The organism is Roseovarius sp. MBR-79, assembly GCF_053628555.1.
The window spans coordinates 221,270-278,940 of record NZ_JBRJGP010000003.1; the positions used below are offsets into that span (position 1 = coordinate 221,270).

At 66.4% G+C, this 57,671-nt stretch carries 43 protein-coding genes and 1 tRNA gene (2 of these 44 running past the window's edge); 25 read left to right on the plus strand and 19 right to left on the minus strand.

The genetic code is table 11. From position 1 onward, the window contains the following. The 4 genes from ACSSV8_RS04600 to ACSSV8_RS04615 form a co-directional block, all read left to right on the plus strand. On the plus strand, window positions 1–73 hold the end of the coding sequence (locus ACSSV8_RS04600; RefSeq protein ID WP_354539087.1) for a glutathione S-transferase. 533 nt of this gene lie to the left of the window's left edge; 73 of the gene's 606 nt are visible here — the last part of the coding sequence; its start codon lies off the left edge, out of view; its stop codon occupies window positions 71–73. 173 nt (window positions 74–246) lie between these two features. Next, on the plus strand, window positions 247–807 hold the full coding sequence (gene petA, locus ACSSV8_RS04605) for a ubiquinol-cytochrome c reductase iron-sulfur subunit (RefSeq protein WP_354539088.1): 561 nt from the start codon (window positions 247–249) through the stop codon (window positions 805–807). Between the two features lie 12 nt (window positions 808–819). Continuing rightward, window positions 820–2,142 (plus strand): cytochrome b, encoded by a 1,323-nt coding sequence (gene petB, locus ACSSV8_RS04610; RefSeq protein ID WP_454281650.1) that lies wholly within the window; start codon window positions 820–822, stop codon window positions 2,140–2,142. Window positions 2,143–2,152: 10 nt separating this feature from the next. Next, complete coding sequence (locus ACSSV8_RS04615; RefSeq protein WP_454281651.1) at window positions 2,153–3,004, plus strand: cytochrome c1; 852 nt, start codon at window positions 2,153–2,155, stop codon at window positions 3,002–3,004. A gap of 69 nt (window positions 3,005–3,073) precedes the next feature. On the opposite strand, the gene ispH is transcribed toward ACSSV8_RS04615, so the two are convergent. Continuing rightward, window positions 3,074–4,024, minus strand: a complete 951-nt coding sequence (gene ispH, locus ACSSV8_RS04620; RefSeq protein ID WP_454281652.1) for a 4-hydroxy-3-methylbut-2-enyl diphosphate reductase — start codon at window positions 4,022–4,024, stop codon at window positions 3,074–3,076. Window positions 4,025–4,206: 182 nt separating this feature from the next. On the opposite strand from ispH, the gene ACSSV8_RS04625 reads away from it, so the two are divergent. Continuing rightward, window positions 4,207–4,593 (plus strand): c-type cytochrome, encoded by a 387-nt coding sequence (locus ACSSV8_RS04625; protein WP_454281691.1) that lies wholly within the window; start codon window positions 4,207–4,209, stop codon window positions 4,591–4,593. Here the strand turns inward: ACSSV8_RS04625 and ACSSV8_RS04630 are convergent, their stop codons facing one another. After that, a complete protein-coding gene (locus ACSSV8_RS04630; protein ID WP_454281653.1) occupies window positions 4,594–5,043 on the minus strand; it encodes a YqaA family protein in 450 nt (149 codons plus the stop codon). It abuts the gene before it with no gap. Window positions 5,044–5,256: 213 nt separating this feature from the next. Here ACSSV8_RS04630 and ACSSV8_RS04635 point away from each other — a divergent pair. Both ACSSV8_RS04635 and ACSSV8_RS04640 read left to right on the plus strand, forming a co-directional pair. Beyond that, window positions 5,257–5,333 (plus strand) — tRNA-Arg (locus tag ACSSV8_RS04635). Between the two features lie 626 nt (window positions 5,334–5,959). Then, window positions 5,960–6,082, plus strand: a complete 123-nt coding sequence (locus ACSSV8_RS04640; protein WP_354539093.1) for an entericidin A/B family lipoprotein — start codon at window positions 5,960–5,962, stop codon at window positions 6,080–6,082. 71 nt (window positions 6,083–6,153) lie between these two features. On the opposite strand, the gene lepA is transcribed toward ACSSV8_RS04640, so the two are convergent. After that, entirely contained in the window at window positions 6,154–7,953 is a 1,800-nt protein-coding gene (lepA, locus tag ACSSV8_RS04645) for a translation elongation factor 4 (RefSeq protein ID WP_454281654.1), read from the minus strand. Between the two features lie 119 nt (window positions 7,954–8,072). On the opposite strand from lepA, the gene ACSSV8_RS04650 reads away from it, so the two are divergent. Together ACSSV8_RS04650 and ACSSV8_RS04655 are read left to right on the plus strand one after the other, a co-directional pair. After that, the gene (locus ACSSV8_RS04650; protein ID WP_454281655.1) at window positions 8,073–8,663 is read left to right on the plus strand and encodes a BglII/BstYI family type II restriction endonuclease; all 591 of its coding nucleotides are present in this window, start codon (window positions 8,073–8,075) and stop codon (window positions 8,661–8,663) included. Continuing rightward, on the plus strand, window positions 8,663–9,301 hold the full coding sequence (locus ACSSV8_RS04655) for an MT-A70 family methyltransferase (protein ID WP_354539096.1): 639 nt from the start codon (window positions 8,663–8,665) through the stop codon (window positions 9,299–9,301). The genes ACSSV8_RS04650 and ACSSV8_RS04655 overlap by 1 nt, the downstream gene beginning before the upstream one ends. A 9-nt stretch (window positions 9,302–9,310) precedes the next feature. Here ACSSV8_RS04655 and ACSSV8_RS04660 read toward each other — a convergent pair whose 3' ends face one another. Beyond that, window positions 9,311–11,281, minus strand: coding sequence for a sensor histidine kinase (locus ACSSV8_RS04660; RefSeq protein ID WP_454281656.1), 1,971 nt, complete (start codon window positions 11,279–11,281; stop codon window positions 9,311–9,313). A gap of 67 nt (window positions 11,282–11,348) precedes the next feature. Continuing rightward, window positions 11,349–12,365: a Fe(3+) ABC transporter substrate-binding protein gene (locus ACSSV8_RS04665; RefSeq protein ID WP_454281657.1), complete on the minus strand. Its 1,017-nt coding sequence runs from the start codon at window positions 12,363–12,365 to the stop codon at window positions 11,349–11,351. Window positions 12,366–12,704: 339 nt separating this feature from the next. Between ACSSV8_RS04665 and ACSSV8_RS04670 the strand changes: the two genes are divergently transcribed. Beyond that, window positions 12,705–14,588, plus strand: coding sequence for an acyl-CoA synthetase (locus ACSSV8_RS04670; RefSeq protein WP_454281658.1), 1,884 nt, complete (start codon window positions 12,705–12,707; stop codon window positions 14,586–14,588). A 221-nt stretch (window positions 14,589–14,809) separates the two neighbouring features. On the opposite strand, the gene trpS is transcribed toward ACSSV8_RS04670, so the two are convergent. Next, window positions 14,810–15,838, minus strand: coding sequence for a tryptophan--tRNA ligase (gene trpS, locus ACSSV8_RS04675; RefSeq protein WP_454281659.1), 1,029 nt, complete (start codon window positions 15,836–15,838; stop codon window positions 14,810–14,812). Window positions 15,839–15,912: 74 nt separating this feature from the next. Between trpS and ACSSV8_RS04680 the strand changes: the two genes are divergently transcribed. Further along, window positions 15,913–16,593: a rhomboid family intramembrane serine protease gene (locus ACSSV8_RS04680; protein WP_354539101.1), complete on the plus strand. Its 681-nt coding sequence runs from the start codon at window positions 15,913–15,915 to the stop codon at window positions 16,591–16,593. Here ACSSV8_RS04680 and epsE read toward each other — a convergent pair. Then, complete coding sequence (gene epsE / locus ACSSV8_RS04685) at window positions 16,544–17,776, minus strand: exopolysaccharide biosynthesis GT4 family glycosyltransferase EpsE (protein ID WP_454281660.1); 1,233 nt, start codon at window positions 17,774–17,776, stop codon at window positions 16,544–16,546. The two genes, ACSSV8_RS04680 and epsE, sit on opposite strands and share 50 nt — an antisense overlap. Before the next feature lie 94 nt (window positions 17,777–17,870). On the opposite strand from epsE, the gene ACSSV8_RS04690 reads away from it, so the two are divergent. The 7 genes from ACSSV8_RS04690 to ACSSV8_RS04720 all read left to right on the plus strand — a co-directional run bounded on the left by ACSSV8_RS04690 (window position 17,871) and on the right by ACSSV8_RS04720 (window position 34,340). Next, window positions 17,871–18,707: a glycosyltransferase family 2 protein gene (locus ACSSV8_RS04690; protein WP_454281661.1), complete on the plus strand. Its 837-nt coding sequence runs from the start codon at window positions 17,871–17,873 to the stop codon at window positions 18,705–18,707. 186 nt (window positions 18,708–18,893) lie between these two features. Continuing rightward, window positions 18,894–20,261 (plus strand): oligosaccharide flippase family protein, encoded by a 1,368-nt coding sequence (locus ACSSV8_RS04695; RefSeq protein ID WP_354539104.1) that lies wholly within the window; start codon window positions 18,894–18,896, stop codon window positions 20,259–20,261. Between the two features lie 107 nt (window positions 20,262–20,368). Beyond that, on the plus strand, window positions 20,369–26,758 hold the full coding sequence (locus tag ACSSV8_RS04700) for a type I polyketide synthase (protein WP_454281662.1): 6,390 nt from the start codon (window positions 20,369–20,371) through the stop codon (window positions 26,756–26,758). After that, window positions 26,755–27,717 (plus strand): glycosyltransferase family 2 protein, encoded by a 963-nt coding sequence (locus ACSSV8_RS04705; RefSeq protein ID WP_454281663.1) that lies wholly within the window; start codon window positions 26,755–26,757, stop codon window positions 27,715–27,717. The genes ACSSV8_RS04700 and ACSSV8_RS04705 overlap by 4 nt, the downstream gene beginning before the upstream one ends. Next, complete coding sequence (locus ACSSV8_RS04710) at window positions 27,714–32,207, plus strand: MupA/Atu3671 family FMN-dependent luciferase-like monooxygenase (protein ID WP_454281664.1); 4,494 nt, start codon at window positions 27,714–27,716, stop codon at window positions 32,205–32,207. Before ACSSV8_RS04705 ends, ACSSV8_RS04710 begins: the two co-directional genes overlap by 4 nt. After that, complete coding sequence (locus tag ACSSV8_RS04715) at window positions 32,204–32,839, plus strand: 4'-phosphopantetheinyl transferase family protein (protein WP_354539108.1); 636 nt, start codon at window positions 32,204–32,206, stop codon at window positions 32,837–32,839. The genes ACSSV8_RS04710 and ACSSV8_RS04715 overlap by 4 nt, the downstream gene beginning before the upstream one ends. A 199-nt stretch (window positions 32,840–33,038) precedes the next feature. Then, complete coding sequence (locus tag ACSSV8_RS04720) at window positions 33,039–34,340, plus strand: Wzz/FepE/Etk N-terminal domain-containing protein (RefSeq protein WP_354539109.1); 1,302 nt, start codon at window positions 33,039–33,041, stop codon at window positions 34,338–34,340. A 5-nt stretch (window positions 34,341–34,345) separates the two neighbouring features. On the opposite strand, the gene ACSSV8_RS04725 is transcribed toward ACSSV8_RS04720, so the two are convergent. The 6 genes from ACSSV8_RS04725 to ACSSV8_RS04750 form a co-directional block, all read right to left on the minus strand. Then, window positions 34,346–35,371 (minus strand): CpsD/CapB family tyrosine-protein kinase, encoded by a 1,026-nt coding sequence (locus tag ACSSV8_RS04725; RefSeq protein ID WP_454281665.1) that lies wholly within the window; start codon window positions 35,369–35,371, stop codon window positions 34,346–34,348. A gap of 82 nt (window positions 35,372–35,453) precedes the next feature. Next, entirely contained in the window at window positions 35,454–37,550 is a 2,097-nt protein-coding gene (locus tag ACSSV8_RS04730; protein ID WP_454281666.1) for an NAD-dependent epimerase/dehydratase family protein, read from the minus strand. Window positions 37,551–37,571: 21 nt separating this feature from the next. After that, window positions 37,572–38,531, minus strand: coding sequence for a glycosyltransferase (locus ACSSV8_RS04735; protein WP_454281667.1), 960 nt, complete (start codon window positions 38,529–38,531; stop codon window positions 37,572–37,574). Next, complete coding sequence (locus ACSSV8_RS04740) at window positions 38,528–39,766, minus strand: glycosyltransferase (protein ID WP_454281668.1); 1,239 nt, start codon at window positions 39,764–39,766, stop codon at window positions 38,528–38,530. Before ACSSV8_RS04740 ends, ACSSV8_RS04735 begins: the two co-directional genes overlap by 4 nt. Further along, window positions 39,763–40,662: an NAD-dependent epimerase/dehydratase family protein gene (locus ACSSV8_RS04745; RefSeq protein ID WP_454281669.1), complete on the minus strand. Its 900-nt coding sequence runs from the start codon at window positions 40,660–40,662 to the stop codon at window positions 39,763–39,765. The genes ACSSV8_RS04740 and ACSSV8_RS04745 overlap by 4 nt, the downstream gene beginning before the upstream one ends. Next, complete coding sequence (locus ACSSV8_RS04750) at window positions 40,653–41,792, minus strand: Gfo/Idh/MocA family protein (RefSeq protein ID WP_454281670.1); 1,140 nt, start codon at window positions 41,790–41,792, stop codon at window positions 40,653–40,655. The genes ACSSV8_RS04745 and ACSSV8_RS04750 overlap by 10 nt, the downstream gene beginning before the upstream one ends. Window positions 41,793–41,945: 153 nt before the next feature. Here ACSSV8_RS04750 and ACSSV8_RS04755 point away from each other — a divergent pair, with 153 nt between their 5' ends. After that, the gene (locus ACSSV8_RS04755) at window positions 41,946–42,701 is read left to right on the plus strand and encodes a WecB/TagA/CpsF family glycosyltransferase (protein ID WP_454281671.1); all 756 of its coding nucleotides are present in this window, start codon (window positions 41,946–41,948) and stop codon (window positions 42,699–42,701) included. Window positions 42,702–42,705: 4 nt separating this feature from the next. On the opposite strand, the gene ACSSV8_RS04760 is transcribed toward ACSSV8_RS04755, so the two are convergent. The 4 genes from ACSSV8_RS04760 to ACSSV8_RS04775 all read right to left on the minus strand — a co-directional run bounded on the left by ACSSV8_RS04760 (window position 42,706) and on the right by ACSSV8_RS04775 (window position 47,898). Next, window positions 42,706–43,992 (minus strand): glycosyltransferase family 4 protein, encoded by a 1,287-nt coding sequence (locus ACSSV8_RS04760; RefSeq protein ID WP_454281672.1) that lies wholly within the window; start codon window positions 43,990–43,992, stop codon window positions 42,706–42,708. 8 nt (window positions 43,993–44,000) lie between these two features. After that, window positions 44,001–45,401: a hypothetical protein gene (locus ACSSV8_RS04765; RefSeq protein WP_454281673.1), complete on the minus strand. Its 1,401-nt coding sequence runs from the start codon at window positions 45,399–45,401 to the stop codon at window positions 44,001–44,003. A 132-nt stretch (window positions 45,402–45,533) separates the two neighbouring features. Then, the gene (locus ACSSV8_RS04770) at window positions 45,534–46,223 is read right to left on the minus strand and encodes a sugar transferase (protein ID WP_454281674.1); all 690 of its coding nucleotides are present in this window, start codon (window positions 46,221–46,223) and stop codon (window positions 45,534–45,536) included. Window positions 46,224–47,031: 808 nt separating this feature from the next. Beyond that, the gene (locus ACSSV8_RS04775) at window positions 47,032–47,898 is read right to left on the minus strand and encodes a branched-chain amino acid aminotransferase (RefSeq protein WP_454281675.1); all 867 of its coding nucleotides are present in this window, start codon (window positions 47,896–47,898) and stop codon (window positions 47,032–47,034) included. A 166-nt stretch (window positions 47,899–48,064) separates the two neighbouring features. On the opposite strand from ACSSV8_RS04775, the gene ACSSV8_RS04780 reads away from it, so the two are divergent. From ACSSV8_RS04780 to ACSSV8_RS04790, 3 genes are all read left to right on the plus strand, one after another. Next, entirely contained in the window at window positions 48,065–48,562 is a 498-nt protein-coding gene (locus ACSSV8_RS04780) for a MarR family winged helix-turn-helix transcriptional regulator (RefSeq protein ID WP_454281676.1), read from the plus strand. Beyond that, on the plus strand, window positions 48,559–49,260 hold the full coding sequence (locus ACSSV8_RS04785; protein WP_454281677.1) for a response regulator: 702 nt from the start codon (window positions 48,559–48,561) through the stop codon (window positions 49,258–49,260). The genes ACSSV8_RS04780 and ACSSV8_RS04785 overlap by 4 nt, the downstream gene beginning before the upstream one ends. Window positions 49,261–49,385: 125 nt before the next feature. Beyond that, window positions 49,386–49,877 (plus strand): hypothetical protein, encoded by a 492-nt coding sequence (locus ACSSV8_RS04790; protein WP_354539123.1) that lies wholly within the window; start codon window positions 49,386–49,388, stop codon window positions 49,875–49,877. 69 nt (window positions 49,878–49,946) lie between these two features. On the opposite strand, the gene ACSSV8_RS04795 is transcribed toward ACSSV8_RS04790, so the two are convergent. Further along, entirely contained in the window at window positions 49,947–54,323 is a 4,377-nt protein-coding gene (locus tag ACSSV8_RS04795; RefSeq protein ID WP_454281678.1) for a choice-of-anchor I family protein, read from the minus strand. A 175-nt stretch (window positions 54,324–54,498) separates the two neighbouring features. On the opposite strand from ACSSV8_RS04795, the gene ACSSV8_RS04800 reads away from it, so the two are divergent. Next, window positions 54,499–55,005 (plus strand): peptidoglycan-binding domain-containing protein, encoded by a 507-nt coding sequence (locus tag ACSSV8_RS04800; RefSeq protein ID WP_454281679.1) that lies wholly within the window; start codon window positions 54,499–54,501, stop codon window positions 55,003–55,005. Window positions 55,006–55,008: 3 nt separating this feature from the next. Here the strand turns inward: ACSSV8_RS04800 and ACSSV8_RS04805 are convergent, their stop codons facing one another. Then, the gene (locus tag ACSSV8_RS04805; RefSeq protein ID WP_454281680.1) at window positions 55,009–55,833 is read right to left on the minus strand and encodes an MBL fold metallo-hydrolase; all 825 of its coding nucleotides are present in this window, start codon (window positions 55,831–55,833) and stop codon (window positions 55,009–55,011) included. 439 nt (window positions 55,834–56,272) lie between these two features. On the opposite strand from ACSSV8_RS04805, the gene ACSSV8_RS04810 reads away from it, so the two are divergent. Next, window positions 56,273–56,458, plus strand: coding sequence for a CTP synthetase (locus ACSSV8_RS04810; protein ID WP_354539128.1), 186 nt, complete (start codon window positions 56,273–56,275; stop codon window positions 56,456–56,458). 45 nt (window positions 56,459–56,503) lie between these two features. Then, window positions 56,504–57,671, plus strand: the beginning of a protein-coding gene (locus ACSSV8_RS04815; protein WP_354539129.1) for a ligase-associated DNA damage response DEXH box helicase. Its footprint extends 1,241 nt past the window's final position; the window shows 1,168 of its 2,409 coding nt (coding positions 1–1,168); it begins with the start codon at window positions 56,504–56,506; its stop codon lies off the right edge, out of view.

Sequence of the window (57,671 nt, forward strand, 5' to 3'; positions counted from 1 at the left end):
CCCGGCACTGGCCGCGTGGTATGAGGGCTTTGCCGCGCGCGACAGCATGGCGCAGACCGCGCCGGTCGGCTGACAAGCCCGTGACAAGGCGCGACAGATTCGCGCTTTGAGCGATCTATGCGGGATTGCAGGCTGGACGGCTTGGCAAAGCCCCGCTAGATACTCGCGCATTAACGTCGGAGAGGTATCCCCGGCGCGCACGAGCCGTTATCGGCATATCGGCACTGACAAGATGGAGCAAACCTCGTGTCCCACGCAGAAGATCACGAAGGCACCCGGAGGGATTTCCTCTACTACGCCACCGCAGGGGCGGGTGCGGTCACCGCAGGCGCGGCCATCTGGCCGCTTGTGAACCAGATGAACCCCTCGGCCGACGTTCAGGCGCTATCCTCGATCCGCGTCGATGTCTCGGGCATCGAGCCGGGCACGCAGATCAGCGTCAAGTTCCTTGGCAAGCCGGTGTTCATCCGGCGGCGCACCGAGCGCGAGATCGAGGCCGCCCGCGCGGTCGAGCTGTCGGCCCTGCCCGACCAGAACGCGCAGAATCGCAACGATATGTCGCTCGACGCCTCCGACCAGAACCGCACGATGGACGAGGCGGGCGAATGGCTGGTGATGATCGGCGTCTGCACCCATCTGGGCTGTGTGCCCATCGGCGACGGCGCGGGTGATTTCGGCGGCTGGTTCTGCCCCTGCCACGGTTCGCACTATGACACGTCAGGCCGCATCCGCCGCGGACCCGCGCCCGAGAACCTCTGGATCCCGGTTGCGCAGTTCCTCGACGACACCACGATTCAGCTCGGATAAGGAGACGCGCGCATGTCCGGTATTCCGCACGACCATTACGAGCCTGCGACAGGCGGCGAAAAGTGGCTTCACTCCCGCCTGCCCATCGTCGGGCTGCTCTATGACACGATCATGATCCCCACGCCGAAGAACCTCAACTGGATGTGGATCTGGGGGATCGTCCTGACCTTCTGCCTTGCGTTGCAGATCGTGACGGGCATCATCCTCGCCATGCACTACACCCCGCATGTTGATCTGGCCTTCGCATCGGTCGAGCACATCATGCGCAACGTGAACGGCGGCCATTTCATCCGATATCTGCACATGAACGGCGCGTCGCTCTTCTTCGTCGCCGTCTATCTGCACATCTTCCGCGGCCTCTACTACGGCTCGTACAAGGCCCCGCGCGAGGTGACGTGGATCATCGGGATGCTGATCTATGTGCTGATGATGGGCACGGCCTTCATGGGCTACGTGCTGCCCTGGGGGCAGATGTCGTTCTGGGGGGCCACGGTGATCACCGGTCTCTTCGGCGCGATCCCCTTCATCGGTGATGCGATCCAGACCTGGCTGCTTGGCGGGCCGGCGGTGGACAATGCCACGCTCAACCGCTTCTTCTCGCTGCATTACCTGCTGCCTTTCGTCATCGCGGCGCTGGTGGCCCTGCATATCTGGGCCTTCCACACCACGGGCAACAACAACCCGACCGGCGTCGATGTGCGTCGCACCTCCAAAGCCGAGGCTGCAAAGGACACCGTGCCCTTCTGGCCCTATTTCGTGATCAAGGACCTCTTCGCGCTCGCCGTGATCATGGTGGTGTTCTTCGCGGTGGTTGGCTTCATGCCGAACTACCTGGGCCACCCCGACAACTATATCGAGGCCAATCCGCTGGTGACGCCCGCGCATATCGTGCCGGAATGGTATTTCCTGCCCTTCTACGCGATCCTGCGCGCCTTTACCGCCGATGTCTGGGTGGTGATGTTCACCAACTGGATCACCGGCGGGATCATCGACGCCAAGTTCTTCGGCGTGATTGCCATGTTCGGCGCGATCATCGTCATGGCGCTGGCACCCTGGCTTGACACGTCGTCGGTGCGCTCGGGCCGGTATCGCCCGATGTTCAAATGGTGGTTCTGGCTCTTCGCGGTCAACTTCGTGGTGCTGACCTGGGTTGGCGCGATGCCTGCCGAGGGGATCTATCCCTATATCGCCCTCCTCGGTTCGGCCTACTGGTTCGCCTATTTCCTCGTGATCCTGCCGCTTCTGGGGGTGATCGAGAAACCCGAGGCGCAGCCAGCGACCATCGAAGAGGATTTCGAGGCGCATTACGGCCAAGCCCAGACGCCCGCCGAATAAGAAAGGACGGATGACAATGTTCAAGAAAACAGGCATTGCGGCGCTCACGGCCCTGTCGCTCTCGGCAGGGGGGGCGTTCGCCGCCGGGGCGGAAGGGCATATCGAGGATATCGCCTTTTCCTTCGAGGGGCCGTTCGGCAAGTTCGACGAGGTTCAGCTTCAGCGTGGCCTCAAGGTCTATACGCAGGTCTGCGCGGCCTGCCACGGGATGCAATACGTCCCCCTGCGCACGCTCGGCGACAAGGGCGGGCCACACCTGCCCGAGGATCAGGTCTTTGCCTATTCCGAACAGTTCGAGGTGTTCGACGCGGAGCTTGACGATTTCCGGCCCGCGAAACCGACCGACCATTTCCCGGCTGTGACCTCGGCCGGGGCACCGGACCTGTCGCTCATGGCAAAAAAGCGCGCGGGCTTTCACGGGCCTTACGGCACCGGGCTTTCGCAACTCTTCAATGGCATGGGCGGCCCGGAATACATCTATTCGCTGATGGTCGGCTATCACGACGCACCGGAATGCGCCCCCGAGGACTTTCCCGGCAGCTATAACGCGGCCTTTACCGCCGGCGGCTTTCCGGAAGAGTGCAGGGACGAGCACGGCCATCATACCGTGCCCGGAAGCTGGATCGCCATGGGCCAGCCGCTCTGGGGTGACGATGTCGAATATGATGACGGCACCGAGGCCACGCTGGAACAGCAGGCCGAGGATGTGGCGGCGTTCCTGATGTGGGCTGCGGAACCCAAGATGATGGCGCGCCAGCAGGCCGGCCTCACCGGGGTGATCTTTCTCACCGTGCTGTCGGTGCTGCTTTACCTGACCAACAAGCGGATCTGGGCCCCGATCAAGCACCGCAAGGACAGCTAAAGGGCGTTCTGTCGACGCTGAAACGACCTTGCCCCCGCACGCCCTTGGCGCGCGGGGGTTTTCATTCGGTCACGCTGTCGCGCGCAAGACGCGGGGCACCTTGAATTCGACAGTCTCCTGCGCGGTCTCGACCTGTTCGATGGTCACGTCATAGCGGGCGTGGAAGGCGTCGATGACCTCGTTGACCAGAACTTCGGGCGCTGACGCCCCGGCGGTGATACCGATGGAGGTGATGCCCTGAAGCGCGCGCCAGTCGATATCCGCAGCGCGCTGCACCAGTTGCGCATAAGAGCATCCGGCGCGCGCACCGACCTCGACCAGACGGCGCGAGTTGGACGAATTGGGCGCGCCCACAACCAACATTGCCCCGGCCTTTTCGGCCATCGCCTTGACGGCCTCCTGCCGGTTGGTGGTGGCGTAGCAGATGTCTTCCTTGTGCGGGCCGACAATGGCCGGAAAGCGCGCGGTGAGGGCCGCGACCACCGCTGCCGTGTCATCGACCGAGAGGGTGGTTTGCGTGACGAAGGCAAGGCGCGCGGGGTCGCGCACCGCGAGCGTGGCCACATCGGCGGGGGTTTCGACCAGGAGCACCTCGCCGGGCGGCAATTGCCCCATGGTGCCCACGGTTTCGGGGTGGCCCGCATGGCCGATCATCACGATTTGCAGGCCCGCCTCATGGTGGCGCTCGGCCTCGATATGCACCTTGCTGACCAGCGGGCAGGTGGCATCGACAAAGAGCATTTGCCGGGCGGCGGCCTCGGCGGGCACCGATTTGGGCACACCATGGGCGGAAAAGATCACCGGGCGGTCGTCGGGACAGTCGTCCAGTTCCTCGACAAAGATCGCCCCCTTGGCGCGCAGATCGTCCACCACGTATTTGTTGTGCACGATCTCATGGCGCACATAAACCGGCGCGCCCCATTTCAAGAGCGCCATTTCCACGATCTTGATGGCGCGGTCCACACCGGCGCAAAAGCCGCGCGGCGCGGCGAGATAGAGGGTAAGGGGGGGCTTGGTCATCGCGCATCTCCTGCTTGGACCAGAGGTAAGGCAGCGGGCCTGCGGCGTAAAGAGCGGCAGGCATGATCTGCGACATTTGCCACGCTTGACCTTCCCGTGCAGGATAGCGGCAAGAGCGGGAAAAGACGGAGGCAAGTATGCGGTATCTGGCGGCTTTGGTCGTGGCCCTCGGCGGCGGGGCGATGGCGGACGAGGACATTTTGCCCTGGCAGAACCCGGATGCGGTGGCCTATGGCGCGATGGTCTACGAGGCCGACTGCGCCACCTGTCACGGCGCGCGGCTTGAAGGCCAGCCTGACTGGAAGAGCCGCGACGCAGAGGGATACCTGCCCGCGCCACCGCATGACGTATCGGGCCATACCTGGCACCATCCCGACGCGCAGCTTCTCGATATCGTGCGGCGCGGCACCGAGGCGGTGGTGGGTCAGGGCTATCGCAGCCGGATGCCGGGCTTCGAGGGCAAGCTGACCGAATACGAAATGCGCGCGGTGCTGGCCTATATCAAATCCACCTGGCCGCGCCGGGTGATCGAAATCCACGAAGAGATCAATCGTAACGCGGGCGGCTGATCACGCCATCGCCTGCACCGTGATCCAGGCGAGCACGAGATAGCGCCCGGTCTTGGCAATGGCCACGAGCGTGACGAAGAGCCAGACCGGCGTGCGCATGATCCCCGCCACCACGGTAAAGCCGTCACCCAGGGGGGCCCAACTCATCAGCAGCGTCCAGATTCCCCAGCGGGCATACCACCCCTGAGCCCGTTCAAGCTGCGCCTCGGTCACGGGAAACCAGCGACGGTGGCGGAACCGCTCGATCCCGCGCCCCATGACGTAATTGACCACCGAGCCGAGCGTATTGCCCACCGAGGCCACGATCAGGATCGAGGCAAGCGATACCGTGCCGGCCGCTTGCAGCGCGACAAAGACAACCTCGGACTGGAATGGCAGCAGCGTCGCCGCCCCGAAGGCAGCGGCAAAGAGCCCGGCAAGCTGGGCGATCTGGCCCGGATCGGGGATCATGGCGTCACGAAAGAGATGGGTCGCATTGCCGGACCGTAAGACGGATCACGCGCAACCCCAAGCCCCAATGAGCCGCTTCGGGCCACAATCCTCGCGGACGGAAGCGGGAGGTGTGGTGCTTCGGGCGTCCTTTCGCTACGGTCCCCTTTCAATCGCGCACCGGCGCAATCCGCCGATGACAAACACCGCCAAAGCCGCTAATCAGTCACCGGCGGCCCCGTGGCTCAACTGGATAGAGCAGCCCCCTCCTAAGGGGCAGGTTACAGGTTCGAATCCTGTCGGGGTCACCAAAAAACCCAATAAAATATGTGTTGGTCAACATCCAAAGACCGACTTTTCGACAAAAATCGGTCTGTGAATATCGCAGACATGAAGTGGACGCATAAATCCGTTTCAAAGCCTGATGGCAGGCGGTGTGCGATCGAGAATATGTCTGATGGTCAGGTGTGCAGGCTGCGCATGATCGTTTCAACCTTCTCCCGCTCGATAAGCGAGGCAGCGTCCGACGACGATACGCCAAGGCGATTTGATCTTACTTTTTGCAATACGCGACCACCTCAGCACGAAGCTACATCACGCTGTGGGATACTCTCCAGAATGCCGCGGGAGAGACGACCGAGCCAATCAGCTCAGGCCGCGATCATGGGGGTCGACCGGCAAGCAAGGAGCGGGCGCATCTTACCCGACGGGTGCAGCGCGATCATGATGACACACCGCTGATTTCTTTCTCCCGTCCTGAATCCTGGACCCCGAGTATCAGCGATTATGCGCTGACATTGAAATCAGCGGTTGTATTCGCCCTCGCATAGGCAGAGTGTCGCAGTTTGCTCCCGCGGTCGGATCACGGTCCGGGACGCGCCCTTGTCGCCATGCGCACCGCATGTGGCAAGACCCAATCAAACCGGAGAAATCAACCATGCGCATGATGTTTATCGGCCTTGTGGCCTGCCTTGGCCTGACCGCCTGCGAAACCATCCAGGGGGCGGGCCGCGACGTTCAGGATGCCGGCCAGGCCCTCGAAACCGCCGTCGAATCCTGAGCCCCTTACAGGGCATAGGGTCTTGCGGCTCGCACGCGCGCCAGAGCTTTTCGCCGTTACGGCGAAAAGCTCTAGGAATCCATCTTCAACGCCGAGATGAACGCCTCTTGCGGGATGTCGACCTTGCCGAACTGGCGCATCTTCTTCTTGCCGGCCTTCTGCTTTTCCAAGAGCTTCTTTTTCCGCGTCGCATCCCCGCCGTAGCATTTCGCCGTCACGTCCTTGCGCAGCGCCGAGAGCGTCTCGCGCGCGATGACCTTGCCGCCGATTGCTGCCTGAATGGGGATCTTGAACATGTGGCGCGGGATCAGGTCCTTCAACTTCTCGCACATGGCGCGCCCGCGCATCTCTGCCCGGTCACGGTGCACCATCATGGAAAGCGCGTCCACCGGCTCGTCATTCACCAGCACCTGCATCTTGACCAGCTTGTCCTCGCGGTAGCCCTCAAGCTGATAGTCAAAGCTGGCATAGCCCTTGGTCACCGATTTCAGCCGGTCGTAGAAATCGAACACAACCTCGTTCAAGGGCAGGTCATAGACCGCCATGGCGCGGCTGCCGGCATAGGTCAGGTCCATCTGGATACCGCGCCGGTCCTGACAGAGCTTGAGCACATCGCCCAGATATTCATCCGGCACCATGATCGTGGCCTTGATGCGCGGCTCTTCGATACGCTCGACATGCGAGGGATCGGGCATGTCGGCGGGGTTGTGCAACTCCCGCATCGTGCCGTCCTTCATGTGAAGGTGATAGACCACCGACGGCGCGGTGGTGATCAGCTCGATGTCATATTCGCGCTCGATCCGGTCGCGGATCACCTCGAGATGCAGCAGGCCGAGAAACCCGCACCGAAAGCCAAAGCCGAGCGCGGCCGAACTTTCCATCTCGTAGCTGAACGAGGCGTCGTTCAGCGCCAGCTTCTCGATGGCGTCGCGCATGTCGTCGAACTGCGCCGAATCGACCGGGAAAAGCCCGCAGAAAACCACCGGCACCGAGGGCTTGAAGCCCGGCAGGGCCTTGGCGCAGGGGCGTTTTTCATGGGTGATCGTGTCGCCTACCCGGGTGTCGCGCACCTGCTTGATCGAAGCGGTGATGAAGCCGATCTCGCCGGGGCCGAGGCTCTCGACCTTTTCCATCTGCGGGCGGAACACGCCGATGCGCTCGACATTGTAGGTGGCCCCGGTCTGGATCATGCGGATGCGGTCGCCGCGCTTGAGGCGCCCGTCCATGATCCGCACCAGCACGACCACGCCGAGATAGGCGTCATACCAGCTATCGACCAGCATTGCCTTGAGGGGGGCCGCCTCGTCGCCCTTGGGTGCGGGCAAAAGCTTAACGATGGCCTCCAGCGTTTCGGGGATGCCCACGCCGGTCTTAGCCGAGACGCGGATCGCACCGCTTGCGTCGATGCCGATCACGTCCTCGATCTGCTCGGCCACGCGGTCACATTCCGACGCGGGCAGGTCGATCTTGTTGAGCACGGGCACGATCTCGTGGCCCGCGTCGATCGCCTGATAGACATTGGCCAGCGTCTGCGCCTCGACGCCTTGGGTGCTGTCGACCACCAGAAGGCTGCCCTCGACCGCGCGCATTGAGCGGCTGACCTCATAGGCGAAATCCACATGGCCCGGCGTGTCGATGAGGTTGAGCACATAGGTCTCGCCATCCTGCGCGGTGTAGTCGATGCGCACGGTGTTGGCCTTGATCGTGATGCCCCGCTCGCGCTCGATATCCATGGCGTCGAGCATCTGCTCTTTCATGTCCCGATCCTGCACCGTCCCGGTCGACTGGATCAACCGGTCGGCAAGGGTGGATTTGCCGTGGTCGATATGCGCCACGATCGAGAAATTGCGGATATGTGAGAGCGGTGTCATGACTTTGGCATATGTATGGGAAAGGGGGTTTGGTCAAGGTGGTGTCGCGCTTGGGCGGCTTTGCGATTGCGGGACGGCCAAGCGCAATCTATGGTAGGGGTTCAGCGAGGAGAGCCAAGATGTTGCGGGAACGCGTGGGCGATTTCATTTGGGAGCACTACCAGTGCCACGAGTGGAAGCACGCGAGCGCAATCCTGTCGCAGGATTTCCCAGCGGAGTGGGCTGATATTCTCGATATGCTGCACGCCTTTCGTCTGCGTCGCTCTTGGATAGCTACGGGCGGCGGCAGCAAATCGAGGGTTTCGGATTTTATCGACAAGTTTCTTTACAAGCGCGGATGGACGGAGAAGAAGTTCGAGACCGGTGTCATGCTCGACGGGGAAAGGCTTGATTCGCCGACTCACCAAATCGACTGCTATCGTAACGGCGTGGCCCTTGAGATCGAGTGGAACAACAAGGATCCGTTTTTCGACCGTGATCTCAACAACTTCCGCCTTTTATTCGATCTGCGCGCCGTCAGCGTCGGGGTGATCGTCACGCGCGCGGACGAGTTGCAACGAATTTTCAAGGAAATCGGGCGAGGATCATCCTACGGGGCCTCGACAACCCACATGTCCAAGCTTTTGCCGAAGATCGAAGGGGGCGGGGCGGCGGGCTGCCCGCTTCTGGTCTTCGGGATCACGGCGGCGCTTTACCGGGAGAACGACTGATGAACGATGCGAACGCCGATTTCCTGAGCTTCACGGCGGGGCGCAAGTTCCAGACGATCCTGGCCGATCCGCCATGGCAGTTCCAGAATCGCACCGGCAAAATGGCGCCTGAGCATAAACGCCTCTCGCGCTATCCCACGATGACGCTCGACGATATCTGTGATTTGCCGGTCGAGGCAGTGGCGGGCGATCCGGCGCATCTGTATCTCTGGGTTCCCAATGCGCTTCTACCTGATGGACTCAAGGTGATGGAGCATTGGGGCTTCAAATACAAGAGCAACATAATCTGGTATAAAACCCGCAAGGATGGCGGGCCGGATCGGCGCGGCGTGGGGTTCTATTTCCGAAACGTCACCGAGGTGCTGCTTTTCGGTGTGCGCGGCAAGAATGCCCGAACGCTGGCACCGGGGCGCTCTCAGGAGAATATCCTCTGCACCCAGAAGCGCGAGCATAGCCGCAAGCCCGACGAACAATACGACCTGATCGAGCGGTGCAGCTTCGGCGCGCGGCTGGAAATGTTCGCGCGCGGCCCGCGGCCGGGCTGGGAGGTGTGGGGCAATCAGGCCGAGCATTACGAGCCAACATGGGACACCTACGCCAACCATTCACAGGCCAAGGTGGTGCCGCTGCGGCGATAGGCGGGGCGCTCACCCTCTCTGAGCGGGCAGCCAGACGGTGAACTCGGCCCCGCCCTGGGCGCGGTTACGCACCGTGATGTTCCCGCCCGCCTGCCGGATCAGCGTCTGGCTGACCGACAGGCCAAGGCCCGTGCCCTCGCCCGGCTTGGTGGTGAAGAACGGATCGAACACCGATCCGATCTTGTCAGGGGCGATGCCCGGCCCGCTATCGGTCACGATCAGCGCGGCACCTGCCCGCCCCTCACGTGCCTGAGGCCCGGTCGAGATGGCCAGCCGCCCGCCCCCCTTCATCGCCTGCGCGGCGTTGGTGACAAGGTTGATGATCACCTGCTGCAACTCGCCGGGGTTGATGGTGACGAGCGGCGTGCCGGGGGTCGCGGTGATCTTTACCGCGATATCGGCCTTGGAAAGGACATGATCCACCAGCACGAGGCAATCGCGCAGCACCTGGCCCAGATCCACGTCCTCTTCGAATGTGCCGAAGTCGGTGGGTCGGGCGAATTGCAGCAGCTTGCCGACGATGGCGCTGATCCGGGCCACCTGCCGGTCGATCAGCCCCAGCTCATGCGCGACGGGGGCGGCGGCCTCGCCGAGGGTCTGGCGGATCACGTCAAGATTGCCTTGAATGACCGCCGCCGGATTGTTGATCTCATGCGCCACACCCGCCGTGATCTCGCCGATGGAGGCGAGCTTTTCTGACATGACAAGCTGTTGATAGGTGCTCTCCAGCTTGGCATTGGCCTCGCGCAATTCGGCGGTGCGCTCGTCCACCCGCGCGTTCAGTTCCTCGTTCCAGGCGCGCAGGGCGCGGTCGCGCTCCTGCACCTGATCGAGCAGGCTGTCGAGATGGGCGGCCACGGTGCCGATCTCGTCGCGGGAAGGCACAGAGCCGATCCGTGCCTCCAGATCGCCCGCCTCGACCCGCGCCATGGTCTGCGTCATCCGCTCGAGCGGCGCGAAGATATTGCGCGCGAGCCGCAGAAACAGCGGAACGCTGATCACAAGAACCGCAATAAATGCCGCAAACACAAGAATATAGGCGTTTCTCCGCGCGGCATCGAACGGCGCCTGGAGATAGCCGACATAAAGCATCCCGACCCGCGCGCCGAAACTGTCGATGATCGGACGATAGGCCGAGATATACCAGTCATTGACGACAAAGGCGCTGTCGAGCCAGGTCCGCCCCTCGTCCAGAACGGCACCGCGCACCGCTGCCGAGACGCGGGTGCCGAGCGCGCGCGCGCCCTCGAAGAGGCGCACATTGGTCGAGACGCGCACATCCTCCAGAAAGAGCGTGGCCGTGCCCTGCCGCGCCCCCGCGCGGCCCGTGTCCTGATAGACCAGCGCGTTGATCGTGTCGATGAAGTCGAGGTTGCGGTTGAGCAGGACGCCCCCCACCAGAACCCCCTCGCGCCCCGACGTGGTGACGGGCGTCGCGCTGTGCACGACCATGCCGCGATCCTCGATGCTGCGGGTGGTCGGCACGGCGGCCTGCGTCGGAATGAGCGGCACGCGGGCGCGCTCGGCCAGCGCCGCGCCGGTCCCGGGCAGGGCGGCGAGGGTATCGGCGGGGAAAATGTCGATCTCGGTGGAGGGCCGTCCGGCAAGGGCTGTGGCGATCACCGGCCAGTCCTTCTGCGGCCAGTCCTTCTGCGCGGCGTCAAGCGGCAGGTAGTAGAGAAAATCAAGTCCGAGAGCCGTGCGTTCCCGCGCAAGAAAGCGAGACAGGCCGTCGGGCGTCTCGCGCAGCGCCCCGTCAAAGCGTAGCGATCCCGCCAGCGCCGTCACATCGCCCCCCGTCGTGGTCAGGATGCGCTGCACATATTGATCGGCCACCCGCAGATCGGTTTCCACATTGGTGATCAGAAGCGCGTCGTAATTGGACGACCAGCGCCCGATGGCCAGCGCCAGAAGCGCAGGCATCAGCACCACCAGCGGCAGCAGCGCAAGGATGAGCAGGCGTAGCCGGACGGAGGTCATGCGAAAGGGCCGGGCTCCTGTTGGAGAACCCGACCCTAGGTCAGAAAAGCGATGCGCGCAATTCGCCTCAGTTCCAGCCGACCGCGTTGAAGATCGTCTGCGCCTCTGCCGCATGGGTGGCAAAGGAAGCGGTCGGCGTCTCGGTATCGGCCTTGAAGTCGCCCATGGCCGTCACATGCGTGTCGGGTGCGACGCCGGACAGAACCGGGTATTCGTTATTGGCCTCGGCGAACTGCTTTTGCGCGGCCTCGCTGGCGAGAAATTCCAGCAGGGCGGTCGCCTCTTCCTTGTTGGGGGCGTTGGCCGCAATGCCTGCCGCGACAAGGTTGACATGCGCGCCGCGCCCGTCCTGGTTGGGCCAGACCCAGCCGATCCCGTCGATACCGCTGGTCAGCCCCTCGACATCGCCGGCAAGACCGCGCGCATAGTAATAGGTGTTGGCCACGGCAATGTCGCATTCCCCCGAGACGATCCCGCGCAACTGATCGGTATCGCCACCCTGCGGTGGCCGCGCCATGTTGGCGACAACGCCCTCGGCCCATGATTTCGCTGCGTCGGCCCCGTTGATCTCGATGATCGAGGCCAGCAGCGACTGGTTATAGATGTTCGACGAGGAGCGGATGCAGACCTGCCCCTTGTAGGCCGGATCGGCCAGCGCCTCATAGGTCTGCGGCGGGTTCGCCACCCGGTCACGCGCATAGAAGATGATCCGCGCGCGCTGCGAGAGCCCGGTCCAGAGGTTGTCGGGGTGGCGCAGATGGGCGGGCACGTTGGCCTCGATCACCGCCGATGTGAAAGGCTGAAGCAGGCCCGCCTCCTCGGCGCGGGCGATATTGCCCACGTCCACGGTCATGAACACATCCGCCGGGCTATTGGCCCCCTCGGCCTTCATCCGCTGGACAAGCTCGTTGGCCTCGGCCTCGATACGGTTGATCCTGATGCCGGTGGCCTCGGTGAAGGCGGCATAGAGCGCGTCATCGCTGTCATAATGGCGGCTGGAATAAAGGTTCACCTCCTGCGCGAGGGCAGGAGCGGCCAGCGCCAGAAGGGCGGTTGCGCCGAGAAGGGTCTTGATCGGGGTCATGGAAGGCTCCGTTTGTCCGGGTTGGTTGCCTGAGCGTTTCTGGCAATTCCGACAAAAAGAGTCAACCTGTATTTCTGACTGTTTTTATCGGAACGTCGCCTGCCGTCTCCGGCCAGGACCGGCACCGCGCCCGGGGTGCCCGTCATCCTCCGACTTGACCGGAGGATCCCGTGTCGCAAGAGACCCTCGGATCAGGTCCGAGGGTGACGCGCGCAAGATGGCTTTCGCCATCGTCCCAAAACGCAGCGTAAATCTTGCGCCGCGCCCCTTTCCCGCACATTCTGCCGCGAACGGGAAAATCCGCGCAGGGAGAGGCGCGGAGCAAAGGGAGGAAAGGCCATGACGTTCACCTCGCGGCAGGACGCGCTCGACATTCAGAATGAGATGCCGTGGGAGGCGCGCGACACCCCTATGACCCTCTACCAGTTGCTGAGCGCCACGGCGCGCGCCCATCCTGATCGTCCGGCGATCAGCTATCAGCTTCTTTCCGGCCCGACGGACAAGGCCGTGACCCTCACCTGGAAGCAGTTCCACGATCAGTGCTGCCAGGCGGCCAACCTGTTTCGCAGCCTCAAGATCGGCGAGGGGGATGTGGTTGCCCTGGTCCTGCCCAACACGATCGAGACGGCGGTGGCAACCCTTGGCGCGGCCATCGCCGGGATCGTCAACCCGATCAACCCGCTGCTGGAACCCGAACAGATCAGCGCCATCCTGCGCGAAACGGGCGCCAAGGTGGTCGTGACGCTCAAGGCCTTCCCCAAGACCGACATCGCGCAAAAGACCGCCGAGGCGGTGCGCCATGCGCCGGCTGTCCATACCGTTCTGGAAATCGACCTCAACCGCTACCTCACCCCGCCGAAAAGCTGGATCGTGCCGCTGGTGCGCCCCAAGAACCCGGTGCAGCACCATGCCGACGCGCGCGATTTCAACAAGAGCATGGCAGCCCAACCCAAGAACCTGGGCTTTGCCGACAGCACGGGCGACCGCATCGCCGCCTATTTCCACACCGGCGGCACCACCGGAATGCCCAAGGTCGCGCAGCACAAGTATTCCGGCATGGTCTATAACGGCTGGCTGGGGGAGGCTGTCCTGTTCCGTGAGACGGACAGCGTGATGTGCCCGCTGCCGCTGTTTCACGTCATGGCCTGTCAGGCCGTTCTGATGTCGATGATCAAATCCGGCGCGCATGTCGTCTTTCCGACGCCTGCGGGCTATCGCGGCGAGGGGGTGTTCGACAATTTCTGGAAGCTGTGCGAACGCTACAAGACCACGTTCATCGTCACCGTGCCGACCGCCGCCGCCGTGCTGATGCAACGCAAGGTGGATGCCGACATCTCGACCGTCAAGAATGCGATTTCCGGATCGGCCCCGATGCCGCTGGAACTGTTCAACCGGTTCGAGAAGGCGACGGGGATGACCATCATCGAGGCCTACGGCCTGACCGAGGCGACCTGTCTGGTCTCGTCCAACCCGCCGGGTGGCGCCAAAAAGGTGGGCTCGGTCGGTCTCCCCTTTCCCTACACGGATGTGCGCATCATCAAGGAAACGCCCCATGGCCCGATCGATTGCGCCGTGGACGAGGTGGGCGAGATCTGCATCTCCAACCCCGGCGTTTATGCCGGGAACACCTATACCGAGATCGACAAGAACAAGTCGCTTTACCATTATGACAAATACCTGCGCACGGGCGATCTGGGGCGGCTCGACGGTGACGGCTATCTCTGGATCACCGGGCGCGCCAAGGACCTGATCATTCGCGGCGGCCACAATATCGACCCCGCCGAGATCGAGGAGGCGCTGATGACGCATCCCGCCGTCGCCATGGCCGGGGCCATCGGCCAGCCCGACGCCCATTCCGGCGAAATGCCCTGCGCCTATGTCGAGCTCGTGGCGGGGGCCACGGCGAGCGGCGAGGAACTGCTGGAGCATTGCAAGGTCCATGTTCATGAGCGCGCGGCGCAACCGAAATATATCGAGGTGCTGGACGAATTGCCCAAGACCGCCGTCGGCAAGGTGTTCAAGCCCGACCTGCGCAAGCGCGCGATCACGCGCATCTACAACGCCGCTCTCGAGGAGGCGGGAATCGCCGCGCGCGTGACGAACGTGGTCGATGACAAGAAGCGCGGGCTGGTGGCACAGGTGTCGCGCAAGGGCGAGGTGGACGAAGAGGCCATGGGCCACGTCCTCGGTCAGTTCGTGCGGCCCTGGGAATGGGCGGCATAGGCCGAGTCCCGGGGCCTTCCGATCGGCACCAGCGGTGCGAGGCGGATGATCCGCGAGGGGCAGCACTCCGGCGGCCGTCCGCTCGGTCGCGTCAGATGCTCCCCGTGTCAGGATCGAGAGCTGCGTCCGAAGCGGGGTCAGTCGCCCCGGTCCCGTTCATGAACAGCGCGCCGTCACGGGCGAGCGCGGCCACGGTGGCGGCGCGGCACCGAGGTGGCCCCCTACCCCCGCCGCGCGCCGACCATGCCCATGATCGCGTAGGTGCGGTCGAGGATCGGGGCGGCGATGGTGCGGGCGCGGTCCGCGCCGTCGGCCAGGATGCGGTCGATCTCGGCCTGGTCCTGCATCAGCCGCGCCATTTCCGCCGAGATGGGCGCGAGGCGCTCCACCGCCAGATCGGCGAGCCGCGGCTTGAACTCGGAAAACGCGCGGCCACCCGCCTCGGCCATGACCTGATCCACGCTCATATCCGCGAGCGCCGCGTAGATATTGACGAGGTTGCGCGCCTCGGGCCGGTCCTCCAGCCCCGCGACCTCCGACGGCAGCGGCTCGGGGTCGGTCTTGGCCTTGCGGATCTTCTTCGAAATCGTGTCGGCATCGTCGATGAGGTTGATCCGGCTCATATCCGAGGGATCGGATTTCGACATCTTTTTGGTGCCGTCGCGCAGGGACATGACGCGCGTGCCCGCGCCCTCGATCACCGGCTCGGGGATGGGAAAGAACTCTACCCCGTAATCGTGGTTGAACTTCATGGCGATGTCGCGCGTGAGCTCGATATGCTGTTTCTGATCCTCGCCCACCGGCACATGGGTGGCGTGATAGGCAAGGATATCGGCGGCCATCAGCGCGGGATAGGCGAAAAGGCCCAAGGAGGCGTTTTGCGCGTTCTTGCCCGCCTTGTCCTTGAACTGCGTCATCCGCTGCATCCAGCCCATGCGCGCGACGCAGTTGAACACCCAGGCCAGTTGGCTGTGCTCGGCCACCTGGGACTGGTTGAACAGGATCGAGCGCGCGGGATCGAGGCCCGAGGCGATGAAGCCCGCCGCCAGTTCGCGCGTGGCGCGCGCGAGATCGGCGGGGTCCTGCCAGACGGTGACGGCGTGCAGGTCCACCATGCAATAGAGCGTCTCGATGCCCCGCTCCTGCGCCTCGGCAAAGCGTTTGAGCGCGCCCAGATAGTTGCCCAGGTGCAGGTTGCCCGAGGGCTGGATTCCCGAAAAGACGCGCGGGGTAAAGGCCGCCTCGGTCATAGGCTCACTCCGTGGTGGATTTCTCTGCCCGCCTCGCTTACCCATGCCGCCAATCCCCGTCAAGGAGAGCGGCCATGCGCGACGATCCCAGCCCCCTCAACCCGGTGCCGCCCTTCGCGCTGGTGCTGTTTGTGGTCATCATCGGGGTCGAGGCGGCATTTACCCTGGGCGCGCGGGGCCTCATCGGCGGGCCGGGGGCCGTGGGCTGGCGCGCGGGCGCGATCGAGGATTACGGCTTTCACGGGCAGGTCCTCGCGTGGATGATCGAGACCGGGCAATACCCGCTGGAGCATCTGCGCCGCCTTGTCACCTATGCTTTTGTCCATGGCAGCTTTACCCATGCGCTCTTTGCCGGAGTGCTGATCCTCGCCATGGGCAAGTTTCTGGCCGAGGTGTTCCGCCACTGGGCGGTGCTGGCGCTCTTTGCCGTCTCGACCGTGGCGGGGGCGCTTGTCTATGCGCTTCTTCCGGGGCAACAGCCCTGGCTTATCGGGGCTTTTCCGGGTGTCTATGGCCTCATCGGCGGGTTTACCTATGTGCTCTGGCTGCGGCTGGGGCAGGTCGGGGCCAATCAGGCGCGCGCCTTCACCCTCATCGGCGTGCTGATGGGGCTGCAACTGGTCTTTGCGCTTCTGTTCGGGGCGGCACCCACATGGGTTGCCGATGTGGCGGGGTTCGTTGCCGGGTTCGCCGCCTCGGTCCCGCTCAGCCCCGGTGGCTGGGCACGGCTGCGCGCGCGTCTGCGGCACGAGTGATCCCGGCAATGAGCGCCTCGGCCCCGCGCGCCGAATCGTAGCCTGCCACGACATGCGCGCGCCCCGCCGCCGAGAGCCGCAGGCAAAGGCTTGGATCGCCCGCAAGCCGCGCGATGGCACCCGCCAGCGCCTCGGGGTTTTTGGGCGGCACCAGAAGGCCGGTCTCGCCATCGGTGAGCAGTTCGCGCACGCCGCCCGCATCGGTGCCAATGACCGGCACGCCCGCCGCCATCGCCTCCATATAGGCGACGCCGAGCGGCTCGTGCCAGCTTGCCAGCGCGAAGACATCCGCCGCCATCAGCCGCGCGCGCACCTCGTCACCGCTCACCGCGCCAAGAAGGCGCGCGTGCCCCGCCAGCCCGAGCGCGTCGAGATGCGCCTGCAACTCGGCGCGGTAGCCATGGCCGCCCGCATCATCCTCTCCGGCGATGTCGACCGTGACCGCCACACCGCGATCCAGCAGAAGGCGCAGCGCCGACAAAAGATCCTGATGCCCCTTGACCACGTTGAGCCGCCCGCAGGCAAAGAGGCGCAGCGGGCGGCCCGGTTCGGGCGCACGATAGGGCACCTCGCGCACGAAGCCGTCCGTATCGACCCCCATCGGCTGCACCACCACGTCATCGGGCAGGTCCGGCCCCAAGGCCGCGCGCACCTCGGACAGCAGCTTGCGCGTGATCACCGTGGCGAAATCGGCCCCCCGCCATTTGAAACCCTGACCGGGGCCGTAATCCGACAGCGGCCCGTGGAGCGTCAGGCTGTAGCGCGGCCCGCCCATGGCGCGCGCCAGCGCACAGATGAGCGCCGCGCGCCCGCAGGAATGGGCGTGGACATGGGCGATGCCGCGCGCCCGCGCCTCGGCCATCAGCGCCCGTGCAGCAGGCAGCGACAGCACCACATCGCGCAGGAACGCGCGGCCCGCGCCCTCGGCCAGCACGGCGCGCCACGGCGCGCGCACCAGACCCGCCAGCGCGCACATCGGCGCGACGCGGCCCAGATAGGTGGTGCGCGCCATCGCCGCCCCGGACCAGTCATGCGAGATGAGACCCGGCGGCGGCAGCCGCGTGCTGAAAAGATGCACCCGCACGCCGCGCGCCTCGAGCGCCGCAATCTCGCGCCAGAAGAACACATGCGTTTGCCCCGGAAACTGCGGCACGAGATAGCCAAGGTTCAGCGGCGCGGTCATTTTCGGTTCCGTTTGCAGGCGGTTGCGCGCTATGCCTAGCATGTTGCGGCGCGTCAGGACAGGCGCGCGGCGAGAGCACGAGAGAAACGCACCGTTGACCGACCGCCCCCCCCCGACGTTGAGCGTGATCATCCCCGCCCATGACGAGGCAGGACAGATCGGACCGTGCCTTGCCGCGCTCTTTGCCAGTCATCCGGTGGCGGGCGGGGCAGAGGCGATCGTCGTGGCCAATGGCTGCACCGATGCGACCCAAGCCGAGGCCGAGGCGATGCGCGCCGTTGCCGGGGCCTGGCCGCTCACCGTGCTCGACCTGCCCGAGGGCGGCAAGACCCGTGCGCTTGGCGCGGGCGAGGCGGTGGCGCGGGGCGTGGTGCTGGCCTATCTCGACGCCGACGTGACCGTGTCCCGCGATCTCATGGCCGCACTCGCCGCAAGGCTCGATACGGCCGCGCCCGCCTATGGCAGCGGTCAGGTGGTGATCCCTGATCCGGCAAGCCGCGCCAGCCGCCTTTATGCGTGCTTCTACCGCGCGGTGCCGTTCTTTCACACGGGTGTGCCGGGCTGCGGGCTGTTCGCCATGAACCGCGCGGGCCGTGCCCGCTGGGGCGACTGGCCAGGGGTCATTTCCGACGATACCTTTGCGCGGTTGATGTTCGCGCCCGCCGAGCGCCATCTTGTCGCGGCCCCCTATCGCTGGCCCGTGGTCGAGGGCTGGGCGGCACTGGTGCGGGTGCGGCGGCGGCAGGACGCGGGCGTGGCCGAGATCGCCGCGCGCCACCCCGCATTGCTGGCCAATGACGACCCGCGCCCCGGCGCGCGGGCGCGGCTTGTGCGTGCGGCGCTTGCGCACCCCTTGGCCTGCCTCACCTATGCGGCAGTGCGCGTCGCCGCCCGCCTGCGCCCGGCAAAGGGCTGGGCACGGGGGCGGTAATGGGCAAAGCCCAGCCAGAGATCCTCCGGTCAAGCCGGAGGATGACGGTTACCTGCGTCATCCTCGGACTTGATCCGAGGATCTCGCGCCAATTACCGCCGTAATTTTCCACGAATTCAATAGAATCGCCCCAAAACCGCCGCCATGATGCGCCAAGCCATCCGCCAACCCACGCCGAGAGAACCCATGCGCGCCGTCACCGCCCTTTTTTCAGGCACCGGGCTTCTGCCCCGCATTCTGCGCTCATCGGCGCTGACGGTGCTGGGCTTCGGCGGGGCGCAATTCCTGCGGCTGGCCTCGAACCTCATTCTCGCGCGGCTGCTTTTCCCCGAGGCGTTCGGGATCATGGCCATCGTCAGCGTGGTCGTTCAGGGGCTGATGCTCTTCTCCGATGTCGGCATCACCCCCGCCATCATGCAAAGCAAGCGCGGCGATGACCGCGCCTTTCTCGACACCGCCTGGACCATTCAGGCGCTGCGCGGCGGGCTGCTCTTTGCCGTCGCCTGCGCGCTCGCCTGGCCGCTGGCCCAGTTTTACGCCGAACCGCTGCTGGCGAAGATTCTGCCGGTCGCGGGCCTGTCGCTGCTGATCACCGGCTTCAACCCCACGGCCATCGAGACGGCCAAACGGCATCTGCAATGGGGGCGGCTGACGGTGATCGATTTCACCGTGCAGATCGCGGGCATCGCGCTTGCCGTGACGCTGGCATGGTGGTGGCAGTCGGTCTGGGCGCTGGTGGTCTCGGGCGTGGCAAGCTCGGTGCTGGCGCTCGGCCTCTATCACCTTGCCCTGCCCGATCCGCGCAACCGTCCGCGCATCGAACGCACAGCCTTGCGCGAGTTGGTGCAATTCGGAAAATGGATATTTCTCAGCACGATATGCGGCTTTGTCTTTATCCAGTCCGACAAGATCATTCTCGGCAAGGCGCTCTCCTTCGAGGTGCTGGGGATCTACAATATCGGCTTCTACCTGGCCTCCTTCCCGATGCTGCTGGGCCAGATGTTCACGCAGCGCCTGCTCATTCCGATCTACCGTGAACTGCCCCCGGGCGAGAGCGCGGAGAACTTTGCCAAGCTGCGTCGCATGCGCTTTCTCGTGACCACGGGGCTTATCGGGCTGACGGCGGCCCTCGCCTTTCCGGGCGTCTGGCTGGTGGAGATGCTCTATGACGACCGCTACACCATGGCGGGGGCAGTGGTGGTGGTGATGGCGGCCATGCAGATCCCCCAGATCATCGTCATGACCTATGATCAGGCCGCGCCGGCGGCGGGTGATACGCGGTCCTACTTCCTGCTCCGGCTGGCCATGGCCGGCTCGATGGTGACAATGCTGCTGCTTGGCCTGCATCTTGGCGGGCTTCTGGGCGCGCTCTTGGGTTATGGTGCCTCCTCGCTGCTGGCTTATCCCGTCGCGGTCTGGCTGGCGCGGCGGATGCGCGCCTGGGACCCGCTCCACGACGCGTCTATGATGACGCTGGGGGGCGTGGTGGCCGTGGTGGCTCTCTGGATCAACCGCACGGCGGTGGCCGACCTTGCAACGCTGTCGGGCTGGTAGGGCGGCGATGGATAAACAATCGCCAAGGGCGCGCCCCAAATCGGTCGCATTGCCGGGGCATTGACAAGCCATTATGTTTCATAGCGTGGTTTTCAATGGTCGATGACATGAACACGCCCGCCAGTGACGGGGTCGACATTGCGATTGTCGGCATGGCCGCGCACCTGCCCGGTGCGCGGGACGTGTCTGAGTATTGGCGAATGCTGCGCGACGGTCGCCGCGCCATTCGCCGCCTTGAAGACGATGAACTGATCGCTGCGGGCGTGCCGCTGCAAACCATCCGCCGCCCCGATTACGTGCCCTTCGCAGCCCCCCTTGACGGGTTCGAGATGTTCGACGCCGAGTTCTTCGGCTTCGGTCCCAAGGAGGCCGCGATCCTCGACCCGCAGCACCGCCGCTTTCTGGAGGTGGCGTGGGAGGCGCTCGAGGATGCAGGCCACATGCCCGAGCATTTCCCCGGCCCGATCGGTGTTTTCGCGGGCTGCGGCATGGGCAGCTACTTCTATTTCAACCTCTGCTCCAACCGCGACCTCGTGGATGATGTCGGCATGTTCCTGCTGCGCCATACCGGCAATGACAAGGATTTCCTGACCACCCGCCTCAGCCATATCCTTGATCTCAAGGGGCCATCCCTGGGCCTGCAAACCGCCTGTTCCACCTCGCTGGTCGCGGTGCATTATGCCGCGCAATCGCTCTTGAATGGCGAATGTGACATGGCGCTTGCGGGCGGTGTCACCATCGAACTGCCGCAAAATCGCGGCTATATCTACAAGGAGGGCGAGATCCTGTCGCCCGACGGCGAATGTCATGCGTTTGACCATCGCGCCCAAGGCACCGTCTTTGGCTCCGGCGCGGGCATGGTGGTGTTGCGACGGCTGGAGGATGCGCTCGCGGATGGCGATCACATCTGGGGTGTGATCAAGGGCTCTGCGGTCAACAACGACGGCGCGGCCAAGGCGGGCTATCTCGCGCCTTCGGTCGACGGTCAGGCGGCGGCGGTGGCCGAGGCGCAGGCGGTCGCGGGCGTCACCGCCGATACTGTGGATTACATCGAATGCCACGGCACCGGCACCTATCTGGGCGACCCGATCGAGGTGGCCGCGCTGACACAGGCGTTCCGCGAGACGACCGAGGCAAGCGATTTCTGCCGCATCGGCAGCGTGAAAACCAATATCGGCCATCTCGACACCGCGGCGGGCGTGGCCAGCCTGATCAAGGCCACGCTGGCGCTTTATCATGGCGAGATGCCCCCCTCGCTGGGTTATGAGGCCCCGAACCCCGCCATCGCCTTCGACGGCAGCCCGTTCTCGGTCAATGACCGCCTGCGCGACTGGCCCAAGCGCGACCACCCCCGCCGCGCCGGGGTGAACTCCCTCGGCGTCGGCGGCACCAACGCGCATGTGGTTCTGCAAGAGCCACCCGCCCGCGCCGCCCCCGAAGAGAGCGACTGGCCGTTCCAGCCCATCCTCCTCTCGGCCCGCTCGAAATCCGCGTTGGACGAGGCCACAACCCGCCTCGCCGCGCATCTGCGAGAGCATCCCGAACAGCCACTGGCCGACGTGGCCTACACGCTCAAGGAGGGCCGCCGCGCCTTCGAGCGTCGTCGCGTCACCGTCGCGCGCAGTCCCGCCGAGGCGGCGGAGCGGCTTGAGAAGGGCGACACCCGCCGCGTGTTTTCCCATCAGGCGCTCGACAATCCCGATGTGGTATTCATGTTCCCCGGCGGCGGCGCGCAATATGCCGGCATGGCGCGCGACCTATATGAGACCGAGCCGGTCTTTGCCGAATGGATGGATCGCGGCCTCGATATCCTCGCACCGAAACTGGATTACGACATCCGCGCGCTCTGGTTGCCTGAACCGGATCAGCTGGCGGCGGCCCAAGAGCGCCTCAAGCGGCCTTCGGTGCAACTGCCGCTCATCATGATCACCGAATATGCGCTCGCGCAACTCTGGCAAAGCTGGGGCGTGACCCCTGCCGCCCTGATCGGTCATTCCATGGGCGAGAATACCGCCGCCTGTCTGGCCGGGGTGATGAGCCTTGAGGATTGCATCGGCCTTGTCCACCTGCGCGGGCAACTCTTCGATACGGTGGCCAAGGGCGGAATGCTGAGCGTGCCGCTCTCGGCCGAGGCTGTGACACCCTATCTCGGCGACCATCTCGACATCGCCGCGCTCAACGCGCCTGACCTCACCGCCGTCTCGGGGCCGCAAGCCGCGCTCGAGGGTCTCGACGCGCGCCTGCGCGCCGACGGGATCGAGCCGCAGCGCATCGCCATCGACATTGCCGCGCATAGCCGGATGCTGGAGCCTATTCTGGCACCCTTCGGGGATTACCTGCGCGCCATCCGATTGAGCGCGCCGCAAATTCCCATCCTGTCCAATCGCAGCGGTGATTACCTAACGGCAGCAGAGGCCACCGACCCCGCCTATTGGGTCGATCACCTGCGCCATACCGTGCATTTCGCCGATGGCCTTTCCCGGCTGAGCGAGACCCCCGCGCGCGTCTTTCTTGAGGTCGGTCCCGGCAAGGCGCTCTACTCATTGGCACAGGCCCATGGCGCGATCAGCGCCAATCAGGTCATCGGCACCCTGCGCCACCCCGAGGATACCATCGCCGACGACGAATATTTCATGGCGATGCTCGCCCGCCTCTGGGCCGTGGGGGTCGAGATCGACTGGCCGCAAATCTGGGGCGAGGCAAGGCGCGCCCGCGTGCCGCTGCCCACCTATGCCTTTCAGCACAAGCCCTATTTCATCGCCCCCGGTGCCGCACGCGAGACGGCCCAAGACGCGTGGCCCACCCATGAGGACGACCTCGGGAAATGGGGCTACACCCCGCATTGGCGGCCCCGGCTGGCCGAGGTCGAGATCACGTCCGAGGCCGATCTTGCCCTGCTGCCCAAGCAGACATGGCTCATCTTCGAGGACGAGACCGGCCTTGCCCGCGCCGTGGCCGACCGCCTCGGTGCCGCAGGCCATACCGTCACCACCGTCACACCCGGCGACAGTTTCGCGCGGCTGACTGCCTCGCGCTACACTCTCTCGCCGGAACGCGGGCGCGAGGGCTATGATCAACTGATCCGCGCGCTTGTCGCCGACAGCCGCGCCCCCACCCGCGTCGCGCATTTCTGGCTGGTCACGCGGGACGAGCATCACCGCCCCGGCTCCAGCTTTTTCCACCGGGTGCAGGAACAGGGCTTTTACAGCCTGCTCTTTCTGGCGCAGGCCATGGGCGACGAGGGGCTGAGCGCGCCCCTGCACATCACCGCCTTCACCACCGGCGCGGCACAACTCCGCGACGAGGCGCTGCCCTACCCCGCGAAATCCACCCTGTCCGGCCCCTTGCGCGTGATCCCGCGCGAGATGCCGCATGTGACCACGTCGAGCCTCGACCTGACCCTGCCCGCACGCGGCGCGCCCGACGCGGGGCTTGTAACCCGCGTGCTTGAAGATCTGGCGCAAGACCCCCGCAACCACGCCGCCATCCTGCGCGGCACACGGCGCTACGAGGCCGAATGGCGCGCCACCGCCCTTGACCCCGGCATCGCCCCTATCGACACCGGCGACACGGTCCTGATCACCGGCGGCTTTGGCGGCATCGGTCTCACGCTGGCCGAAGACCTCATCACGCAGAACAACGCCAACATCGTGCTCATGGCCCGCCACGCCCTGCCGCCCCGCGCCGACTGGCCCCGGATCACCGCTTCGGGCGGCCCGCTCGCCCGCCGCATCGCCGCCGTGAGCCGCCTTGAGGCGCTTGGCGGCGAGGTCATGGTGATCACAGGCGATGTCAGCAATATCGAGGACATGCAGGCCGCGAAAACGCAGATCGAAACGCGCTTTGGCCGCCTGAGCGGCATCATCCACGCCGCCGGTGTCATCGCCGACGCGCCGCTGCTGACCAAGGGGCCGGACACGATCGAGGACGTGTTCACGCCCAAGATCCACGGCACGCAGGTGCTGGAGCAGGTCTTTCCCGACGGCACGCTCGACTGGCTGGTGCTGTTCTCGTCAAGCTCCACCGCGACCGCCCCCGCGGGGCAGGTCGATTACGTCGCCGCCAACGACTATCTCAACGCCCACGCCCGGTCGCGGGCAGGCGGGCGCACGCGCGTCCTCGCGCTCGACTGGGGCATCTGGGCCGAGGTCGGCATGGCCGCCGAGGCCGTGGCGCGGCAAAGCGGCACCGCCCCCGCCGCCCCGCGCCTGCCGGTCGATCAGCCGCTCATCGATGAGGGCAGCTTCGACGCCGAGGGCAACCGCGTCTTTCACGCAAGCTACAGTGCCGCCACCCACTGGGTCTTCGATCAGCACCGCACCAAAGACGGTCAGGCGCTCATGCCCGGCACCGGCTATCTCGACCTGCTGGCGCAGGCGCTGCGCGCGCAGGGCGAGGATGGCGCGTTCGAAATCCGTGATCTGATGTTCCTGCGCCCCTTCGACATCCCCAAGGGGGCCACGCGCGAGATGCGCCTCACCCTCACCCGCAGCGATCAGGGATATGCCGCCCGGATCGAAGGCGGGCACACGCAGGCGGGCCGTCAGGGCTGGGTCACGCTGGCCGAGGCCGATCTGTGCCTCTTGCCCCCCACACCCCCCGCCCCGCGCGATATCCACTCCATTCGCCTAGGTATGGAAAACTGGGAACAGGCCAGCACCGATCCACTCCCCTCTCCACAAGAGGCGCATCTCGATTTCGGCCCCCGCTGGCGCGTGCTCCATGCGCTTGGGTTCAATGCCGGCGAGGGTCTCGCCCATCTGCGCCTGCCCGCAGAGGCGCAGGGCGATCTGGCAAAGGGCCACCTCCTGCACCCCGCGCTGATGGATATCGCCACCGGCTGGGCCATGGGGCTGATCGAGGGCTATGACGGCAGTGATCTCTGGGTGCCGATGTCCTATGGCGCGGTGCGGGTGCACGCGCCGCTCGGGCAGGATGTCCGGAGCATCGCCCGGCTCACGACCGATCAGGCGCAGCAAACCGGCGTCGCCCGCTTTGACATCACGCTCACCGATCCCGCCGGTCGCGTGCTGGTCGAAATCGCGGATTTCGCCATCCGCAAACAGGCGGGCGGGCTGGCGATCACCCCGCCCCGCGCCGGTGAGATCCGCTTTGACAGCGCTCCGGACAGCGCCCCCGCCAGCCCCGCCGAAGACCGCCTGCGCCACAACCTGCGCGAAGGCATCCGGCCCGGTGAGGGGGCCGAGGCGTTCCGCCGTGCCCTTGCCCTTGGTCTGCCGCAAGTGCTTGTGTCCTCGCTCGATCTGCCCGCGCTGATCCGTCAGGCCGAGGCGGGCGTGCAAGGGCTCGACGAGGGCGGCCAACGCTTCGAGCGGCCCGATCTCGACGGCGATTACGTTGCCCCCGAGGGCGAGATCGAGACCCGGCTTGCGGGCTTCTGGTCCGACCTTCTCGGCCTCGATGCGGTCGGCGTCGAGGACAGCTTCTTCGACCTTGGCGGGCATTCGCTGATTGCCGTGCGGCTCTTCGGCATGATCCGCAAGGCCTACCGCGTCGATTTCCCCATCTCGATCCTGTTTGAGGCCCCCACCATCCGCGCCTGTGCCCGGCTGATCGAGGCGCGTATCGGCCCGCAGGAGGCAGGCGAGCGCACCCCCGCCAAGGCGGAACCCGCCCGCCGATTTACCCATCTGGTGCCCATGCATCGCGGCGAAGGTGGGGCGAAAACGCCCTTCTTCCTTGTCGCGGGCATGTTCGGCAACGTGTTGAACCTGCGGCATCTGGCGCATCTTCTGGGCGATGACCGCCCGTTTTTCGGGCTACAGGCGCGCGGGCTTTACGGCGACGACGCCCCGCATGACGACCTGACCGAGGCCGCCCGCGACATGATCGCCGAGATCCGGCAGGTGCAGCCGCACGGGCCCTATCTGCTGGGCGGCTTTTCGGGCGGCGGCATCACCGCCTACGAGATGGCGCAGCAGCTTGAAGGGGCGGGCGAAAAGGTGGGTTTGGTGATCCTGCTCGACACCCCACTGCCCCAACGCCGCCCGCTGTCGCGCCGCGACAGGGCCTTGATCCAATGGCAGGAATTCAAATCGAATGGCCCGCTCTACCCGGTCAGATGGGCGGCGCGGCGCGTGGCATGGGAGATCGCCAGGCGTCGCCCGCAGGCACAGGCCGAGACCGCCGAGCATCAGTTCCATGATCACGCAATCGAGGCCGCCTTTTACCGCGCCATCGCCAGATATCAGGTCCGCCCGTGGGGCGGCAGGCTCCACCTTTTCCGTCCGCCGCAATCGGGCAAGTGGCGGGTGTCGAACGGCCAATGGGTAAGTTCCGAGCGCGCCTATGTGCTGCCCGATAATGACTGGTCCGGTTTTGCCCCGAACCTCAGCGTCACCGAGGTGCCCGGCACCCATGATTCGATGGTGCTGGAACCGAATGTCCGCGTCCTCGCTGCCCGGATGCGCCGCGTGATCGAGGCGGCCGAGGGCACGCAGGACGCCCCGCCGGACCGCCGGGAGGCCGCCGAATGACCGGCCCCCGTGTCCTGACCATCGTGCTCAACTGGCGCACGCCCGAGATGAGCCTCAAGGCCGCAACCGCCGCGCATCGCGCCATGGCGGGCATCGCGGGCGAGATCGTGATCGTCGACAACGCGTCGGGCGACGGCTCCTTCGAGGCAATGCAGGCGGGGAGTGCCGGAATGGACCGGGTGCGCGTGGTGCAATCGGGCCGCAATGGCGGCTTTGGCGCAGGCATGAATGCAGGGATGCGCGCGGGGCTGTCGGATGGCACCCGCCCCGATTACGTCTATATCCTCAATTCGGACGCCTTTCCCGCCGCCGAGGCCATCGCCGCGCTGCTCGCGCATCTGGAGATCACCCCCGGGGCCGGTCTGGCGGGCAGCCATATCCACGGCCCCGATGGCGCGCCCCATGTCACCACGTTCCGCTTTCCCTCGATCCTCGGAGAGCTGGAAGGGGCCGCGCGCATCGGCCCGCTCTCGCGGCTTCTGCGCCGCCATGCCGTCCCTCTGCCGCTTCCGGAGCAAACGCGGCCCGTCGACTGGCTTGCGGGCGCAAGCCTGATGATCCGGCAGGCGGTGATCGACGAGATTGGCGGTTTCGACGAGACGTTCTTTCTTTATTTCGAGGAAACCGACCTCTGCCTGCGCGCCGCGCGCGCGGGCTGGCGCACTGATTATGTCCACGAAAGCCGGGTCGAGCATCTTGGCTCGGTCTCCACCGGCATGAAGGGCTGGGGCCGTGTGCCCGATTACTGGTTCGCCTCGCGGCGGCATTATTTCGTCAAGAATCATGGCCGTGCCTATCTGGGGGCTGTGACGCTGGCGCATCTTTGCGGCGCGGGCGCGGGCGCGCTCTGGCGGGTGATCCGGCAGAAAGGCGCGCCGCCGCCGCCGCATTTTCTGCGTGACCTGGTGACGGGCGACATGCGCGCGGCGCTGAACATGCAAAAAAGGATCAAGCCATGATGCGGGCGCTTCTGATCGGCAACGAAACGCTGGCGCTGCAATGCGGCAAGGCGTGGCTGGAGGCCGGACACGAGATTGCCGCCGTCGCCACCCGTCATGCGGATGTGGCCGATTGGGCGCGCGCTGCCGGTCTGCGCGTCCTTGCGCCCGGCGCGGGGCTCGCAGACCGGATCGAGGGGCTGGACTTTGACTGGCTCCTCTCCATCGCCAATCTCGATCTGCTGCCCGAACCGGTGCTGGCGCAAGCCACGCGCGGCGCGGTCAATTTCCACGACGGGCCGCTCCCGCGTTATGCCGGTCTCAACGCGCCGGTCTGGGCGATCCTGAACGCAGAGACGCGGCACGGCGTCACCTGGCACCTCATCGAGGGCGGGGTGGATGCGGGGCGGATCGTGGCCGAGCGTGCCGTCGACATCGCCCCGGACGAGACCGCCTTTACCCTTAATGCCAAATGCTATGCAGCGGCGCTCGACAGTTTTCCCGAGGTGGTGGCAGAGCTTGCGCGCGGCGCGCCCGAGGCACGGACGCAGGACCCAAGCGCGCGAAGCTGGTTCGGGCGCGACAAGCGGCCCGAGGGCCTGATCCTCGATGCCGCGCGCCCCGCCGAAGACCTTGCGCGTCTTGTCCGCGCGCTCGATCACGGCGGATATCGCAACCCGCTCAACATGGCGCGGATCGTGATCGGCGGGCGGGTCTTTCTCGTGCCCCGCGCCGAGGTGACAGCCCCCGTCCGGGCAACCGCGCCCGCGCGTCCCGGCACCATCCTTGCGACCGAAGAGCGCGGGCTGACCATCGCCACGGGGGAGGGTGCGCTGCGGCTGACGGGGCTCATGTCGGCGGACGGGCGCGCGCCGATCCTCGCCGGGATCACCCCCGGCATGGCGATCGACCCACCGCATACCGAGGCCGAAGCCGCCCTTGCCCGCCTTGCGCCGCAGGACGGGGCCTGGCGCCGCGCCCTCGCGGCGCTGCGCCCGATCACCCTGCCGCTCGACGGCCCCGAGAGCGCGCGCACCGAGCGTCTTGCCCTCGATCTGGGCCCCGCCGACCCGCTTGACGCAATCGCGGTCTGGGCCAGCCATCTTGGTGGCGGCGAGACCGACCATCTGGCCTATTGCGGCCCCGCCATCCTGGGGGGGCAGGTGCCGGGGCATAGCTGCCCCTGGGTTCCCGTCGCGGCCAGCACGCTTGCCCGGAGCATCACCGACGCCGAGGCGCGCGGGCCATTCGCGCGCGACATCTTCGCACGCGACCCGGGCCTTGACGCCGCGCATCGCCCGCTTCTGGGCCTGCGTCAGGCGGGGGCGGGCCTTGTTCCCGGCACCGCCCTCACGGTGGACCTGACCGGCGCACCCGCGCTGCTCTACGATCCCGCGCGCCTCTCGCCTGGCATGGTCGATCTGCTGGCCAAACGCCTCGAGGCCCATGCGCGCGGCGAGACCGGCCTGCCCGAGGCCGAGCGCCGCCTTGTCACCGAGACATGGAACGCCACCGAAACGCCGACGGACGCGCGCCCGGTCCATCACCGCATCGCCGCGCGCGCGAGTGCGACGCCCGAAGCGACGGCGCTGATTTTCGAGGCCGACCGTCTCAGCCACGCCGCGCTCGACGCGCGCGCCAACCGCATCGCGCATGTGCTGCACCAGATGGGCGTGGCACGGGGCGATCCTGTCGGCCTCTGCCTGCCGCGCTCGGCGGATATGGTGGCGGCCGTGCTGGGTATCTGGAAGGCGGGCGCGGCCTATGTGCCGATGGACCCGGCCTATCCCGCCGACCGGCTTGCGCTCTATCTTGAGGATAGCGGCGCGCGGGTGGTGATCAGCCGCAGCGATACCGGCGCAGCCTTGGGGGGCGTGGCGCGGCTCGATCTTGACACCGACGCGCGGTTGGCAAGCGTCCCCGAAACCGCCCCCGAAGACGCAACCACGCCCGAGGATCTGGCCTATGTGATCTACACCTCCGGCTCGACCGGGCGGCCCAAGGGGGTGATGGTCACGCATGGCAACCTTGCGAATTTCTGCGCGGGCATGGCCGCACGCATCCCGCAGGAGGCAGGCGCGACATGGCTCGCCGTCACCAGCCTCAATTTCGACATCTCGGTTCTGGAGCTGTTTTATACGCTGGCTGAGGGCTACACCCTTGTGCTCAGCGGTGAGGAAAGCCGCGCTCTGGTCTCCTCGGGGCAGTTGGCGACCTCGGACCGGGGCATGGAGTTCAGCCTCTATTACTGGGGCAATGACGACGGCACGGGGCGCGACAAATACAAGACCCTGCTGGAAGGCGCGCAATTCGCCGACACGCACGGGTTCTGCGCGGTCTGGACGCCGGAACGGCATTTCCACGCCTTCGGCGGCCCCTATCCCAACCCTTCCGTCACCGGTGCCGCCGTGGCCGCCGTCACGCAAAACCTGTCGGTGCGCGCCGGAAGCTGCGTGGCCCCGCTCCACCATCCCGCCCGCATCGCCGAGGAATGGGCGGTGATCGATAACCTGACCAACGGGCGCGCGGGGCTGGCGATTGCCAGCGGCTGGCATCCCGACGATTTCATCCTGCGCCCCGAAAACGCGCCGCCCAACAACAAGCCCGCGATGTTTGACGCGATCCGCGATTTGCGCAAGCTGTGGAAGGGCGAGGCGGTGGCCTATCCCCGCGCCGATGGCACGATGCACGCGGTCGTCACGCAACCGCGCCCGGTGTCCAAGGTGCTGCCCGTCTGGGTCACCACGGCGGGCAATCCCGAGACATGGCGCGAGGCCGGCGCGCATGGGGCCCATGTGCTCACCCATCTTCTGGGGCAGTCCATCGCCGAGGTGGGCGACAAGATCACGCTCTACCGCGCGGCGCTGCGCGAGGCGCGGCATGACCCGGCCGATTTCACCGTCACGCTCATGCTGCACACCTATGTCGCCGAGACCCGCGACGAGGCGCGGCGCGTGGCGCGCGAGCCGATGAAGGACTACCTGCGCTCGGCCGCCGGTCTCATCAAGCAATATGCCTGGGCCTTCCCGGCCTTCAAGCGGCCCAAGGGCGTCGACAACGCCTTTCAACTCGATCTCGGCTCACTGAACGAGGACGAGCTTGAAGGCATCCTCGATTTCGCCTTCGAGCGATATTTCGAGGAGTCGGGTCTTTTCGGCACCATCGAGGATTGCGTGGCCCGCGTCGAGGACCTCAAGCGCATCGGCGTCGACGAGGTGGCCTGCCTGATCGACTACGGCATTCCCGCGCGGCAGGTGCTCGACGGGCTGCGCCCGCTGGCGAAGGTTCTGGAGCGCGCCAACCGCGTGGGCGGCATCGCACCTGATGACTTCTCCATCGCCGCACAAATCCTGCGCCACGGCGTCACGCATCTGCAATGCACGCCGTCGATGGCGCGCATGATCGCCATGAATGACGAGGCGCGTCATGCCCTTGGCCGCGTCAAGCACCTGATGCTGGGCGGCGAGGCTCTGCCGGGCGGCCTTGTGCGGGACCTGCAACAGGTGACATCGGCGCAAATCCACAACATGTATGGCCCGACCGAGACAACCATCTGGTCCACCTGCGGCCCGGCCGAGGCGGGCAGCGCCATCGCCGATATCGGCACGCCCATTGCCAATACGCAGGTCTACGTGCTCGACCGGGACATGCAGCCCGTGCCGGTGGGCCAACCCGGAGAGTTGTGGATCGGCGGCGCGGGTGTCACGCGCGGCTATCTGGGCCGCGAGGATCTGACCGCCGAGCGGTTTCGCCCCGATCCGTTCCGCGCAGGCGGGCGCATCTACGGCACAGGGGACCTCGTGCGCTGGCGCGCCGACGGGCGGATCGACTTCGTGGGCCGCGCCGATGCGCAGGTCAAGCTGCGCGGACACCGGATCGAACCCGGAGAGATCGAGGCCGCGATGGAGGCGGTGCCGGGTGTCGAACAGGCCGTGGTGACCCTGCGGGAGGATGTGCCCGGCGATCCGCGCCTTGTCGGTTATCTGCGCGGCACCGCCAGCCCCGAAACGGTGCGCAACGCCCTCGCCGCGCGCCTGCCCGCGCATATGCGCCCCGCGCATCTCGTGCGGCTCGACGCCTTCCCGCTGACCCCCAACCGCAAGGTGGACCGCAAGGCCCTGCCCGCCCCCAAAACCCGCAAAACGGTATCCGCCGCCCGCCCCGAGACGGTGACGCCGGCCAACAGCATCGAACGCGCCATTGCCGCGATCTGGGCGCGGGTGCTCGGCGTGGCGGATATCGGCCCGCAGGACAGCTTTTTTGACCTCGGCGGCCATTCGCTGCTGGCGGTGCAGGCGCATCGAGAGATCCGCGCGGAACTGGGCGTGGAGCGCCTCGGCATCACCGATATTTTCCGTTGCCCGAAGCTTGGCACGCTGGCCGCGCGCGTGGCGGAGTTGCGCGGCGAGGCGCCCGCCCCCACGCCCGCGCCTGCCGCAAACAATCGCGCCGATGCGCGCGCCGAGGCCATGGCGAAACGCCGCGCCATGCGCGCCGCGCGGCAGGGATGAGCCTGCGCGACAGGCTGCGCGCATACCTGCCCGCAGGCGTGGCGCTGGCCGGGGCCGACCCGACCGCGCCCGCCACCGGCCTCCTGCCGCAGGAAGAGGCGGCCGCCGCCCGGATGGTGCCCGCGCGCCTGCGCGAGTTCGCCGCCGGACGCCGCGCCGCCCGCGCCGCCATGACCGCGCTCGGCGTGCCCCCCTCGCCTCTGCCCATGGGCCAAAGCCGCGCGCCGCTCTGGCCCGCCACCCTTACCGGCTCGATCAGCCATGACGCCACCACCTGCCTTGCGCTGGTCGGATGGCGCAGCGATTGGGCCGGCATCGGCCTTGATATCGAACCGGCCATGCCCCTGCCCGCAGATCTCATCGCCACAATCTGCACACCCGACGAGAGCGCCGACCCGGCCACGGCGCGCGCGCTCTTTTGCGCCAAGGAAGCCGCCTACAAGGCCATTTCCGCCCAGATCCGCACCATTCCCGCATTCCACGACATGACCGTGACCCTGCACGCCGACGGCAGTTTTGCCGCCCGCCTCATCCCTCCTTTCCCGCCCTTTCAGGCGGGCGCGCGGATCGACGGCCATCTGCTGAGAACGCCCGCGCACCTGGCCGCGCTTGTTCTCATCCGCGCCGCCTGAACACAGTGTTTCCGCCAAGGCCCCAATAAACTGTGGCGTAAATGAGGCCGACCGCCTAGATTGGGGCGGAATTGGGACATAATTCTGTCAGGGCCGTTTGGGGGCATCCGGCCGACAGGGACAACAGGGCATCGCCCTGCCAACCTCGTCATGCGGCCCCCGGCGGATCGTCCCCCGATGAACGACAGGTGCGCGCCCGATGAGTTCGATCACTTCCGTTTCCGGCATTCTGCGGCTCCTGCGCCGCCGCCTATGGCTCATCCTCGTGGTGACGCTGGTCGGCTGCGTGCTCTCGGTCGCCTTCGCGCTCAGCCGCCCACATGTGTTTCAGGCCACCGCCGTGATCCAGATCGAGACGCCACAGGTGGACCCGAGCACCAGCGCCCAGCTTGTCGCCACCGATGCACGGCTGCGCCTGCAATTGATCGAACAGCGGCTGATGGCACGCGACCATGTCATCGCCATGATCGAGAAACACGGGCTTTTCGCCAACAATCCCGATTGGCCGCTGGATGAAAAGGTGTTCCGCCTGCGCTCCTCCGCGCGGATCGAGCCGATCACGGTCGGTGTGCCCGGCTATGCCCCGCAGGCCGCGACCCCCTCGGGGCTTCGGGTGACCGTGGCGCTCGACAATCCCGACAAGGCCGCCGCCGTGGCCAATGATTTCGTCGCCGCCGTCCTCGCCCAGAATCGCGAGCGCCGCCTTGCCAGCGTGCGCGAGACGCTGAGTTTCTTCACCACGGAGGAGGCGCGCGTGAATTCCGACATCGCCGCGCTCGAGGCCCGCATCGTCGAGTTCAAGCGCGCCAATGCCGAGGCGTTGCCCGAGGCCATCGCGTCGCAGCGTCTCGAGCTTGCCAGCCTGCGCGAGACGCTGCTTTCCATCCAGCGCGAGATCGTGACGCTGGAGACCCAGATCAGCCGCCAGCGGCAGGAGGTCTTTGCCCGTCAGGTGGAGCAATTGAGCGAACAGCGCGACCTCGTGACCGCCCGCATGACCGAGATCGAACAGGCGATAGCCGCCGCCCCCCGCGTCGAGCGCGAACTAGGCGCGCTCGACCGCGACCTGACCCAGCTTCAGGACCAGCTTGGCACCATCACCCGCGCGCGGGTCGAGGCGGAAATGGCCAGCGTTCTGGAAAACCGCCAGCAGCAGGAACGGTTCGAAGTTCTGGAAACGGCGGTACCGCCGGTCACACCTATCTCGGCCAGTCGCAAAAAGCTCGCGGCGGCGGGCGGCGTGGCCAGCCTTCTTCTGGCTGTTGGTCTGGCGCTGGCGCTGGAAATCCTCAATCCGAAGCTGCGCACCGCCACGCAGATGCAGGACGAACTTGACATCATCCCGGTCGTGACCATCCCCGTGGTGCGCCTGCGCCACGAACGCCGCGCCCGCGCCCTGCGCATCGCGGCCACGGTGATCGCCGCACTTCTGGTGCTGCCACTCCTTGTGCGGCTGGTGCAAGACCGCCTGCCCGCGCTACGTCTGCCTGCGACGAACTGAACGGCTCAATACTCGTAACGCGTAATATCCTCGCCCTCGGCGCGGTTCATGACCACGCCCAGAAGCGGCGTGTCGCTGCCCAGCCGCTCCTTCAGATCACGCACCTCCTGCGCTGTCGTGCGCCCGCCCGCCACCACGATCAGGACCCCGTCGAATTGCGGACGCAAGGCCAGCACATCGTCGTGATAGAGCGCGGGCGGCAGATCGAAAATCACCACATCGGGATCAAACCGTGCCGCCAGCACTGCCAGAGCCGCGGCAGCGGCGGGCGATTGCAGCATCTCTGCGGCATAGCTTTCCGCCCGGTCGTTGAGGCCGAGCGCCAGCCCCGCGCCGATATTGAGATCATTGGGCGCGGGTCGCACAAGGTGATCCTCGGGCGCAATCTCGCCGCTCAGGAAGCGGCCCATCGTGCCCGGCTCCTTCACGCCGAAGAGCTTGGCCAGCGACGGGCGGCGCAAATCGGTATCCATCAGCACGGTGCGCAGCCCCGCCTTGCGCGACAGGCTGATCGCCAGATTGGCCGCGACAAAGCTCTTGCCACAGCCCGACGTGGCCGAGGTGATCGCCACCCGGTGCCAGCCCTCGCGCTTCAGGACCGCCACCAGCTTGGTGCGCAGCACGTCAAAGGCGACATGCGCAGGCTCGTCCCGAGTCGCCGAAATGAGCCGGTTGCGTGCAAGATGACGGGCATCGAGCGGCACAGGCCGAAGCGCCGCCCAGGCGGCCGCGACATGCGCGCCCGCATCGGGGGGCGCTTCGACCTCCCCTGCCGCTGATCGCAAAGGCTCAGGCTCAGGCTCAGGCTCAGGCTCAGGCTCAGGCTCAGGCTCAGGCTCAGGCTCAGGCTCAGGCTCAGGCAGCCTCACAGGATCGCCCCTGCGCGCAAGCACTTTTTCCAGCGCAGCCTCCGGCTCCGTCTCATCAGGTGCCGTCGCCTCTGCTTCCAGACGCGCAGCGCGGCGGCGCATATACGCCTCGTGACGCGACAGGGTCGCGTCCTCCGTCTCTGCCTCCGGGGCCTGCCTCATTGCCGGGTCTCCTGCCATCGGGCTCAGATATGCCCCGCAATTCCGGCAACAATGCGACAGAAACGCAGGGATTGTGGGCCGTTCAAAATCCGAACAGCCCAGCCTCATCGACCGCCTGCCGCAGGAAAGCCTCTCGTTCTGCCACCGGGGCCCACCCCAGGAGCGCCTTTGGCGCGGCAGTGTCGAAGCGCGCGTAATGCCCCCGGGAACGCCAGTCCGCCAGCGAGGCGCGCACCACGTCGGGTCGCTTCAACGCATATGTCTTGAGCGCCGCCTTCACCGCATCCGCCGCCCACATCGCCGTGAGGTTCCCCGAACTCACCCGGAGCCGCGCGCCAAGCCGCGCGTGGATCGCGTTGAAATAGGCCCGCGCCGAAATCTGCACATCGCCCACGAGGTTGAACGACTGTCCCTCCGCCGCGCGCGCCTCGCCCATGCGGATCAGCGCCTCCGACACATCCCCGATCAGCACGAAGGGCAGCGGGTTGTCCCCCGCCCCCCAGAGCCGCACCGCGCCGGACCCGTGCCAGCGCCCGATCCCCCAATGCTGCAACGGCCCGCCATTGCCCACCACGATGCCGGGCCGCGCGATGGTCAGCGGCAGGCCATGCTCGCGCCGCATCTCCCAGAGCCGCCGCTCGCATTCTGCCTTGGACCGGGCATAGAGGTTGCGGTCGCTCATATCCTGCGCAAAGGGCGTGGATTCGGTAATCACCGTCGCGGGGTTCGACATGTCATAAGACGCAATCGTGCCGGTATAAACAAGCCGCCCCACCCCCGCCGCCAGCGCCGCCCGTGCGATCCGGTCCGAGACGCCGACATCGTTTTCCAGACAGTCGGCCCAAGAGGTGCCAAGCGCGCGCGCGAGGTTATAGACCGCGCGGGTCCCCTCCATCGCGCGGGCCAGCCCCGCCTCGTCGCGCAAGGAAACGGCGCAGGTCTCCACGGTCTCGGGCAGATCGTCGAAGGGCCCGTGCGCGCCCCGCGACAGCACCCGCACATCCTCGCCCCGCGCGACCAGCGCGCGCGTGAGGTCCCGCCCCAGAAACCCGGTGCCGCCGATCACCAGCGCGGTCGGTTTCGGTTTGCGGCGCGGTTTGGGGCGCTGCACGGTCTCGCGCCCCTGATCGGGCATCAGCGCAATCGCCGCGTCGATCGCCCGCATCACCCCCTCCGCCGCCGTGCCGTCAAAGCGCGGATCAAGCGGTTTGCCCTCGCGGATCGCGCCATAGAACGCCTCAAATAGGCCCATGAAGCCAAGCGCATAGGGCGATTTACGGTTCAGCGATGCGACCTGCCGCGCGGCATTGGCCACCCCCTCGCGCAGATGCGCCCACGCCCCGCCCGTCTCGCGCAGGAACGGGTTGAGCACCAGATCGGCGGTGTTCTCGCGGGTCACGGTCAACACATCGGCGGCATAATCGAGCCGCGCAAGGCCGGACGAGCCGCGCAGGGTGAGCGAACGGTCGTCAATGCTCTCCACGAGTTGCAGGTTGAGCGCCAGATCGACGCCCCCCGCCTCGGCCGTGATCCGCCAGCTTTGCGGGCGCGTGCCCGCACCGGGCAGTTGCACGGGTTTCGACAGGTGCAGCCCCGTCACCGTCACAGGGCCGAAAAGATCATGCGCGAAGGCAAAAAGATGCGGTCCCAACTCGCGCAACAGGTTCCCCGGCTCGCGCAGCATCCACAGGCCATAGGGGCCAGAGCGCAGCGGCGCGAGCGGCAGCGCCCAAGTGATCTCGGCGCTCGACACCCGGCCCAGTTCCCCTGCCGCGACCAGCGACTTGAGGCGCTGATAGGCAGGCAGCCCGAGGAAATTATGCCCGGCGGCAAAGTGCCGCCCGGCGGCGCGCGCCGCCTCGGCCACACAGGCCGCCTCCTCGCCCGAGAGTGCGACCGGCTTTTCCACCAGCACATGCAGCCCCGCCGCCAGACATTTGCGCGCCAAGGCGGCATGGCTGTCGGGCGGCGTGAGGATATGCACCGCCTCGACCGCGCCGCTTGCGATCATCTCGTCCAGCGACGTGAACGCCCGCGCCCCATGCGCGCCCGCCAGACCCTCCGCCGCAGACGCAGACAGGTCACAGACCGCCGCCAGCCGCGCCCCATGCGTGAGCTTGAGCGCATCCGCGTGCCAGCCCGCGATATAGCCCGCTCCAATCAAACCAACATCAATCACTTTTTCCGTCCTTCAAATCGCTCACTTGTATTCGATGATCTGCATTGCCACCCCCTGCCATTTTCGGAGCTTGTAGGTCAGCATACCGATCAGGTTGGGAAATTTCGAAAGGCTGAGGAACATCGCCTGATGCAGCGCCGCGCGCGTGCCCATCCCGCCCTCTCGCAGCCCCTGCGCCGTCTTGGCATAGGACAGCGCATAGACCGCCAGCACAGCCGCCAAGAGCGGCCACCAGAAGAGCCCGCCAAGCGCCAGCACCGGCAGCGCCAGGCCATAGGCCCAGACCCGCGCCCGCTCGCGCGCGAAATAGCCCGGATGCATATCACCCACCTGCGCGAATCCATGCCCCGAGCGGACCGCGCGCCGCCACCATTGCCCGAACCGCGTCATCGCGGCATCGTGGCGCGTCATCGGCAGGGGCAGACGGATGAGCCGCCACCCCGCCTTGCACAGCCGCTGGCAGAATTCTTCATCCTCCGAGGCGATGATCTGCCCGTCAAAGCCGCCCACCGCGCGATAGGCCGCGACCCGCAGCAGCATGTCACCGCCACAGGCCGGGATCTCGCCCGCCGGGCGGTGCCATTCGTGGTCGCACAGCGCGTTGTAGACCGACGCCTCAGGATAAATCTCCGACCGCCAGCCGGTGACAAGGCCAAGGCTTCTATCGGCTGCGAGCGCGGCCACCGCCGCCTCGATCCAGCCCGGCTCGACGATGCAATCGCCGTCGATGAAATGCACCGCCTCGGGCAGGTCCGCGCCCAGCGCCTCAAACCCCGCATTGCGCGCCCGCGCCGCCGTGAAGGGTGTCGCGCGGTCCAGTTCCACCACCTCTGCCCCCGCGGCGCGCGCCGCCGCCACGCTGCCATCGCTCGATCCGCTATCGACATAAACCAACCGCAGCCCCTGGCCCTTGAGCGAGTCCAGACAGGCCAGAAGCCGTGCGCCCTCATTGCGCCCGATAATGACCACCGCCACATTCATGGCCTGCCCTCCGGGCGCACCGTCGCGGGCGGGGTGCCGCGCGAATAGCCGTTGAGCAGCTGCGCCAGCCACGCCGCCTCGCGCGCGCTGTCAAATTCCGCCACCACCCGCGCGCGCCCTGCCGCGCCCATGCCCGCGCGCAACGTGCCGTCGCCCAGAACCTCCGCCAGCGCCGCGCGCAAGGCGCGCACATCCCCCGGTGCCACCAACCGCCCGCTCACCCCGTCCTCGACCAGTTCCGCCACGCCTGCGATGCGCGTCGCCACCACCGGCACGCGGGCAGCGAGCGCCTCCATCAGCACCACCGGCAACCCCTCGGCAAAGCTTGGCAGCACCAGCGCGGTGGCCTCCCGCAAGAGCGCCGCCACCTCGTCTTGCGACTTGTAGCCGACGAAATCGACATGGCCGCGCAAGACCTCGGCCCGCGCCTCGAGCGCCGCGCGCTCCGGCCCGTCGCCCACCAGCGTCAGCCGCAGGCCGGGGTGATCGGCGATCAGGCCCTGCATGGCCTCCAGCAGCACCGGCACGCCTTTCACCGCCGCCAGCCGCCCGACAAAGACCAGATGCGCGGGCCCCCCGCCGCGCGCCCCGTCGTAAAGCGCCGGGTCCACCCCGCAATGCACGATATGCAGCTTGTCCCAATGCGCAGGGTCTGAGAACACCATTGCCTGCGAGCGGGCGAAATGGCTGATGCAGGCGACAAAGCGCGCCCGCGCGATCTTTTCATCCAGCCGCCAGTGATGCGGCTCGTAGAAAATATCCGGCCCGTGCAGGGTGAAACTGTAGGGGATGCCCGACATTTCCGAGGCCAGCATCGCCACCGTGCCGCTCGACTTGGCGATATGGTTGTGGATATGGGTGACGCCGCGCGCGCGCAGATGATGCGCCAGCGCGGTGGCCTCGGCCAGATAGACCATCTGATAGGCCAGCGCCCGCAGCCCGCCGGGACTTGTCCGCCACGCCAGCCGCAGCGCGGCAAACCAGCGACCGGGCCGCCGCCACGCGGCCAACAGCGCCGGTATCAGGCGCAGCGACAGCGTCGCCTCCAGCACGTGAAACGTGCGCGCGGCCTCTGCGCGCTGCTCGGGGCCGGTGTGATGCTCCGCCCCCGTGCGCCGCACCGAACAGGTCTCGACCGTCAGGCCCAGCGCCCGCAGCCCCGCCACCTCGCGCTGAATGAAGGTGTCGGTGGCGCGGGGATATTCGCCGGTCAGATAGGCGATGCGCAGGCTCATGTCGCCCCCTCCCGCGCGCGCCGCAGCGCGGTGTCGAAATCCTCCTGCGGCGCCCAACCGAGCGCCGCCTCCGCCGCCGCGATGTCATAGGCCACGGGTGCCATCCGAGCGCGCAGCACGGCAGGCCGCAACAGCCCCGGCACCCGGTCCCCCAAGGGCGAGAGCAGCCACGCCAGCGGCATCATGAGCCGCCAGTTGAATGGCACCACATGCCGTGGCCAGCCGCCCGCGCGCAGCGCCGCGATGAACCGCGCCCGCGTCGGCCGGTCGGCCCCGAGGATATTGAGCGCGCGCCCCTCTCCCGGCATCTCGGCGGCCAGAACGAAGGCCCGCACGCAATCGTCACGCGAGACAAGCGGCACCTCGCCGCGTCGCTCCATCCGCAGCAGAACCCCGCCGATCACCGGCCCCAGATGCGCGTTCCACACCCGTCCCGGCCCGATGATGGCACCGGGCCGCAGGGTCGTGTGCCGCAACCCGCTCTCGCGCAGCATTGCCTCCTGCGCGATCTTGGCGCGCGCATAGGCATCGCGCCGAGAGGGCCGCGCCTCCAGCGGCGTGGCCTCGGTCACGATCCCGCCCGCATCCGCGTCATAGACGGCGATGGAGCTTGCCAGCACGACGCGCGGCGGCAGCGCCATCGCCTGCAAACCCGCGATCAGCCGTGCCGTGCCGCCCAGCGTATCGCGCGCCTGCACCTCCACGTCGCCCGAGAGCGATCCGGCGAGATGGATCACGCACTCGGCCCCCTCCAGCACCGCAGAAGGATCGTCGCGCGCAAGATCCAGATCAGCGCGGGTGAGCGCGCGCACCTCGTGCCCCCGCGCCGCCGCCGCGCGCGCCACCGCCCGGCCGAGAAACCCGCCCGCGCCCGTGATGATCAGCCTCAGGCCCATGGCGCAGGCTCCATCGCCGCGCAGCGCGTGACCATCTCGCGCGCGCCGGTGCCCTCGTGAATCGCCAGCACCACCTCGGTCAGGTGCAGCGCCATGGCATTCGTCAACCGACAGGACCGCCCCTCGGCCTGCGCCGCCAGCATCTCGATGGGTCCGAGCGCGAAATTCATCGCCGCCGCGCCCCAGCGCCCGACCTTGGGATGGCTCGGCCCGCGCGCGCGCAGCCGACGCCCCAACGGGGCCTCCATCAGCCGCCGCCGCAGCGTGAACCGCCGGTGGAAGCGCACCGCCGCGCCATTGTCCCAGACCTCGCGCAGCGCCAGCACACCCTTGTCGCCGATCATCCGCAACCGGTGGTCGTGCGGCGCGACGATCGAGCAGGTGAGCCGCGCCACCTCGCCCCCCTCGAAGATCAGCACCGCGACCGAGACATCCGGCGCGCCCGCACCCGTCTCCGGCACCACCTGCGCCGAGGCCGCCACCACCCGCGTGACCGGCCCGAAGATCGCGATGAGCCAGGCCACAACATAGCCTGCATGTTCCAGCGTGCAGCCCACGGCGAATTCGTCACCTGCGGGCCAGGGCGCGCCGCTCTCGCTCTGCCAGAGCCGGTAGGGTGCCTGCGGGATATAGCCGTCATCCATCTCGGCATGGATGAGCCGCACGCGGCCCGCCACACCGCGCCGCACCGCCGCCAGCATCACCTGTGCCGCCTCGCCCAGAACCGAGGCCGGGGCCGACAGATGCCAAAGGCCGCGCGCTTCGGCCAGATCGTGCAGCGCCTGCGCCTGCTCCAGATCGAGTGTCATCGGCTTTTCACACCAGACATGGTGGCCGGCCGCCAGAACGGCACGGCTGACCTCTGCGTGCGAGGCCGGGTTGGTGAGGTTGAGCACCACATCGCCGGGTCTCAACCGGTCAAGCAGCGCCGCGAGCGAGGCCACGCCCTCGACCCCCCAATGTGCCACGAATGCCGCCTGTCGGGCGGCGTCGCGGTCATGCACGCCCACCACCGCAACATCGGGATAAAGCCGCAGCGACCGCATGTAGAGATCGGCCACGAAGCCACAGCCGACAAGCGCCACGCGCCCGGCCACATCCTGCCCGCCTGATCCCGATCTGCCTGCCATCACACGCCCATTCACCATGCCAACATGGCGAGAATCCGACAATATTTCCGCAAAGCCAAGCCATTGCGCGGAAATCCCGAAATCTCCCCGGTTTCGCCCTCTGGCCAACGCGATCCCGCGCGCCTTATACCACCTGTGGCAAAGGAGCACCGCGTGGAATTCCGCATCAAGGACCAGACCCTGCGCATCGCCCCGCGCGACCGCGCCGCCCTTCTGTCAGAGGTGGCGCGCCGGTTCGCTGCGGGTGAGGGGTTTGCGCTCGCCACGCTCAACCTCGACCACCTTGTGAAGCTGCGCGCCGATCCTGCGTTTCTCGACGCCTATGCGCGCCATGACCTGATCGTGGCCGATGGCAACCCGGTGGTGTGGCTCTCGCGGCTCGCGCGCCGTCCGGTCGGGCTTGTGCCCGGTGCCGATATGGTTGCGCCGCTTGCGCGCCTGGCCACCGAGGCGGGCCACACCGTTGCGCTTGTCGGCAGCACCGAGGCGGCCCTGCAAGGGGCCGAAGAGGGGTTGCGCGCCGAAGTGCCCGGGCTGCGTGTTGCCGCCCGCATCGCGCCGCCCATGGGGTTTGATCCCGCGGGGCCGCAGGGCGCGGCGGTGATCACGGCGCTGCGGCAATCCGGCGCGCGGCTCTGCCTGCTGGCGCTTGGCGCACCGAAGCAAGAGATTTTCGCCGCCCGCACCCGTGCCGCCCTGCCACAGATTGGCCTTGCCGGGATCGGGGCCGGTCTGGACTTTCTCGCCGGGACACAGCACCGCGCGCCGCGCCTTGTGCGCCGCCTCGCGCTTGAATGGTTGTGGCGGATGCTCTCGCAGCCGCGTCGCCTCGGGCCGCGCTACGCGCGCTGCGCGGCGTTGCTGCCCGGCCTCGCGCTTGACGCGCTGCGCCTCAGGGCACGCTCCTGAGCCCTCAACCGAACACCGCCGGCAAGGGCGCGCGCGCCAGCACCGCATCATAGACCGCGCGCACCTGCCGCGCCTTCGCCTCCCATGTCGCCTGCGCCCTCACCCAATCACGGCCCGCCCAACCCATGGCGGCCAGCCCCGCGCGGTTCTGCGCCGCACGCTCGAACGCACCGGCAAACCCGGCAACAATCGAGGCCCGCGTGCCAAGCGGCACCTTCATGCCGCGCCCCTCGGCCACCAATTCGCCCGGTCCGGCATAATCGACGATGAGCGGCGGCACGCCCAGCGCCATCGCCTCCAGCACCACGCCACCACCGAACTCGCGCACCGACGGAAAGGCAAAGAGATGACAGGAGGCGAGCACATCCTGCACAACCTCATGCGCCAGCCAGCCGTGAAACCTGACCCGGTCCGCCACACCAAGGCCCGCCGCCTGCGCGCGCAGATCGCCCATCATCGGCCCGTCGCCCACGATGTCGAGCACCAGCCGCCCGTCGCGCAGCATGGGCGCCGCCGCCTCGATCAGCATGTCCGGCCCCTTGTAGGGCACCAGCCGCCCGACGAACGCGGCGCGCAGCGGGCCGCCCTCGGCATGGGCCGCCAGCTGCGAAAACCGCATCGGATCAATGGCGTTTTCCGGCAGATAGACCGCCTTGGCCTGTGCCCATTTCGGCAACTCTCCCAGCGTGTGCCGAGAGCCTGCGAGGATTGCGGTGGCGTGGCGCAGGGTCGATGCGCGCCCCGGCAGCGCCTTGTAGGCGCCGCGCAGATAGCTCAGATATTCCCGCTCGCGCCGCCGCTCGGCGTCAAATGCCTTGGGCCATGGCACCCCGCCATTGAGCGGCCCAAGGACGAATGGCACCCCCGCCCCCGCACAGCGCCCCGCCAGCGATGAGGAGATCGTCGGGCTAAGCGGCGTGATCCGGTGCACGATATCCCATGCCCCGGCGCGGATCTCGGCCCCGAAGCGCCGCCAGACCAGATGCTCGAACCACGGATAGCTCAGCGCGCTAAGCGCCTGCACCATGGTCCAGCCCTTGCCCTCGCCCATGCGCAAGCGCTCGCTGAGCGCCCAGACCGGCCGCGCCAGTGCCTCGGACTCGATGGCGGTGAAATCCTGCCCCTCCGTCAGCCCTGCGCGCAAAAACGCATCCCGGTTGCGCACCTGCGTGACGATATGCACATCCGCCACCGCGCGCAGCGCCGTCGCCAGCGACCAGCCGACCAGCGGCACCGAGACCCATTCGGGATTGGCCGCCTCGGCAAGGACCAGAACACGGGGGTAGGGCATGTCCGGCCTCACATCAGCGGCTTCCAGCCCAGCGGGCGGCGCTGCACCGGCCCCGCCACCTGGCGCACCTGTTCGCCAAGCCCCAGCACCGCCCCGGCCAGAAGCCATGTCAGCGGCATCAGCGTTGCGTTGGGGATCAACTCGATCAGGTTGATCGCCAGCAACAGCGCGACCGGCCCCACCAGCGGCCCCGCGCCCAAACTTGCCAGCCCGGCCCCCCGCGCCCAGAGCAGCAGCACCGGCAGCGCGATCAGACCGAACTCGGCCAGATAGCCCACCCAGCCGAAAATCCCGATCAGGATGATCCAGCGCCCGTCCGACACGGTCATGATCGCCCCGCTGACGGGGTCGAAAATCTGGTTGCGCCCCCAGCTTCCCCAGCCGAACACGGGCTTTTCCTGCGCGCGCGCCATCAGGATATCCTCGTTGTCGAACCGGAATTGCAGCGACGCCGCCCGATCCGGGTCAATCCCCGCCGCCTTTTCAAGCAGCCAGTCCACCGGCACATGGCCCGCCCCCTTCAGCACCGGATAGGAAATCGCCACGACCATCATGATCCCCGCGATCCGCACCTGTAGCCGCGTCGGCAGAAACAGTGCCAGCGGCGCCAGATATAGCCCGAACAGCAGTGATCCGAGCGACTTGGCCAGCACCAGCACGACCCCCAGGTAGAGCGCCGCCACCAGCCAAAGAACGCGCTGCCGCCCATCGGCCTTGCGCGCCAGCGCCAGCGCGCAGGTGATCGCCATGACGGTAAAGAACGCCGCCCACAGCCCGTGATACAGGAACACGATGGGCCGGAACCCGCCTTGCCGGATCATCTGGTCGAACATGTGCTGGAAATACCCGTAGACCCATATGTTGAGCTGCGGCGACAGCCGCACCTCGACCAGCATCGGCACCGAGTAGATCAGCCCCCCGACGGCAATCGCCAGCACCAGTTCGCGCAGGCCCCGCGCCGTGGCCAGATGCGCGCGCGCCAGAAGAAACGGCATGAGCAGGATGAATTGCAGCAGGACGAGCGCCACCATATCCTTGATCCCCAGCCCCGGCAGGCCGATGCGTCCGAAAAACACCTCCTCGGTATTGGTCGCCACGGTTGCGATGGGACTCAGGACAAACAGCGCCACCAGCGCCCGCGCCAGAACCCCCTCCGGCAGAAGCGGACGGCGCACGCGCTCTTTGCCGCAATGATAGAGGCAGATCAGAAAGGTCGCCACGCTTGGCAGCGACTCCTTGGACAGCGGCGGCATCATCGGGAAATCGAACGCCGCAGGCGGCGGCGGCAGGAACAGGAACGCCCCCAGCAGCGACCACACCAGCGCACGTTCCAACGGCCAGCGACGGAACATCACCAGCGTCACCAGCGGCCAGAGCGCCAGCATCAGATATGCGAACCCGTTGGGCATGATGCGCCGGGCACCTCGTTTCTCTTGCCGTGCGGACCGGGATCACCCGTCCCACAGGCCAAGCGTGCCTCAGTTCTTACGCAGCAAGAGGGCAGCATTCCAACGATTTCAGGGCAAGCCGCGCGATCGTGCTCAGCAGCCGGTGCCGCACAGCACCACCCGCACCGTGCGCAGCATCACCATCAGATCGGTTCCAAGCGACAGGTCGCGGAAGTATTGCGCGTCAAACCTCGCCCGGTCGGCAAAGCTGCTTTCGTTACGCACCGAGGTCTGCCAGAACCCGGTTATACCGGGGCGCAGCGCGTAATAGGCCGTGCCGGGATAGATGGCTTGCTGGTCAGGCATCATCGGGCGTGGACCCACCATCGACATCTCGCCCCTCAGCACGTTCCACAACTGGGGCAACTCGTCGATCGAGGTTTTCCGGATGATCCGCCCCACCCGCGTGATCCGGGGATCATCGCGCAGCTTCTGGTTTTCGTCCCATTCGCGGCGGCGCTCCGGGTTCGCATCGAGATAGGCCCCAAGGCGCGCATCGGCATCCGCCACCATGCTGCGCAACTTCCACATGCGGAAGAGCCGCCCGCTACGCCCGACGCGCGGCTGGGTGTAGAAGGGTGATTTCCCGTCGAGCATGATCAGCGGGCAAAATACCCCCACAATCACAAGTGCGACCGGCGCAAGCAGGAGGACAATGGCGATATCGAACACCCGCTTGACCACACGGTCATAAACACCATCACTTTTTTGCCGAACAGGGCCGTTTTGAATAAAATGCGAAAGATCAACGCGGTTCGAGCCCGCAGTATCCACGACCGACATGGCAGCAACTCCCCAGCAGAAACCAGCACTCTCGTGACTTCTGACACCATAAATGACGCCTCGCCGACCCCCCGGCGAAACAAGACCTTTCGTGGATCGAAATGAGGCAAGACCGTGTCGGACGACCCCGACGAATTACACACGCATTCCGAACCCCAGCCGCATATGGCATCACCCGGCTCGCCGCTTCGGCCTTCCAGTAACGTCATGCCCCCACATGCCAGTCACAGGAATTTATCCAAGAACCAAGTAGACTTAGGCAATATGCCCCCGCCATTTTTCGCGGTCAAGACTCTGAGAAAAATACAACTTTTACGATATCTGCCATCGTGAAAAATATAACTCCCCCGAGTTTCCCTGCCATGACTTTGCCATTTTGACTGGCGTGCCTGCCCAAACGATCAGCCCAAAAACGGCCACATTGTTGCCTGGTTTCGATCTTCGATCGCTTCCATCTCCACACCAGTTTTCCCGCCCGGACCGACAAACTGTTTCCGATTTTCGGTCAGCGCTGATATATGTATTCGACTGTTTCCTGAGAACGGAGAATGCGGCAGTAAAACTCCCCATTACGCAGCGTTACGTCCGCATTTCGCTCCAAAAGGGACGGGTGCGGCACGGGCGTGGGGCGGCGGATGACCGCGACCCGGGATCGTCACATTTTCGACAATTTTAAGCCGAGTGCCAAAAGCCGCCGTCGCGCGACAGAACGCCCCCGCGCCCCGGAAGTGGCGCGAATCACTCGCGTGCAGGCACGAAAAAGCCGCCCGGCAGGGACCGGGCGGCGCGTCTCTCTGGGCCGCAGGTATCAGGCGCGCACAAGCGCCTCATAGGCCTGAGAGACCTCGCGGGTCATGGCGCCCACCTCGAAAGTGTAATCGCCGATCTGCCCCACTGGCGTCACCTCGGCGGCAGAGCCGGTCAACCAGCACTGCTCGAAACCTTCCAGTTCCTCGGGCATGATATGGCGCTCATGCACCTTGATCTGACGATCCTTCAACATTCCGATCACCGTCTGCCGCGTCAGCCCGTTGAGGATCGCATCCGTCAGCGGCGTGTGCACCTCGCCATCCTTGACGAAGAAGATATTGGCCCCCGTCGCCTCGGCCACGTAACCACGATAATCGAGGAACATGGCGTCCGAGCAGCCCTTGGCCTCGGCGGCGTGCTTGGACATGGTGCAGATCATGTAGAGACCGGCCGCCTTGGCCGCCACCGGGATCGTCTCGGGGCTCGGGCGCTTCCACTTGGCGATGTCGAGCTTGGCACCCTTCATTTTGGCGTCGCCGTAGTAATTCCCCCATTCCCATGCCGTCACCGCCATGCGGATCGGGTTGCGCGCGGCGGCCACCCCCATATCCTCGCCCGCGCCGCGAAACGCCACCACGCGAACATAGGCGTTGCTGAACCCGTTGGCCTCCAGAACCGCGCGCTTGGCCGCTTCGATCTCGTCCACCGTGTAGGGGATCGGCATATCCATCAGCTCGCCCGATTTCAGCAAGCGTTCGGAATGGGCGCGGCTTTTGAACACCTTGCCATCATAGCAGCGCTCGCCTTCGAAGACCGAGCTTGCATAATGCAGCGCGTGGGTCAGGATATGCACGTTGGCATCCCGCCAGTCGATGAGTTTGCCATCCATCCAGATCTTGCCGTCGCGGTCGTCGTAACTTGCCATGATCCCATCCTCACGGGTTAAATTTTTCATTTATTGCGTGAATTATGGCCATAACGGACATTAAATTACGCAGTTTCTGAAAGTTGCTACCGATTCGATCTTGGAATGTCAATAAAGCTGACTTAATATCAGGCTGTAACAGGTGAATTGTGAACGGAGCAGTGCCATGGCCGAGATACAGGGCGGCGAAAACCTCTTGTTTCTCACCGATGAGCAATTGCGTCAGGGCATCGAAGCGATGTTCTTTGCCTATCGCGGCTTTACCGCCGATCCGGACCGCATCCTTGCCACCATGGCCTATGGCCGCGCCCATCACCGCGCGCTCCACTTCATCGCCCGCAATCCCGGCACCACCGTGAACAACCTCCTCACCATTCTCGGCGTGACCAAACAATCGCTGAACCGCGTGCTGCGCACCCTGATCGAGGATGGTCTGGTCGAAAGCCGGGTTGGCGCGAACGATCGGCGCGAACGGCACCTGACTTTGACCGAGGCGGGCCTGGCACTGGAACGCAAGCTGTCGGATGCCCAGCGCGCGCGCATGCGTGCCGCCTATCGCGCCGCCGGTCCGCAGGCGGTCGCGGGCTTTCGGCAGGTGCTCGAAGCAATGATGGACCCCGACATGCGCCGCCGCTACCATGCCATCAGGGAGTCCGACACATGAGCGAACCTGCGCCGCATCTTCTGATCGTCGATGATGACGAACGCATCCGGGACCTGCTTCGCAAGTTCCTCATGCGGCACGGCTTTCTTGTCTCCGTGGCCCGCGATGCGGGCCATGCGCGGCGTGTGCTCGCGGGGCTTGATTTCGACCTCATCGTGCTCGACGTGATGATGCCCGGAGAGAGCGGCGTCGATCTGACCCGCACCCTGCGCGAGAGCCGCACCACCCCCATTCTGCTGCTCACCGCCAAGGGCGAGGCTGCCGACCGCATCGAGGGGCTGGAGGCGGGGGCCGATGATTATCTCCCGAAACCGTTCGAGCCGCGCGAACTCTTGCTGCGGATCAACGCCATCCTGCGCCGAATGCCCGAGCCGGAACCCGAGGAAATCCAGCCCCGCGCCCTGCGCATGGGCCCCGTTCGCTACGATATCGAGCGTGCCGAGCTGACGCGCGGCGGTGCGCCGGTCAAGCTCACGGCGACCGAGGTGCAGCTCATGCGCATCTTCGCGGACAATCCGCGCCAGGCGATCAGCCGCGCCCGCCTTGTCGAGGAGTTGGGCCGCGATAACGGGCAGGCGCAGGAACGCGCCGTCGATGTGCAGATCACCCGGTTGCGCCGCAAGATCGAGACCGACCCGAAACAGCCGCGCTACCTGCAAACCGTGCGCGGCGAGGGCTATATGCTCGCGCCCGACTGAGGCGACACATTCAGACACGCATATGTGAAGGTCGGGAACGGGTTTCCCGTTGCAATCACATCTCCGGAACGGTTTTCTGCATTTGCCCGATCTGGGCGGACAGCGTTTTCAGGGAGTGATCCAACATGCCATTCAACAGGTTTCTCGGTGCCGCCGGCCTCATGCTCATCAGCAGTGCCGCGCTCGCCGCCCCCGTCTCCGTCACCACCGTTCTCGACCCGCAGGAGCAGATGCGTTTCGAGATGGGCGACGGCACGCCGCATTTCGTCCTCGCCGTGCGCCGTGAGGGCGTCTCCGAGGGTGAGGGTGCGCTTGCCGGGGCAAAGGTCACCGAATTCGGCTGGCACGACATTCAGCCCCCCATGGGCGGCGACCCGCGCGGCTATCTGCGCTTCGAGGCGGAAAACGGCGATGTGGCCATCGTCAAGTTCACCGTGCGCGCCGTGTTCATGAAGGGTGCGGACAAGCCCGAACTGCACGATGACGGGTTCTGGGAACTTGTGAACGGCACCGGCCAGTTCGAAGGCAAGCGCGGCGTCGGCGTGATCAAGATCGAACCTGCGGAAGGGCCCAAGCGCCTGTTCACGCTCACCGGCGAGATCGGCGACAAACCCTGATCCGTCTGCGCCGCCAACAAGAAAGCCCCCGGCACGAGCGGCCGGGGGCTTTTTCATTGCTGGCAGGTGTCAGACAAAGTCGAAGCTGTCTGCCCCGATTTCAGCGGCGGTCAGGCCCACAAGGCGCACGGTAGCCCCGTCCAGCGTGAACTCGGCCACGCCGCCGACATCGGCAAGGCCAAGCGCCGCGAAATCGAGCGCTGCGCCGCCAGTCTCGATGCGGATACGGTCAAGCCCGACCTCGAAATCCTGCACGAGATCAAGATCGCCCGCTGCGACGCCGGAGAACACGAACACATCCGCACCCGCGCCGCCCCAGATCGTGTCGGACCCGGTCCCGGCGTCGATTGTGTCAGACCCGGTGCCGCCGCCGAGGATGTCGTTGCCCGCGCCGCCCGACAGGCTGTCCGCGCCCGCAGCGCCCCAGATCTGATCGTCGCCGTCGCCGCCATCCAGCGTGTCGTCACCGTCAAAGCCACCAAGCGTGTCGTTGTCCGCGCCGCCGATGAGACTGTCATCGCCCAGACCGCCCCACATCTCGTCATCGCCCGCGCCACCATCGAGCGTGTCGTTATCGGCAGCACCTCCCAGCGTATCGTCTCCGGCACCGCCCGACAGGTTGTCATCGCCCGCAGCGCCCCAGATCTGATCGGCGCCTGCGCCACCGTCGAGCGTATCGTTGCCCGCACCGCCGCCCAGCAGATCGTTGCCGTCGCCGCCACGGAGCAGGTCATTGCCCGCGCCGCCGAACAGGTCGTCATCGCCCGCACCGCCCTCGACCGTGTCGTTGCCGACACCACCGCCGATGAGATCATTCCCGCCCGCGCCCACAAGGCTGTCGTCGCCATCAAGCCCGAAGATCGTGTCAGCCGCGCCGCTGCCGGTGATCGTATCACCCGCGCGCCCGCCAAGCGCCACACCGCTGCCCGGTTCAAGCAGCAGATCGCGCCCGAAGTCGAGATCATAGAGCACCGTGTTGCCATCGCCCTCGAAGGCCACCACCAATTGGGCATTGCCCGTGGCGCTCTCCTCGGCGGGGATGAACTGCATGGTTTCGGGGCTGATGTTCCCGTTTGCCTCGGCGTCGATATACTGCTCGAAGACCGGCGCGGTCGGGTCGGTCACGTCGAAGATCAGGATGCCGTTGTCGCGCTCCAGCCCGACAAAGACATAATAGCGCCCGCCGACCTCGCCCACGGCGATGGCCTCCGGCTCCACGCCCTTGTCGTCCGAACGCCCGTCAAAATCCCCGTTGGACTGGTTGAACAGGTCCGGGCGGATTTCCGCGATGAGCTGCGAGAAGAGCGAGCCGCTGTCATAGACGATCTCGCCCGCCTCGTTGTAGATCGTGAACGAGCGCGACCCGTAATGGAAAAGCTGGTCGAAATCGCCATCGCCGTCGGTGTCGCCGATATCGGTGCGCACGTTGAGCCGTCCGAGATTCTCGTCAAGCTGCAACAGGTCTGCGTTCGGAAAGGCCGTCGGATCGAGATCGAGGCTACGGACACGCGCCTCGGTCGCGTCGCGTGCGTCACCCTCGTTGGCGGTAAAGATGAAGGTCTCCCCACCGATCTCGACCGCCGTAATCGCATCGGGCTGACGCATCCCGAAAAGGTTGTCGTAGTTTTGCAGGTTGATCGCGTTGTCGCGGTTCGAGGCGTCGATCTCAAAGCCCGGCACCGACCGGTCGACCAGGCCAAAGCTGCGGATCTCGGTCACGGTGTTGGTGGTGAGATCCAGCACCGCATAGGCATTGGCCTCCTGCAACACGATCCAGGCCGTCTCGCCCCCCGGCAGGACGGTGATGTATTCCGGCTCAAGGTCCTCCGAGGCCGATTTGCCCGGCTCGATCAGCACGCCCGCCTCGCGCAGAGCATCCTCCTGCCCGTCGAAGGCGGTGAAGTCGAGCGTGGTCGCTGTGGCATCCGCTGCACCACCCGAGACGTCGATGATCGACACCCCGCCCAGCGGATCGACGCCGCCCGTCGGCTCGCCCTCATTGGCCACGAGGATGCGCGTGCCGTCAGGCGTAAAGGTCAGCATGTCGGGCAGGTTGCCCACCTCGACCGTGTTGAGCAGGTTGCCCTCGGTGTCAAATATCGCCACGACGCCATTCGCCTCGGCAGGTGTCACCGAAATTGCCGCCGCGATCAATCCGCCCTGCACGGCCACCGACTGCACGCTGTCGAAATTCGCCACCTGCGTCAGGTCGAAAGACTCGAGCTTTTCGCCCGTCGCCATGTCAAACACGTCGATCACGTCCTGCGCGTCATTGGTGACATAGGCGCGCCCGTCCTCGACGGCGACCACTTCCGAGCCCCCGGTAAAGGTTTCGGTCTCGCCACTGAGGAATTCCGCGCCGATCTCGATATCGAGCCGGTTTTCCGTCTCGTCGAGCAGGATGCGGTCGATCCCGCCGTTGCGCTCAAGCTGCACGATGCGCAGATCGTTGGCCACATCGGTCTCGGCCATGGCAAAGCTGTCGCCGTCCGAGAAATTGTTGGTCATGAAGTCTGCAAGCGCTTCCTGCTCGCCCAGGATCGCCGGATCGTCCGGGTTGGTGGTGGTGCCGCGATCCTGCGTCACATAGGAAATGTCGGTGGCCAGTTCCCGGAACGGGTAGCCGTCGCCGTTCTGCTCGACAAGGAAATCGAGCGTGACCATGCGGATGCTCTCGGGGGCGGCGTCGGTAAATGCCCCGTCGCGGTAGATCACGATGTCATCGCCGGTCGCGGGGTCAATGAGCGCGATTGTCTGGATGCGCTCGCCCGCCACCTCGACCGCGGGCATGCCCGTGTCAGGATCGACCACGAAAGCACCGGTATCGTCGGTCACAAGCCGCTGCGCCGGTGCGCTCTCGTCAAAGCTGACGCGGAAGCCGCCGATCTGGAAGAACCGGCCCGGCGTCGCGCCTGCGGCGGTATTGGTTGCCGCCACGCCGTGTTCGAGGATCATCAAAAGACCCTCGGGCGTCAGCGACACCATGATCAACTGGTTGTCGAACCGCAGCGAGTTCTGGATATCGAGCAGCGAGATTTGCCCGTCCCCTTCATCGGTGCCGGTATCGGTCGACGAGCCGATTTCGGCGCGGATACCGCCACCGTTCTTGAACGAGATCATGACCGTATCATCGGCCTCGCGCGCGGCCTCGAGATTGGCATCTGCGGTCAGGTTGCCAAGGTTGCTCTCCTCGGTGCGCACCGTCTCGCGGCGGCCGTCAAGGAACACGTCGTGATTGCCGAAGATCACCGCGTCGGCGGCCTCGACAATGGCCCCCACGGCGGTGGTGAGGTCCTGCACGATATCGGCCTTGACCGATCCCGCGATGGCCTCCTCCAGCGTCGCGGCCCCGGTCACGTCCAGCACGCCCTGCGCATCGGTGGCAAAGGCCCCCGACACGGCGGCGTCGATCGACTCGACGATCAGCACGCCGTTGTCGTCGAACTCGACCACCAGACGCCCGACATAGCTGTATTCCTCATCGGTCGAGACGATGGCGACCGGGTTGCCACCCGCGTCGGTGGTCAGGAACGGATAGCCCTCGCGCGCCGTGTCGCCCTCGCGCAGCCGGTCCTCGGCATCCGCCTGAAGCGTGCTCGACCCGCCCGCGATGATGATGTCCACCCCGTCGAGCAATCCGGCCAGTTCCTTTTCCAGCGCGATCTGCTGAAGATGCGAGGTCAGGATGATCTTGTTCGCGCCTGCGGCGATCAGCGCGTCGATCTGCGGCTGGATCGCGGCGGCGAGTGCCGCCATGTCGGTCGCACCGCCGGTGCTTTCCTGAATGCCGCCGGTTGACGAAATGCTCTCGATGATCTGGGTCGTGGCGCCCACGATCCCGACCATCTCGCCATTCACATCGACGATGGTCGCGGGCGCGATGGCCGGCCCGATATTGCGCGCCGCAAGGTCAGCGACCGATTCGGCAAAGCTCTCGGCATCGAGGATCTCGTCGGTGAACAGCCGCCCGAGAGACCCGTCGCCGGAAAAGTCGATATTCGAGGACAGATAGGGAAAAAGCGCGCCGACCCAGCCGATCGTGCCGCCGCCGCCCGCAGCGTTGATCAGACCGCCAAGCGCGTTGGTGCCCGCATCGAACTCGTGATTGCCGAGCGCCGAGGCGTCAAAGCCGAGCACGTTCATGATCATGACGTCCACGCGGCCCACGCCCGCACCAAGGTTCACGTTGACCTCGCCCAGTTCGACCCCCTGCACTTCGGTTACGAACCGGACGAAGGCATCGCTCAGCACCGGGGCCAGCGTCGGATCGGCGGCGGTCGAGAAGAACGGTCCGGGAATGAAGTTGTCGCCCGCCGAGATCAGCAGCGTATTGGCGAACGTGTCTTCCAGCGTATCGATGATCGCGGCAAAGTTCGGCGCGTTCTCGAGTGCGGCAACGCCGCCTTCAAGGTCGCTCGCATGGAGCAGTTGAAGCGTATAGGCCATAGGAAATCCCACCCGGTTTGAGAATGAAGCTGCGGGTGTGATAGTGTCGCTCTGTGACAGCGGGATGAGGGAACGGTAACGGGTTTGTATCAGCGGACACCCGCGTGTGCCGCTTGCCCCAAAGGCGCGCGCGGCCTAGGGTCTGCGCAACCAGATCGAGCGCCGCGAACCCGTCATGCCCCGCCTGCTCCTCCCCGTCCTCGCCGCGCTCGCCCTTGCGGCCTGCGCGCCACAGGGCCCCGCGCCCCGTGCGCCCGCAGACCTGGCCCCGGCCCCGCCCGGCGCGCCGCCCGGCACCTGCTGGGGCAAGGAGGTCGCCCCGGCGGTGATCGAGACCGTGACCGAACAGATCGAAATTGCTCCGCCCAGCTATGGCCCGGACGGCAGGATGACAGCCCCTGCGCGCTATGCCACGGAAACACGGCAGGTGATCGTCAACGAGCGTCAGGTGCTCTGGATCGAAACCCCCTGCCCCGATGTCATGACGCCCGAATTCATCTCCTCGGTGCAGCGCGCGCTTGCGGTGCGGGGTGAGTATCGCGGCCCCGTGACCGGCACGCTCGACCCCGCCACCCGCGACGCGATCCGTCGCCATCAAGTGCCGCTCGGCATCGACAGCGACACGCTCGCGCTCTCGACCGCGCGCAGCCTCGGCCTCGTTGCCGTGCCGCGCCCGGAGTGATCATCATTCGTTGTCGCGCAGCCAGGCGGGGCGCAGCGCGATGACGGTGGGCCGCTCGGGCAGCGACCGCAGCGACACCTCCACCTCGTTCGCGCCGGGGCGCTCGATCACGAACCCCTCATCTTCCATCCCGCGCAGGAACCGCTCCAGCGTCATGTCGGTAAACCAGTGCATCGGCAGGATGACGCTGGCCTTTACCCGACGCATGACGCTGATCATGCTGTCCACCGCCATGGTATAGCCACCATCGACCGGCACCATCACCACATCCATGCGCCCGATCGCGGCATATTGCTCGTCCGTGGGCTCGTGATGCAGATGGCCAAGATGCGCGATACAGAGCCCTTCCGTCTCGAAAACGAAGATCGAATTGCCATTGCGCTCGCGCCCGGTCTCGCCCAGCCGGATATCGGTCGGCACGTTGCGCACCAGCATGGCGCCAAGGTCAAGATGATGCTCGACCCCCTCCCCGAACGGGCCCCAGCCCGGCAGGACATGCGGGATGCGCGGATCTGGGTTGGCGGTGAAATGGGTGGAATGGGCGTGGTTCATGGTGGCAATGTCGGGGATGAAATCGGCACTGCCCAAAAAGCCGGCGTAATCCGTCACCGCAGAAAGCCCACCCCCGAGGATGAGAAAACTGGCATGGCTGACATAGCGGATGCGCACGGTGTAATCGGGCAGCGGCGCGCGAAAGCTGGTCTTGTGCAGATACGCCACCCCCGGCGTATTCTCCGCCACGGCAATGCAATGGCTCGGGCGTCGGTCCTGCGCGAAGGCGGGCGTGGTCAGGATGAAAAGGGTCAGGGTCAGGGCAAGCCGGATCATGGCACATCTCCTCTTGTCCCGAGGAGAATAGCACGGATTTGCGCAAGGTCAGGGTCTGACCGTCACCGGTGGTGAAAGTCCCGCCCATTCAGGTCTGTCAGGATCTCCCCCTCGATCATTTTTGCGGTTTTCTTCCGGGGCGCACATTTCAGAGCCCAAGGTCTTCCGGGATGGAGGCCATCCTACCGCGGGTCAGCAGGATGGCCAGAGTGAAGGAGCCGCGCGCCCCGGCGAGGAGCACGAGGCGGGCGGCCATGCCGCGCTGGTGGCAACACTTGTCGAGGCCAGGGCCGTTCCCGGGATCAACTGATCTCTCCCGCAGCCGGGGCGAGAGCGGCCACGGGCGTGCCTGCTCTCGCCCTTGTCATGACACAGATCAAGGCGGTCTTCATGCCGTTTGCGCCATGGTTTACCGAACGTCGCGCACACGGAGGACCCAATGTTTCGCCTCGGCCTTATCCTGCATCTCTTCATCGGCTCCACACTTGCGGGCTCGGCCGTCATCGCCGCGCTGGTGATGGGGTTCGATACGCTTTACCCCATCATGATCGCCGCCGCGCTCGGCTTTGTCGTCGCCGTTCCGGTCACGTGGCTGGTGACGAAGAAACTTTACGAGACGCGCTGACGGTCCCCATTTCCCGCCGCGCCACCGCGCCCTAGATTGGCCGGCATGAACGCCCTGCCCGCCCCGATTTCCCGATGGTTCGCCGCCCGTGGCTGGCAGGTGCATTCGCATCAGGCGGCAATGCTGGCGCGCGCGCATGACCCCGCGACGCTGATCATCGCGCCAACCGGGGGCGGCAAGACGCTGGCGGGGTTCCTGCCGACGCTGGTTGATCTCTGCGAGACGCCCCGCGCGGGGCTGCACACGCTCTATATCTCGCCGCTCAAGGCGCTCGCCGCCGATATCAGGCGCAACCTGACCGGCCCGATTGCCGAGATGGGCCTTGATATCCGCGTCGAGGACCGCACCGGCGACACCTCCGCGCATGTCAGGCGCCGTCAGCGCGCCGACCCGCCGCATATATTGCTCACCACGCCCGAAAGCCTTGCGCTTCTGCTGTCCTATGAGGACGCACCACGCATCTTCGGCGGCCTCACCCGCGTGATCGTCGATGAAATCCACGCGCTGGCCGAATCGAAGCGCGGCGATCAGCTGATGCTCGCGCTCTCCCGGCTTCAGGCGCTTTGCCCCGGCCTGTGCCGCGTGGGCCTGTCGGCCACGGTCGAGGATCCGCCGGCACTTGCGCGGTTTCTCGGTCACGGGGCGGAGCCTTGCGCGATCCTTCAGGCCGCCCCCGGCCCCGAGCCGGATATCGCCATGCTCGACGTGGGCGCAGCCCCGCCCTGGGCCGGGGGCGGCGCGGCCCATGCGATCCCCGCCGTGCTCGACGCCATTCGCGCGCATCGCACCACGCTTGTTTTTCACAACACCCGCGCGCAGGCCGAGATATTCTTTCGCAACCTGTGGCTGGCCAACGATGATGCGCTACCCATCGCCATTCACCACGGCAGCCTTGACCGCGAACAGCGCGCCCGCGTCGAGGCGGCGATGGCAGCGGGTGCCTTGCGCGCGGTCGTCTGCACCGGCAGCCTCGATCTGGGGCTTGACTGGGGCGACGTGGACCTCGTGATCCAGATCGGCGCGCCGAAAAACGTCAAGCGGCTGGTGCAGCGCATCGGGCGCGCCAATCACCGCTATAACGCACCCTCCAAGGCGCGGCTGGTGCCCGCCAACCGCTTCGAGGTGGTGGAATGTCTGGCCGCGCTCGAGGCGGTGCGCGCGCATGATCTCGATGGCGCGCCGCGCGGGGCGGGGCCGCTTGACGTGCTGTGCC

Coding starts and splice junctions, on each gene's coding strand:
- petB (WP_454281650.1), top strand. CDS start 820: ATGTCCGGTATTCCGCACGACCATTACGAGCCTGCGACAGGCGGCGAA.
- ACSSV8_RS04615 (WP_454281651.1), top strand. CDS start 2,153: ATGACAATGTTCAAGAAAACAGGCATTGCGGCGCTCACGGCCCTGTCG.
- ispH (WP_454281652.1), bottom strand. CDS start 4,024: ATGACCAAGCCCCCCCTTACCCTCTATCTCGCCGCGCCGCGCGGCTTT.
- ACSSV8_RS04625 (WP_454281691.1), top strand. CDS start 4,207: ATGGCGGACGAGGACATTTTGCCCTGGCAGAACCCGGATGCGGTGGCC.
- ACSSV8_RS04630 (WP_454281653.1), bottom strand. CDS start 5,043: ATGATCCCCGATCCGGGCCAGATCGCCCAGCTTGCCGGGCTCTTTGCC.
- ACSSV8_RS04640 (WP_354539093.1), top strand. CDS start 5,960: ATGCGCATGATGTTTATCGGCCTTGTGGCCTGCCTTGGCCTGACCGCC.
- lepA (WP_454281654.1), bottom strand. CDS start 7,953: ATGACACCGCTCTCACATATCCGCAATTTCTCGATCGTGGCGCATATC.
- ACSSV8_RS04650 (WP_454281655.1), top strand. CDS start 8,073: ATGTTGCGGGAACGCGTGGGCGATTTCATTTGGGAGCACTACCAGTGC.
- ACSSV8_RS04655 (WP_354539096.1), top strand. CDS start 8,663: ATGAACGATGCGAACGCCGATTTCCTGAGCTTCACGGCGGGGCGCAAG.
- ACSSV8_RS04660 (WP_454281656.1), bottom strand. CDS start 11,281: ATGACCTCCGTCCGGCTACGCCTGCTCATCCTTGCGCTGCTGCCGCTG.
- ACSSV8_RS04665 (WP_454281657.1), bottom strand. CDS start 12,365: ATGACCCCGATCAAGACCCTTCTCGGCGCAACCGCCCTTCTGGCGCTG.
- ACSSV8_RS04670 (WP_454281658.1), top strand. CDS start 12,705: ATGACGTTCACCTCGCGGCAGGACGCGCTCGACATTCAGAATGAGATG.
- trpS (WP_454281659.1), bottom strand. CDS start 15,838: ATGACCGAGGCGGCCTTTACCCCGCGCGTCTTTTCGGGAATCCAGCCC.
- ACSSV8_RS04680 (WP_354539101.1), top strand. CDS start 15,913: ATGCGCGACGATCCCAGCCCCCTCAACCCGGTGCCGCCCTTCGCGCTG.
- epsE (WP_454281660.1), bottom strand. CDS start 17,776: ATGACCGCGCCGCTGAACCTTGGCTATCTCGTGCCGCAGTTTCCGGGG.
- ACSSV8_RS04695 (WP_354539104.1), top strand. CDS start 18,894: ATGCGCGCCGTCACCGCCCTTTTTTCAGGCACCGGGCTTCTGCCCCGC.
- ACSSV8_RS04700 (WP_454281662.1), top strand. CDS start 20,369: ATGAACACGCCCGCCAGTGACGGGGTCGACATTGCGATTGTCGGCATG.
- ACSSV8_RS04705 (WP_454281663.1), top strand. CDS start 26,755: ATGACCGGCCCCCGTGTCCTGACCATCGTGCTCAACTGGCGCACGCCC.
- ACSSV8_RS04710 (WP_454281664.1), top strand. CDS start 27,714: ATGATGCGGGCGCTTCTGATCGGCAACGAAACGCTGGCGCTGCAATGC.
- ACSSV8_RS04715 (WP_354539108.1), top strand. CDS start 32,204: ATGAGCCTGCGCGACAGGCTGCGCGCATACCTGCCCGCAGGCGTGGCG.
- ACSSV8_RS04720 (WP_354539109.1), top strand. CDS start 33,039: ATGAGTTCGATCACTTCCGTTTCCGGCATTCTGCGGCTCCTGCGCCGC.
- ACSSV8_RS04725 (WP_454281665.1), bottom strand. CDS start 35,371: ATGAGGCAGGCCCCGGAGGCAGAGACGGAGGACGCGACCCTGTCGCGT.
- ACSSV8_RS04735 (WP_454281667.1), bottom strand. CDS start 38,531: ATGAATGTGGCGGTGGTCATTATCGGGCGCAATGAGGGCGCACGGCTT.
- ACSSV8_RS04740 (WP_454281668.1), bottom strand. CDS start 39,766: ATGAGCCTGCGCATCGCCTATCTGACCGGCGAATATCCCCGCGCCACC.
- ACSSV8_RS04745 (WP_454281669.1), bottom strand. CDS start 40,662: ATGGGCCTGAGGCTGATCATCACGGGCGCGGGCGGGTTTCTCGGCCGG.
- ACSSV8_RS04750 (WP_454281670.1), bottom strand. CDS start 41,792: ATGGCAGGCAGATCGGGATCAGGCGGGCAGGATGTGGCCGGGCGCGTG.
- ACSSV8_RS04760 (WP_454281672.1), bottom strand. CDS start 43,992: ATGCCCTACCCCCGTGTTCTGGTCCTTGCCGAGGCGGCCAATCCCGAA.
- ACSSV8_RS04765 (WP_454281673.1), bottom strand. CDS start 45,401: ATGCCCAACGGGTTCGCATATCTGATGCTGGCGCTCTGGCCGCTGGTG.
- ACSSV8_RS04770 (WP_454281674.1), bottom strand. CDS start 46,223: ATGTCGGTCGTGGATACTGCGGGCTCGAACCGCGTTGATCTTTCGCAT.
- ACSSV8_RS04775 (WP_454281675.1), bottom strand. CDS start 47,898: ATGGCAAGTTACGACGACCGCGACGGCAAGATCTGGATGGATGGCAAA.
- ACSSV8_RS04780 (WP_454281676.1), top strand. CDS start 48,065: ATGGCCGAGATACAGGGCGGCGAAAACCTCTTGTTTCTCACCGATGAG.
- ACSSV8_RS04785 (WP_454281677.1), top strand. CDS start 48,559: ATGAGCGAACCTGCGCCGCATCTTCTGATCGTCGATGATGACGAACGC.
- ACSSV8_RS04790 (WP_354539123.1), top strand. CDS start 49,386: ATGCCATTCAACAGGTTTCTCGGTGCCGCCGGCCTCATGCTCATCAGC.
- ACSSV8_RS04795 (WP_454281678.1), bottom strand. CDS start 54,323: ATGGCCTATACGCTTCAACTGCTCCATGCGAGCGACCTTGAAGGCGGC.
- ACSSV8_RS04800 (WP_454281679.1), top strand. CDS start 54,499: ATGCCCCGCCTGCTCCTCCCCGTCCTCGCCGCGCTCGCCCTTGCGGCC.
- ACSSV8_RS04805 (WP_454281680.1), bottom strand. CDS start 55,833: ATGATCCGGCTTGCCCTGACCCTGACCCTTTTCATCCTGACCACGCCC.
- ACSSV8_RS04810 (WP_354539128.1), top strand. CDS start 56,273: ATGTTTCGCCTCGGCCTTATCCTGCATCTCTTCATCGGCTCCACACTT.